Raw genomic sequence first — 54,998 nt, 5'->3', positions numbered from 1 at the left:
GAGCAGCTCATCGCCGAACTGCCCGCCACCGGGCCCGGTGCGGAGCTATTGAACGACCGCCTCGGTGGCTTCATCGCCGATGCGATCGCTGGACTATTGCTAGAGCAGCGCGGCGCGGTTCGGATGCTGGCGGGCGGTGATCCGGGAGCGCAGAGCAGTGTGCGCAAGCTCGTCGGCGTCCGGCATCGCCAGGCCGTTGCCGAATTCGCCGTCGAGATGGCAGGTCCAATTGGCGCGCAGGACTCGGAAGTGGTCAAAGAATTCCTGCTCACGCGCTGTTTGTCGATTGCCGGTGGAACCGAGCAGATTCTGCTGACCGTGGCCGGTGAGCGCATTCTCGGACTGCCTCGCGACGCCGACAGCTAGTCGAAGAAACAACTGGGAGCGCAGCGTGGACTTCACCCGGGACGAGGGCCAGGATGCCGTGGCCGAGGTCGTTGTAAGTTTGCTGGAGCGTGAACCGGCACGCGATATCGAGCTGTGGCCGAGTCTGGTCGCGACCGGCCTACTGTCGTTGGCGCTGCCGGAGCGGTTCGGCGGTGACGGCATGGGGCTGGCGGAGGTCTCGGTCCTGTTGACCGAATTGGCCACCGATGCGGTGGCGGTGCCCGCTCTGGCGACCCTCGGCTTCGGGCTGCTGCCGCTGCTGGCCGCATCGCCGGACAGCGTCGCCGAGCGGGTCTATCCGGAGGTCGCCAAGGGGGCGGTGCTCACCGCCGCACTCAGTGAGCGCGCGAATCCGTTCGTGCTCGAGCCGCAGACCTCGGCGGTTTCCGATGGCGACACCGTCCGCATCACCGGTCACAAGGTGGCGGTGCCGTATGCGGAGCAGGCGCGCTGGATATTGGTTCCGACGAATTCCGGTATCGCACTGGTGGATTCGGATTCCGCAGGGCTCACCCTGACGCCGTCACCGACCTCCGGTGCGAGTCCGGAATGCACGCTGCGCCTGCACCAGGTCGAGATTCCGGCCGAACAACTGTTGCCCGTCGGCATTGGTGAACTGCATCGGTTGGCCGTCGCCTCGATCGGCGCGACCGCGGACGGACTGCTCAACGGTGCGCTGGTGCTGACGGCCGAGCATCTGCGGACGCGTCGTCAGTTCGATCGGCCGCTCGCCGAATTCCAGGCCGTCGCACAGCAGATCGCCGATGTGTACATCATCTCGCGGACGCTGCACGCCGCCGCTGTTTCGGCGAACTGGGCACTGGCACAGTCCGCTTCGACGCCACCGCATCAGGAGCGCATCGATGACGACCTCGATGTGCTCGCCTATACCGTGGCCTCGGAGCTGCCCGCCGTCATGCAGAAATGCCATCACCTGCACGGTGGCCTCGGAGTCGATGTGACCCACCCCATGCACCGCTACTACTCACAGGCCAAGGACCTCGCCCGCTGGCTCGGCGGCGAATCGTTTCGACTCGATCGATTGGGGGCCAGATGTTCATCGACCTGACCGCGGAGCAGCGCAAGCTGCGCGAGGAATTGCGGACGTACTTCGCCGATCTCGTGACTCCCGAAGAGGAAGCCGAGATGGCGAGCAACCGGCATGGTGACGCCTACCGCGCGGTGGTGCGTCGCATGGGCGCCGACGGTTGGCTCGGAGTCGGCTGGCCGAAGGAGTTCGGCGGTCAGGGTTTCGGGCCGATGGAGCAGCAGATCTTCTTCAATGAGGCGGTGCGCGCGGATGTTCCGCTGCCGTTGGTGACCTTGTTGACGGTCGGGCCGACACTGCAGAGCTTCGGCACCGACGAGCAGAAGGCGAAATTCCTGCCCGGAATCCTTTCCGGCGATGTCCATTTCGCGATCGGCTACTCCGAACCCGAGGCGGGCACCGATCTGGCATCGCTGCGCACGAGTGCGGTGCGCGACGAATCCGGCGACTGGATCGTCAACGGGCAGAAGATCTTCACCACCGGTGCCCATGAGGCCGACTATGTCTGGCTGGCCTGCCGCACCGGCTCGGTCGAATCGCGGCACCGGGGCATCACGATCCTGATCGTGGACACCAAGGACCCGGGCTACTCCTGGACCCCGATCATCACCTGCGATGGTGCGCACCACACCAATGCCACGTACTTCGACAATGTCCGGGTGCCCGCGAACATGCTGGTGGGCGCGGAGAACAAGGGGTGGCGGCTGATCACCACCCAGCTCAATCACGAGCGGGTGAGCCTGGGCCCGTCCGGCAAGATCGAACAGCTCTACGACCGGGTGCGCGAATGGGCCCAGGCGCGCGGTGTGCTCACCGAGGCCGATGTACGGCGCTCACTCGGTCGCATACATTCCATGGCGCGGCGCAACGAACTGCTGAACTGGCAGGTCGCGGCGGCGTCCGAGGTGCGGCGTGCCCGGGGCCCTGCGTGGTCACGCTCCGCTACCGCCTCCGTCGCTCACGCCGCGGAACTCGACGGTGACCAGGCCACCTTGGTCGCCGATGCCTCGGCGACCAAGGTGTACTCCACCGAATCGTTGCAGGAAGCCGGTCGGCTGGCCGAGGAGATCGTCGGGCACTACGGCGATCCGGCCGATCCGGACACCGCCGAACTGCTGATCTGGCTGGACCGCAGAACCAAACAGAATCTCGTGGTGACCTTCGGCGGCGGCGTCAACGAGGTAATGCGCGAACTGGTCGCCTCCTTCGGGCTGAAACTGCCTCGGGTACCTCGATGAAAACCCGCGATGTGGACGAAAGCAAGGAGCCGCGCATGTCGGAAACCCTGACTGCGGAAGCGATTACCGACGCCGCTGAGCAGATCATCGCGGCAGGTGATTGCGCGCCACGCCTCGGGCGTGATCCGGTGAACCAGCCGATGATCAACAACTGGGTGGAGGCGCTCGGAGACCGCAATCCGATTTACGTCGACGAGGAAGCCGCGCGTGCCGCTGGACATCCCGGCACCGTGGCCCCACCGGCCATGGCGCAGGTGTGGACCATGTTCGGGCTCCATGGTTCGCGTCCGGCCGATGATCCGATGGCGCAGGCCACCGAGCTGCTCGACAGCGCGGGCTACACCTCCGTGGTCGCCACCGACTCTCAGCAGACCTATCACCGGTATGTGAATGTCGGCGAACAGGTTTCGGTGACCAGCAGGCTGTCCGAGATCCGCGGCCCGAAGCAGACCGCGCTCGGCGAGGGCTGGTTCGTCACCTTCCAGACCAGCTGGCACGTCGGTAACGAGATCGTCGCCGAAATGCTTTTCCGGCTGCTGAAATTCGCGCCCGGCACCGATAGCGCACCGGAAGCGCCTGCGGGCGAACGGGTCAAACCACTGGTCTCCTCGGATACCGAATTCTTCTGGGCGGGCACCAAGGCCGGTGAGCTACGTATCCAGCGGCTGCCGGACGGCACGCTGCGGCATCCGCCGATTCCGGCGCTGTGGCAGGACAAGTCGAAGCAGACCGACTATGTCCTCGCCTCCGGGCGGGGCGAAGTATTCAGCTACGTCGTGCAGCACGCGCCGAAAGTGCCGGGGCGGCAACTGCCTTTCGTGGTCGCGCTGGTCGAATTGGAAGAGGGTGTTCGGATGCTCGGTGAACTGCGCGACATCGATCCAGCCGAGGTGCGGATCGGCCTGCCGGTGCAGGTGGAATTCGAGAAGCTCGACGACGAGGCCGTGCTGCCGGTCTGGCGGGTGATCGCATGACCTTCGTCGAACCGGCCACGATCGAGGTCGGCACCACACTGCCCGAGCTGGTCATCACCGCGGATCCGACCTTCGTGATCAGTACGGCCCTGGCCACCAGGGACTTTCAGGATGTGCACCACGACAGGGACAAGGCGCTCGCCCGCGGTTCCAAGGACATCTTCGTCAATATCCTCACCGATACCGGGCTGGTGCAGCGCTTCGTCACCGACTGGGCCGGACCGCGCGCCATCGTCAAATCGGTCGCGCTGCGCCTGGGGGTGCCGCTGTATGCCGGGGACACCTTGACACTTTCCGGCACGGTCTGCGTGATCGACGGCGACGACATCCACATCGATATCGTCGGCCGCGACAGCCTCGGTGACCACATCACGGCGAAAGCCGTTATCGCACTGCGCAGGCAATGATGACCGTGGAAAGCACCACCGGGATTTCCGGCCGCGCCGCGATTGTCGGTATCGGCGCCACCGACTTCTCCAAGGACTCCGGCCGCAGCGAATTGCGTTTGGCCGCCGAGGCGGTCACCGCGGCGCTCGCCGATGCGGGTCTGCGTCCGGCCGATGTCGACGGCCTGACCACCTTCACCATGGATACCAACACCCAGGCCGCCGTCGCGCGCGCCGTCGGTATCCCGCAACTGAAGTTCTTCAGCCACATCGGCTATGGCGGCGGTGCGGCCTGCGCCACCATCCAGCAGGCGGCCATGGCGGTCGCCACCGGCGTGGCCGAGATCGTTGTCGCCTACCGGGCCTTCAACGAACGGTCGGTATCGCGTTTCGGCCAGTTCTCCACCGCGCTGGCCAGCGCACCGACCTCATCGGGCATCGATGCGGGCTGGTCCTATCCGCAGGGGTTGGGGACACCGGCCGCGCAGGTGGCCATGGTCGCCCGCAGGTATATGCACGTGTACGGCGCGACGAGCGCGGACTTCGGCCGCGTCGCGGTCGCCGACCGCAAACATGCCGCGGTGAATCCGGCCGCTTTCTTCTACGGCAAGCCGATCACCCTGGAAGACCACCAGAATTCGCGCTGGATCGCCGAACCGCTGCATCTGCTCGACTGCTGCCAGGAATCCGACGGCGGTGTCGCGATCGTGGTCACCAGCGTCGAGCGGGCCCGGGATCTGCCGCAGCGGCCAGCCGTAATCGCCGCCGCCGCACAGGGTTCCGGTGCGGATCAATATGTCATGACCAGCTACTACCGCGATGCCCTCACCGGCTTGCCGGAGATGGGGCTGGTCGGTGCTCAACTCTGGGCGCAAAGTGGTTTGCGTCCGCAGGATATGCAGTCCGCCATCCTCTACGACCACTTCACCCCGTTCGTCCTCATGCAATTGGAGGAACTCGGTTTCTGCGGACGCGGTGAGGCCAAGGATTTCGTTGCCGACGGCGCCATCGAAATCGGCGGCCGGCTGCCGCTCAATACCCACGGTGGCCAGCTCGGTGAGGCCTATATCCACGGTATGAACGGGATCGCCGAGGCGGTCCGCCAGATTCGCGGCGCCTCCGTCAACCCGGTGGAGAACTTGGAATACATCCTGGTTACCGCCGGCACCGGCGTCCCGACCTCGGGCCTGGTGTTGACGCGATAGGTGTCGGACGGGGACATCGGTCTCAGCTATGACCGCTAGAGTGAGCATATGAAGCGGATGGTCCAGATTCCATATGAACTGGAGCAGGAGGAAGACGGTACTTGGGGTGCTCACGCCGTCTTTCCGAGCGGCGGCGCGCACGGGGTTGGTCAGACTCCGGATGAGGCGGTTGCCGACCTACACGAAGCCGTCACACTAGTTCTAGAGGAGATCGGACTGCCGTCGGTTCTGACGATCGTCCAGGATGTCGCCTGATGCCACCGCTTCCGGTGGTTTCAGGCGACAGGGTCATCAAGGCACTGGAGCGAGCTGGGTTCGGACTGATCCGAGTGAACGGCAGCCATCATATGATGCGCAGTCCGGAAGGGCGGTTCACCGTTGTGCCGGTGCATCGCGGTGCTGATATCAAGCCCGGCACGCTACGGCGCATCATTCGCGATGCGGGTCTGTCGGTTGCCGAATTCCTGCAATTGCTCGATTAGGCCACTGAGAGTGCCAGGTCCGGTGAGAGGTTCGGAATGGCCGATCGACACCTGATCGACGTCCACGTTCTGCTCGTCCAAGACGGGGCGGTGTTGCTGAGTAGGCGGCGCAGTGCGGACGAGTTCGATGGGCTGTGGCATCTGCCTGCGGGGAAGTTGGAGTCCGGCGAGTCCGCGACCACTGCTGCCGGGCGTGAGGCGGGGGAGGAGATCGGGGTTGTTATCGACCCGGCCGATCTGCGGCTGATTCATACCGCGCACGTGATCAAATCCGGGCGGGAAGCTCGGCTCGGGCTGTTCTTTCATGCGCTGCGGTGGGCGGGTGAGCCGGTGAATCGGGAGCCAGATAAAAGCTATGGGCTGCAATGGTTTTCGCTTCACGCGCTGCCGGAGGAGTCGCTGATCCGCTATTCCGCTGCCGGAATCCATGGGTTCATGACAGCCACGCCTTATAGCGAGTGGGGTTGGGTGAGATAGTGGGAGAGCACGGCAGCGAGCTGGTCGACGCTATCCCGGGTTCCTGCCGGAATATGCGCTCGCGCGCCTGCGAATCTATCGAAGACGGTGCCCTCGAGTACCGCGACGAAGTCTGCGGCGGCCGCATCGGGCTCGGGAAAACCCAAGGTGTGGAACAGATCTCGTCCCCGCTCGATCGAAAACAGGCTGTGTGCCAGTCGCCGGTGCAATTCGGGGTCGCCGAGCAGGTCGATGAGCAGCGCATGCCGCACGATCAGGTGATTGCGGCGGTCGACGAGTAGCCGGTCGAGCCAGCCGGCGATGGCGCGCGCGATGGCTTCGGGGTCGATCGGTGTCGTCGGGGCGAGTTCGGCGGCAAGGAAGTCGTCGTGGGAGCGTGTGGTGATCCGGTCCGCGATTGCCTCGAGGAGCGCGCGTTTGGTGCGGAAATAATAGGAGGCCGACCCACCGGGCAGTTCGAGGGCGTTATCGAGGGCGCGGTGGGTGAGCGCTCGAATGCCCCGGGTGGCAATCACATCGATAGCGGCGTCGACGAGTGCCGCGCGTCGGTCGGTTGTGGACATCATCACCTTCGCTGGTGGCCGCATCTCCTGGTCCTCTACAACTGTAGAGGACCAGGAGGGTGTCATGGCAGACAACATCACACTGAACGCCGACCAACTACAGGCTCGGGCGCGCTTGCGTGAACTACTCGACCGGCACGGCAGGCCGATAAAGCGGCATCGCGGCATCTACCTGTACGGCCGACCCGGTCGCGGCAAAACGATGCTGATGGACGATTTTTTCGTGGGTCTCGCGTCGAACCACAAGCGGCGCTTCCACTTCCACAGCTTCTTCGCCCAATTGCACACTGCGGCACATGAGTCGGGCTCTACAGATAAGGCCATCGACTATCTGCTCGGCCGTGCCGAACTGGTCTGCTTCGACGAATTCCACGTACACGATATCGGCGATGCCATGCTGATCGCCCGCATGCTCGACGCCCTGTTCGCCCGCCGCGCCGTCCTGGTGGTGACCTCGAATTACCCGCCGGAGCAACTGCTGCCGAACCCGCTGTTCCACGACCGCTTCCTACCGACCATCGCGCGCATACGCGCGCGTATGGACATCGTCTCGGTCGACGGCCCGCTCGACTACCGCACTCGCGCCGCGCACGGCGGCACCGGCTTCGCCTCCGGGTGTTATCGCATCGGCGAAGCGGGAGATATCGGCACCGCGCAGGTTGTTGTCTCGGGCACCCGTGAGATCCACGCAAGCGTCGACGGCTGCGCCATCACCGTCGACTTCGCCGCCCTGTGCGGCACCGCAACCGGCGCCTCGGACTACGTCGAACTCGCCGGCCGCTTTCGTCGCTGGACCTTGCGCGACGTTCCACCCCTGCGTGAGGTCCCACCGGACTGGGCCATGCGCTTCGCCAATCTCGTCGACGTGCTCTACGACGCCGATCTCGAACTCACCCTCGAGGCCCGCACCGCACTATCGGACCTGATGGCCGACGTCCCTGCCGTCCCAGACCTGGCACGGACCGCGAGCCGCCTGAGTGAACTCCGTCAGCCCGAATCCGCTGTGCGCCGCTAGCTGCGCACCCACGTAAGAGAACGGCCGGTTACGGATAAAAAGGAGGCAGCCCGAAGTGTTCGATTCCATCCCGGGCGGACCATGGTGGCGGTATATGCCACCACATGGTTTCCAGTGGGCGCTCAGGTGAAGCGCAGGCTGACGTCGGCGAGTACGGGTGCGTCGTCGCGGTCCACGACGGTGGCGCTGATGATCAGTTCGCCATCGGTGCGCCAGATTCGGGTGCGGATGGTTTCGCCGGGGTAGAGCACACCGGCGAAGCGGGCACGGAATCCCTTGACCCGGCTCGCATCCGAATCGAGCACGGTGTCGGTAGCCGTTTTGCAGACGATGCCGTAGGTGCACAGGCCGTGCAGGATCGGGTTGGGGAAGCCGGCGGCGCGGGCGAATTCGGGATCCGAATGCAGGGGGTTGCGGTCGCCGCACATGCGGTACAGCAGCGCCTGCTGACGGAGGGTCGGCGTGGTGACGTCGAAATCCGGTGCGCGGTCGGGGAGTTCGGCCTTGGTGCTCGGGCCGCGTTCGCCGCCGAAGCCGCCCTCACCCTTGGCGAAAATGGACGATCGTGCGGTCCAGAGCGGTTCACCGTCGGAACCGGTGACCGTCTGCTCCTGGACCACTACCGCGGCCGAGCCCTTATCCCAGAGTTCGGTGATGCGACCGGTGCTGCTCGCCTTGCCCGAGGCCGGAATCGGGCGATACACCTCGACCTCCTGATGGCCGTGCACCACCTTCGCCAGATCGATATCGATCCCGGGGAACTCGACCCGCGGCGGTTCGGTGTCGTGGCAGGTGGCCGCCACCGTCGCGAAGGTGGGCAGCACCTGCGGCGTGCGGTCATCGAGGTAGCGCAGTTCGGCCGCATCCGTCCAGCGCGCACCCGCCCCGAGCCCCAGCTGGTACAGCTGCGCATCCGACGGCGTCCAGGCGAACTCCCGGATCGGGAGTTCCGCGCCGAGTGCGATATTCGGGTCGATGGGCATCCGGGTTCTCCTTGTGCGTACTCGTCGTATCGATCGTGCGGCCCTCGCGCCGCGGCGGGCAAGGTGTCGTCCGCTCCGCGCGATGCCTCGCCTACGCCTGCGCGGTGGCCTTGGCCGACCGCTGTTTCTTGCGCTCGGCGATATCCAGTACCGCCAGGTAGCCGAAGGTTATCGCCGGGCCGATGGTCGCGCCGGGACCCGCGTAGGTATGACCCATTACCGGGGTCGCGCTATTGCCGGAGGCGTAGAGGCCCTCGATCACACTGCCGTCCGCGCGCAGCACCCGTCCGGCGGTATCGGCGACCAGACCGCCCTTGGTGCCCAGGTCGCCCGGCACTATCTCGGCCGCGTAGAACGGGCCCTGCACCAGACCCGCCAGGCACGGGTTCGGCCGCACGGTCGGATCGCCGTAGTACCGGTCGTAGTGGCTGTCGCCGCGGCCGAAATCCGCGTCCTTACCGGTCTCGGCGAACCTGTTGAACCGCTCGACGGTCGCGGTCAGATTCTCGGCGGACACGCCGATCTTCGTGGCCAACTCCGCGACGCTATCGGCCTTGACGATCATGTCGTTTTCCATCCAGCGGGACGGAAACGGCTGACCCGGCTGCAATCCGGCGAAGATATAGCGGTTGCGGTAGCGCTGGTCGAACACCAGCCAGGCGGGGATGTTCTCGCCCGGACCCGTTCCCTGCCCGTATTCGCCGCCGTACATGGTGTGCACGGCCTCGACGTAGGGAGCGGACTCATTTCCGAATCGCTTACCGTCGGCGTTCACCATGATGGTGCCGGGCAGATTCCGCTCGGCCAGTGCGAACCACGGCTCACCGCCCTTGAAGATGGTTGGCCCCCACCAGGAATCCTCCATGAAGTCGACCGCGCCGCCGACTTCCATACCCGCATTGATGCCGTCTCCGGTATTGGCGGCCGCACCGGTGGTCCACTCGGTGGTGATGGGCTGGCGCTGGTATTCGGTGCGCATTTCGGCGTTGTGCTCGAAACCGCCGCTGCCCAGCACCACGCCGTATTCGGCGGTGAACCGCACGGTCTCGCCGTTGTGCTCGGCCTCGACACCGGTGACCACGCCGTTGTCCACGATGAGTTTGGTGAGCGGCGTATTCAGCAGCAGCGGCACATTCGCGTCCATGAGCCCCTTGCGCATGGCGGCGATAAACGCCTGTCCCATGCCGAGGATGTGCTTGCCGGTCCACTTGGCGAAGTAGGTGCGGGCGCCGACGCGCAGGGCCCGCATGATGCCCTTTGGGTGGCGCCGGATGAGGTTGAGCCGGACGAAGTCGGCCTGCATGATTACGACATTGAGCGGGGCCTGGGCATACGGCGGCTCCAGGTTGAACCGCTCCTCGCCGAGGATCTTGGCGTTGAACGGCGCGGGTTCGCATGAGCGGCCCTGGCCCAGGCCGCCGGGGGCCTCCGGGTAGTAGTCGGAGTAGCCGGGCACCCACTTCATCTTCAGCGGGGTGTGCTCGAGCACGAAGTCGAGGGCCTCCGCACCACGGTCGATGTAGGTGTCGATCCGGTCTTCGGGCACTACGTCGCCGATGATGTTGTGCAGGTAGGTCCGTGCGTCCTCGCGATCATCGGGACGTCCGGCGGCCGCGAGTGCCTTATTGCCGGGGATCCACACACCACCACCGGAACGTGCGGTCGATCCGCCGTAATGCGCGGCCTTCTCGATGATGACCACGCTCAGCCCGTGGTGGGCCGCGGCGAGGGCTGCGGTCATTCCGGCGGCGCCGCTGCCGACCACCACCACGTCATAGCTGTGCGGATCATTAACCGGGTCAGTCATGTAGAACACGTTATAGAATGGGACGGCATTTGGTCTATGTCGAGCGGCAGAAGACGCAATCGACCTTCCATTCGTCGACAAAACTTGTTTCAGTTCCTGACTGGAGTGATGGATATGGGCGGTGATGTTTCCAGCGACCAGCAAGCAAGCGCCGACGGCGAGTGGGACCTGACCGCCGACGTGGTCGTAGTCGGCTATGGTGCGGCGGGGGCCGCGCTGGAAGCGACCGACGCCGGTGCGCAGGTGCTGGTGCTGGAGCGTTTCGCCGGTGGCGGGGCGTCGGCACTGTCCGGCGACGTCATCTACGCGGGCGGTGGTGCCTCGGTGCAGCACGAGGTCAGTGGATTGTCCCTGGCCGACTGCGTTTTCTCCGGTCGGCGCGCGGGCCGGTTCGCGGCAGGCGCCGAAGTGGGTTCCCGGGCAGCGCTGCCCGAAGCGACAATAGTGGAAGGAAATTAGCGTGCTGTCCGACGCCATACGAATCGAATTGGCCGATGAACTCGCGGCCGCCGAACGCGATCGGGTCGGCATCGACCCCCTCATCGCCAGATATCCCGATATCGATGTCGTCGATGCCTACGAGATCCAGCTGATCAATATCCGACGCAAACTCGATAGCGGCGCGAAGGTGGTCGGGCACAAGGTCGGACTGTCATCGCTGGCCATGCAGCAGATGATGGGCGTGGACGAGCCCGACTACGGTCATCTGCTCGCGGATATGGCGGTCTGCGCGGATGTTCCGGTCGAGACCTCGCGTTATCTTGTTCCGCGCGTCGAGGTCGAGGTCGGTTTCATTCTCGGGGCGGATCTGCCCGGCGCGGACTGCACCGAAGCCGATGTGCTCGCCGCGACGGTCGGCTACGCGCCGTCCATCGAGCTGATCGATTCCCGGATCAAGGATTGGCAGATCGGGCTGGCCGACACCATTTCCGATAACGCGTCCTCGGCCGGTTTCGTGCTCGGTGCGGCACGGGTCGCGCCGAAAGACCTGGATACCAAGGCCATCGATGCCGTGCTCACCCGCAATGGCGAAGTGGTCGCACAGGGCCGCAGCGATGCGGTGCTCGGCGATCCGGTCATCGCGGTGGCCTGGCTGGCACGCAAGGTCGCGAGTTTCGGCGTGCGGTTGACGGCGGGCGACATTGTGCTGCCCGGCTCCTGCACTCGCGCCGTCGATGTCCGCGCGGGCGATTGTTTCCACGCCGAGTTCGCTGGGCTCGGTTCTGTCCGTTTGCGATTCACATAGGAGCTTGCCGTGTCCGAAACGGGGACCGTCACCGCCGCGATCGTCGGATCCGGCAATATCAGCACCGATCTGCTGTACAAACTGCTGCGCTCCACCACGGTGGAACCGAAGTGGATGATCGGCATCGATCCGGCGAGCGAGGGTTTGCGGCGCGCCCGCGGGCTCGGGCTGGAAACCTCGCACGAGGGCGTGGACTGGTTGCTGGCGCGGTCGGAACTGCCGGATCTGGTATTCGAGGCGACCTCGGCGTATGTGCATCGGGCGGCCGCGCCGAAGTACGCCGAGGCGGGAATCCGCGCAGTCGATCTCACCCCCGCCGCGGTCGGGCCCGCTGTGGTGCCGCCGGTGAATCTCGGTGCGAATCTCGATGCGCCGAATGTCAATATGATCACCTGCGGCGGTCAGGCCACCATTCCGATCGTCGCGGCGGTCTCGCGCGTGGTGCCGGTGGTTTATGCCGAAATCGTCGCCTCGGTGTCGTCGGTATCCGCCGGGCCCGGCACCCGCGCCAATATCGACGAGTTCACCAAGACCACCTCGCGCGGCGTGGAGAGCATCGGCGGTGCACAGCGCGGTAAGGCCATCATCATTCTGAATCCGGCCGAACCGCCGATGATCATGCGCGACACCATCTTCTGTGCGATTCCCGAGGACGCCGATAACGATGCGATCGCCGACTCCGTTCATCGGATGGTCGCCGATATCCAGAAGTATGTGCCCGGCTACCGGCTGTTGAACGATCCGCAATTCGATCCGCCGTCGGTGGTTTCCGGTGGGATGGCGAAGGTGTCGGTCTTCGTGGAGGTCGAAGGTGCGGGCGACTTTTTGCCGCCGTACGCGGGCAACCTCGACATCATGACCGCGGCCGCCACCCAGGTCGGCGAGGTCATGGCACAGCGGATTCTGTCGGCCCGGGTGTAAAGGGAGCTCAACCATGCCATATTCCGCAGAACTCGACATCCGCGTCACCGACACCTCGCTGCGTGACGGTTCGCATCACAAGCGCCACCAGTTCACCGCCGACGATGTGCGCACTATCGTGACGGCGCTCGATGGCGCCGGTGTGCCGGTCATCGAGGTGACACACGGCGACGGTCTCGGCGGCTCGTCGTTCAACTACGGCTTCTCGCATACTCCGGAGCAGGAGCTGGTTAAGATTGCCGCGCAGACGGCCGAGCGGGCCAAGATCGCGGTGCTCATGCTGCCCGGCGTGGGCGTCACCGAAGATATCAAGATCGCCCAGGACAACGGTGCGTCGATCTGCCGCATCGCCACCCACTGCACCGAGGCGGACGTATCGATCCAGCACTTCGGCCTCGCACGAGAGCTGGGACTGGAAACCGTCGGCTTCCTGATGATGTCGCACACCCAGTCGCCGGAGGCGCTGGCCGAGCAGGCGCGCATCATGGCCGATGCCGGGTGCCAGTGCGTCTATGTGGTCGACTCCGCGGGTGCGCTAGTGCTGGAACAGGTTTCGGACCGGGTCGCGGCGCTCGTCGCCGAACTCGGTGATGACGCCCAGGTCGGCTTCCACGGGCACGAGAACCTGGACCTGGCGGTTGCCAACTCGGTCTATGCCGTTCGTGCCGGTGCCAAGCAAATCGACGGCAGTGCGCGGCGATTCGGCGCGGGCGCCGGCAATACACCTGTCGAGGCTTTCGTCGGTGTCTGCGACAAGCTCGGCATCAAGACCGGTATCGATTTCTTCGCGATCGCCGATGCCGCCGAGGATGTGGTGCGACCGGTCATGCCGCAGGAATGTCTGCTGGACCGTCAGTCCCTGATGATGGGCTACGCGGGTGTGTACTCCAGCTTCCTCAAGCATGCCGAGCGTCAGGCCGAACGCTATGGGGTGTCGGCGGCCGAAATGCTGGTGCGCGCGGGCAAGCGGAAATTGGTCGGCGGTCAGGAGGACCAGCTGATCGATATCGCGCTCGAGCTCCAGCGTGAGGCATCGGTTTCCGCCTGATCCCCGGAAAGGCCGCGACCGGGTTCGGTCGCGGCCTGTGCGTTGTTGCGCAGTGTCCAGGTCCGCTCAGCGCTGACGACACAGCGCGACGCCTCGTCCGGTAGCGTCGATCGAATATCAGCATGTCGGCGGTCGCGGTGTCGCATATCCGGTGAGTGCGTCGCACAGGCCGTGTGAATTGTGCGCGGCACCCACTGGGTATGTGGCGGATGAATATCGGAATTCGGGGTCGCGGAGAGTGGGGGAATCGGCGATCATGAATCGTGATCTGTCCGCATTGCACTGCGAACCTGCTGTACAAGGAGCGCGGCGGTCGGCGCTGTTCGACGTGTCAGCGGCAGTTCGCGCTCGAGCCGAAGGAAAGTCCGTTCCGGCTGCACGATATTCGGGTGCGCAAGCTCGCCGAGCGGCTCGGTGACGGGCGCGGGCTGCGGTACACGCTGGTGCAGCTCTGGTACGCGGCCGGGCGCAAGCAGGTTCCGGATGTGCAGCGCGTGTTCAAACGGGTGCGTATCGGGGTTTCGGTGGCCATTGTGGTGGTGGCCTTCTTCCTGATGGTGAGTGGTGCGGTACCGGCGGGGGTGGTCATTGCGCTGGGCGCGCTGATTTTGGTAGCAGCCGTAGTCGGTCTGCGGGCCGGGCGGCCCTGGTTTTTGCGCCGGGCCACGGTTCGAATGCCGGTGCCGTACAACGTCTTCCGTCGGGACGTGGTCGGCCGCTGGGCACCGGTCTACGGCGGTCCGCCGCCCGGGTCGGTCGACGAAACTCTGGCGCGACCGCCCGCGGTGGATCGGCCACGAATCGCGGTGCTGTGCCCGGATGCGAGCGTGCTGGCCTGTCTCGCCGTGAACAATGTGGCGCAGACCTGGGCCATGGCGCTAGCCGATCGCATCGATCGACTCCCAGCGGATGTGCCGGTGATCGTGCTGCACGATGCCAGCCTCTCCGGCGTCGCATTGGCGGGAAAGGCCCGTGCCGCGCTCGGGAGCCGGGCCGTGGTGGTCGGCCTTTCGCCGCGTGCGGTATTGGCCAATGCGTCGGTGCTGCGGCTACGGGAGCCACAGCGGCAGGACACCGCATTTCTGCGTGGGGAACCGTTGTCGGAGGCGGAGATCGAATGGCTCGCGGCGGGTTGGTGGTCGCCGATCGCCGCGCTGCCACCCGCGAAGATGCTCACGGTGCTGGAGCGGGCGGTCGAGCGGATCGAGGATGCGGCCGATCCGGATCGCCGTCGTGCCCGCGAGGTAGGTTTCCTCACGTGGCCGACCAGATGAAGCAGTACATGTTCGATCGGCTACTACGCATCGCGGCCGAACACGTCGCCGCCCCGAGCGGCCTCCGATTCACCGAGCGCCAGCTCTACTACGAGCTGTGCCGTCTCCTCACAGCAGCACATCGGATCCCACGCCACTTCACTTTCACGGTCCCGGCACCGTTGACCTATACGTCGTTCCGCACCGCACTCGACCGTCACGGCGCAGTGCCGGGTCTATTGACGATCACACCGCCGAAGACCACCCGAGCCGGACGACACACACCGGAACCGGACCTGTTCGACTACGGCCTGCCACGCCTGCTCGTCTGCGAATCGGACGCGATCGCACAGATGCTGCGCGCCAACGGATTACCGATGGAATCGGCCTGCCCGGTATTCAGTGCGGCTGAACTCCCCCTCGACCCCGGTATCGCAGGTATGCTCGCCCAGGTCGAAGGCACCATCTACCTGCTACACGATGCGAGCACCAACGGACTCACCTTTCCAGCGCGGTTGGCCGAACTGACCGAGATTCCGCAGGGCGTACGAATTGTGCCCTTGGGCCTGCGTCCGCGGCAAGCGGGCACCCTGCACCTGCCTCATCTTCGCGGACAGCTGCCGAGTGCTATCGCAGCTCAGATGGCTTCCTGGGCGCAGGAGGAGCTGCACCGTCCGGAGCCGAGTGTTCGGGCGGCACAGGTGGATTCGTGGGAGCGCGCGTGGCTACGGCGCGGCCGGTTCGTCGAAGTCGAGGCGGTACGCCCGGCATCGCTGCTGCGCACCGTGCACCGCCTCGTCCGTGACGTTCGCTCACCCCGAACCGGCCTGCCCGAACTGCGTCGCGCCCGGACCGCGGGCTTCATGACCTGGCCCGCCGCATGAGGTCCCGCGGTGCCTTGCACCAGCGTCGAATTCCAACGCACCACAGGAGCCGGGCGCTCGGCGGCGAAGATCGACAGCAGTGGCCGCGTGCCATCCATCCGGCGTCGCCGTGCGTCGGCTGGTCCGCGAGCATGCACTGGAAACACTCGACCCGAACTGCGCTGCGCTCGGGATGCGGGCTTTCGACTTGGTCCGACGCATGAAAGGGAATTGCTGTGCCGGAGCATCGGCAGATTACGTATACCGATGAATTGCTCGCTGATGGATCTGTGCATCGGCGGTATGCCGATGGGCGTCAGGAGTGGCGGACGCGCGGTCGGCAGGCGATGGTGTCGTGGCGCGATGATCGGGGTAACTCCGGGACCGATGAGGGGCTCGGGCCGAAGCTCGTGAAACGCAGCTACCACGACGGATCCGTGGTTTACGGCCGGGAGGCGGGGTTCGGGCGGACGCTGTGGGGTGACGGTGTGCTGACCGTGAATCGGTCCTCGTTCGGTGGTCGGCTCGGCGGGATTCTGGCCGCGGTCGCCGGCGGCGCGCTGCTCGGTGCGTTGATCCTGCCGCCGACTTCGCTGACTGTCGAGGAAGAAGAGGAGTTACGCCGACAGGCGCTCGCGCAATCGTCCGGTTCCGACGGCGGCGGCGATTACGGCGGTTGGGACGATGACGGCGGGGACGACGGCGGCGATTTCGGCTGAGGGGAATCATGTCTCGTTGGTGTGCATTCCTGACGCCGGATGATCCGGGCGGTCAGGTGCGGGCGGTCGGCGGCAATCCGGTGTCGGTGACCGGCCCGCACGCGCTTGGATTGCTCGATGGTCCGGGTATCGCCGCAGGTCCGTTCACTGTCGGTGCGCTGACGGCGGTCGGCGAGGTCACCCTGTTCAACGCGGCCCGGCTGCGCGCCCGGCTCGGCGCGGATGTGCCGCCGGACTGCGCCGACGGTGAGCTGTTGCTGCACTGCTACGCCCGCTTCGGACTCGACGGCATCGCCGCCGCCGACGGCATGTTCGCACTTGCCATCGCCGACGGCGAGGACCTGGTACTGATCCGCGATCACGTCGGCACCCGCACGCTCTTCCACGCACGCGCGGGCAATGCCTGGGCCGCCTCCACCTCGCTGCGCGCAGTGCACCGGTGGCCCGCACTGCGAACCGGTCTGCATCTACCCGCAGTTCGCTCCTTCCTCACCTTCGCCTACCTGCCGGGACGCGAGACGCTGCTGCGCGGCATTCACGAGGTCCTGCCCGGCCGCTGTGTCCGCCTGCACGGCGACGGCTCGATGACCGAGGAAACCTATTGGGAGCCCGTCGAAGTCGAGGACCCGCGAGCGGCCGCCGACCATGCACTCGAACTCCGCGGACTGCTGGAGGACGCGGTCGCACGGCGACTGCCCGTCGGCGAGCCGGTCGGGGTGTTGCTTTCCGGCGGCATCGACAGCAGCCTGGTCACCGCTCTCGCCGCCAAAATGCACGATCAGCGCGTGCGTTCGTATTCCATCAGCTTCGGCGGGACCACCCCGAATGAGCTCGCGTACTCCGGACTCGTCGCCACCCACTGCGATACCGACCATCGAGTACTCACAGTGTCCGGTGAAACGGTCGCGTCGCGACTGGCGCGGACGGTGTCGCTGCTGGACTGCCCGGTCGGTGATCCACTCACCGTGCCCAACCTAATGCTCGCGGAAGCCGTTGCCGCAGACGGTATTCGGGTGGTTCTCAACGGTGAGGGCGGCGACCCGGTCTTCGGCGGTCCGAAGAACCTGCCGATGCTGATCTTCGAATTGTCCCGCGACGACCCGGCTCCGGACGCCAGAGCGCTGGCCTACCTGGACAGTTACCGCAAGTGCTACGGCGACCTACCGGTGCTACTGAGTCCCGACGTCCTGACCGCGCTGGCGGACGCACCACCATTGACCGACCTGGTCGCGCCCTATCTGCACCAGGGCCGGATGACCAGCCTGCTGAACCAGCTGCTGCACACCAACCTGCGCACCAAAGGCGCACATCACATCCTCACCAAGGTCGAACGACTCACCGCCGCAAGCGGTTTGGAGGGCCGCGCGCCATTGTTCGATCGGGCCGTCATCGACCACGCCTTCCGGGTACCGGGTCGATACAAGCTGGCCGGTACCAGTGAGAAGTGGATCCTCAAACAGGCTGTGCGCGACCTACTTCCGGCAACCATCGTGGACCGCCCCAAGAGCGGTATGCGAGTTCCGGTGCAGCAGTGGTTGTCCGTGCCGCTGCGCGAACTCGGACACGATCTGCTGCTCGGCTCCTCCGCGCGAGCCCGCGGCCTGTTCCGCACCGACACCATCGGCTCGTGGTTGCGCGGCGAAGGTGCACTGTTGCCGCGGCAGGGCGGCAAGTTGTGGCTGGTGCTGTCATTGGAGCTGTGGTTGCGGTCCTTCGAAGTCGGGCCGTGAGCGAGTGTCGGCGAGTGAACCAAAGGCGCAGCCGTCAGCGCAGTCCTACGTTGGAGTAGCACCGAGGAGCCGCATGTCCGATCCCCGCATCAAACAGCACGCGGACGATGAGAACGAGATCCATGACCTGGCCGGATTCGTCGACGCGGGATGTAACGTCGTCACACCCGTCGCACAATTCCCGCCGGAGGTGGCCGCGGTGGTTGTCCAGACCTTCGCCCAGATAGTCCGGAACGCGAGGGCGAGCCGTGCCGCGACCGTACCCGACGCCGATGGCATCACCAGGTCCCAGACCTTCGAGGAGGGCGAGGTCTACATGATCGAATCGCCCTTCGACGGCTTCTTCGCCGATCGCTACATCATGGATTTCTACGATGCCGAGGAACGCGGCATCTGCTCGCGCATGCATCTGCATACCGGCATGCGCTTCGTCCGCATGATGACCGGTCCCGACACCCATATCCGGGTGAGCAGCCTCTCGCCGTTCCGGGTAACTCATATCGAAGGCGTAACGCCCTTCGCCCCCAACCAATTCGAGGACGATCTACCCGACACCCCACCCGACCTGCACCGCACCAGGTACAACCTGATCGTCCCGCCCTGCTCCTTCGTCGATATGCAGATCCCGCGCGGTGTGAGCCATCAATTCAATGCCATCGGCCAGCATGCCGTCATCGACTCGGTCCACCCCGAAGAGTCCATCGAAGTCTTCCGCGAGCAGATGTCCGGCTTCAAAATGATGGCCCAAACCGTCTTCCTGGCCGAGGAATTGCCGGACGCCGCCTCCTGCACGTCACTTCCCTAGCGCACTCGGTATCGGCTGCGATCCGATCGGCTCCATCTCGGAAAGTCGCGGAGACCGGCGTCCGTCACCGTCTTGACAACGGCTGGTCTCATGCGAATGGGATGCGGATCGACACCTCGGCTTTCCACCGCCGGTTCAGTTCGGCGCGCGCATACCGTCAAGCGCGACATCGATCATGCGCGGGGCGGCTTCGGGAACTGTCTCACAGGCGACCCCGATGCCGTGTCCGAACCTGAGCAGATCGCGCGGTTCGATATCGCGACGGATATCGCCCGCATCCTGCGCCGCGTTCAGTAGCGCGGCCGCCGCGTCGGTGATCATCGAGCGACACGCGATGAAGGTCGGTGAGCCCTTGTCCATACCGGCCTTCATGGTGGTCGCGAGGCTGCGGTTGGCCATCACCCACTGCACTTGTTCGCGCAGCCACGTTTCGAAAGCCTCGACGGCCGAACGGGTTTCGAGTAGCGCATGGGCGCGGGCGCTCAATTGTTCGATGCTGGAACGGTATACGGCTTCGATCAGCACCTCGCGGCTCGGAAAGTGCCGGTAGAGTGTGCCGATGCCGACACCGGCGCGGCGGGCGATCTCCTCCAGTGGGGCGTCGGGGCCCTGTTCGGCGAATGTCTGCTGAGCGGATGTCACGATCCGCTCATAGTTGCGCCGGGCGTCCGCGCGCATCGGCCTTCCCGTCGACGGTGCTCCCATATTCCCTCCACTGAAAAACGGAAGGACCCTCCAGATAGAGTTGCAAAACTGGAGGAACCCTCCATATGATAGCTCTAGCGTAAGCGGAGGCTTCCTCCGCTTGATTCCCATTCGATGGAGCGTTCTTTGTCCACAACCATGTCCGCGGACACCGGTGTGCCCGCAACCAGCAGCGCCGGTCGGCTCCGATCCGGCATTGTGCTGGTCACCCTGCTGACCTGCCAATTGATGATCATCCTCGATATCACCGTCATGAACGTGGCGTTGCCGCGCATCCACACCGACCTGCATTTCACCGCGACCAATCTGTCCTGGGTGATGAACGCCTACACCCTGGTATTCGGTGGTCTGCTGCTGCTCGGCGGCCGCGCGGGCGATCTGTTCGGCCGTCGGAACCTGTTCATTGTCGGCACAGCAGTGTTCACACTGGCCTCGCTGGCGGGCGGGTTGACACCGTCGGCCACCTGGCTGCTCGTCGCCCGTGTTGTGCAGGGCATCGGCGGGGCCATGGCAGGCCCCAGCACCCTCGCGCTGCTGACCACCACCTTCACTGAGCCCAAGGCCCGGATGCGGGTGCTCGCGCTGTTCTCCGGCATGTCCAGTGCGGGTTTCGCGATCGGTCTCGTTATCGGCGGCCTGCTGACCGAATGGCTGAGCTGGCGTTCGGCGCTGTTCATCAATGTGCCCTTCGGCCTGGCGGTCGTCGTATTCGCGCTGCGCTATCTGCCGGCCGCTGCTGCGGGGCGCCAACCCGCCCGCCTGGACCTGCCAGGTGCGGTGACCGCCACCGGCGGTATCGCCGCGCTGGTCTACGGCTTCATCAGCGCCGCATCATACGGCTGGAGCAATGCGGGCACCGATATCTGGCTGGCTGTGGGTGTCATCCTGATCTCCACCTTCCTGACCATCGAGGCGCGCACGGCCCAACCCCTGCTGCCACTGCGGCTGTTCGCCGATCGCAATCGCGCCGCGGCCTACGCCAATATGTTCCTCGGGCCGATGGCCGGTATGTCGATGTTCTTCTTCCTCACCCAATACCTGCAGGAAGTGCTCGGATTGAGCGCGCTGGCAACGGGTTTCGCGTTCATGCCGACCGCGCTGATGATGTTCACCATGATCCGGCTGATCCCGCGGCTGCTGCCGCGCTTCGGCCCGAAACCGGTGACGGTAATCGGCACATTGCTGATGGCGGCCGGTTTGGCGCTGCTGACCCGACTGACCGTCGACACCGCGTACTTCCCGATGCTGTTCATCGCCATGATCCTGATGGGAAGCGGTATCGGCCTGGCCTTTTCACCACTCAACGTGATTATTATGTCGAGCGTCGCGCCGACCGAAGCCGGTGCCGCGGGCGGCGCACTGCAAACCTTGCAGCAGACCGGCTCCGCGCTCGGTCTCGCCATTCTGGTCACCGTATTCGGCACGGCATCCCGCGAAGCCGGCGGTTCGGCACCGCACGCCCTGGTCAGCGGGATCACCGCCGCCTTCGCCGGTGCCGTGGTCATCGCCGCGCTGACGTTCGTGGTCGCTCTCACCTTCCGCGGCACGCGTTCTGCGGACTGAAATATCGCCCTGCCCGGTCGATTCCGGGCGGGGCATATTTTCTACAGCCAGGTATCCAGCGTCGTTGTGGTGAGGAAATGTTCCAGGTCGCGCCGCCAGGGTGCCGGTACGGTCTTATCCGGCTCGATGGCGGTGTACTGGCCGCGATAGAACAACAGCGGCCGTCCGGAGACGGTCGACTCCGACAGGGCCAGCACCCGGCCGATCACGATGTAGTGATCGCCGCCGTCGACGACGCTGTCCACCTTGCATTGGACGGTGGCGAGCGCGTCGTCCAGGAGCGGGAGCTCCAGATCCGAGGTGTGCCAGTTGGTTTCGGCGAATTTATCGGTCTCACGGGATCCGAAGCGGGCACACAGTTGCTGCTGTTGCTCGGCGAGGACATTCACGCAGAACCGTCCGGACTGTTCGATGGCCGCCCAGGATCGCGAGGTCTTGGTGGGGCAGAACAGCACCAGGGGCGGGTCCAGGGACAGGGCGGCGAAGGATTGGCAGGCGAAACCGATCGGGGCGCCGTCGGCGTCGAAGGTGGTGATCACCGTGATGCCGGTGCAGAACTGCCCCAAGACATTTCGGAACTGCCGCCCGTCGGTCGCCGGATATTCCCGCGTCGTCATCGTCTCCCCGCTCGCCCTGTCGTGCACTACTACTGCCGCTGTCCGACCGTGAAGTCGTGACCCCACAGGCTGACCGCGGTGGATTCCCGCGCGATCCAGTCCGCATCGTCGACTGCCAAACCTTCACAACCGAATTCGACGTCGAAGCCACCCGGTGTCTTCATATAGAACGACAGCATTTTGTCGTTGACGTGCCGGCCGAGTGTGGCCGACATCTTCACCTTCTTGCGCAGTGCGCGATCCAGGCAGAGCCCGACATCGTCGGAGCCCTCCACCTCGACCATCAGGTGCACGATGCCGCTCGGCGTCGGCATGGGCAGCAAGCCCAGTGAGTGGTGGCGCGCATTGCAGCCGAAGAAGCGCAACCAGGCCGGTTCACCGTCGGCGGGCCGCCCGACCAGCTGCGGTGGCAGCCGCATCGAATCGCGCAGCCGGAAGCCGAGCACATCGCGGTAGAAGCTCAGCGCGGCCGCATCGTCGGAGGTGCTGAGCACCACGTGGCCGAGTCCCTGTTCGCCCGTGACGAACCGGTGTCCATGCCGGCTGACCACGCGCCGATGTTCCAGTGCCACACCGTGAAACGCCTCCAGGGTGTTGCCCGAAGGATCTTCGAACGAGATCAGCTCGTGGACCCGGCGATCGGCCTTGTCCGGTGCGGTGCCGTCCTTGAAGGGCACCCCGGCCGCATCCAGCCGGTCCCGAATATCCTGTAGCTCGGCGGCATTGGCGGTTTCCCAGCCGGAGACCCGCAGCCGATCCTTTTCGCCGGGCACGACGACCAGCCGGGCCGGAAACTCGTCCATGCGCAGATACAGCGACTCGGGATCGGTGCCCTTACCTTCGACCATGCCGAGTACCTCGAGTCCGTATGCACGCCAGGCCGCGATATCGGTGGCCTCGATGCGCAGATACGCCAGTGATCGAATACCCATCACTTCTCCTTCACACCGGCAAGGAACTCCGTTGCCAGCCGGTTGAATTCGTCGAACTTCTCCAGCTGGGCCCAGTGCCCGCAACCGCCGAAGACGTGCAGTTGCACCCGTGGAATCATCTTCGTCGCGACCAGTGCGCCGTCGAGTGGATTCACCCGATCTTCCCGGCCCCAGATGAGCAGCACCGGCTGGCGTAGCTTGTAGACATCGCGCCAGATCATGCCTTGCTCGAAATCGGCTCCGGCGAAGGACTTTCCCATTGCCCGGGTCGCGGCCAGCGCCTCGGGCGTACTCGCCGAGGCGAAGCGCTCATCGATCAGCTCATCGGTGATCAGCGATTGATCGAAGACCATGATTCGCAGGAACGCCTCCAGGTTTTCCCTGGTCGGCGCGGAATTGAAGGTCGCGAGGTGCTTTACACCCTCGGTCGGATCCGGTGCGAACAGGTTGACGCTCAACCCGCCCGGACCCATCAGCACCAGCTTGCCCGCCCGCTCCGGATAGTCCAGCGCGAACCGCACCGCGGTGCCGCCGCCGAGCGAATTGCCCAGCAGGTGTACGCGTCCGGTGATCTCCAGCGCGTCGAGCAGATCCTTCAGCGCCGAGGCGCTGTGTGTGAAGTACTGCGGATGCTCGGTCGGTTTATCCGAGCGTCCGAATCCCGGCTGATCCACGGCGAGCACATGAAAGCCGCGGGCCAGCACCGGGATATTGCGGGCGAAGTTCGACCATGAGCAGGCGCCGGGCCCGCCGCCGTGCAGCAGCACGATTGTCGGGCTGTTGCCGATTCCGGCTTCGTGATAGTGCAGGCGCAGATCGGGCCGCGCCTGCGCGTATCGCGAGGTCGATTCGTAGGTGAGTTCGGTTGTCGCGGTCATGGCTAGACCATGCCGTCGGTAACCGGCAGCCCGAACTCGTGCGTGCCGTACATAACATAGGCGCGCTCGGGATCGTTGGCCGCGTGCACCCGACCGGCATGCGCGTCGCGCCAGAAGCGCTGCAGTGGTGTGCCGTTCGCGAGTGCGGTGGCGCCGGAGGCTTCGAAGAGCCTGTCGATCGAGGCGATCGCCCGGCCGGTCGCGCGCACCTGGTCGCGGCGTGCGCGCACCCGCAGATCGAACGGAATCTCTTTGTCCGCCACCAGCAGTGCGTATTCGTCGGCGATATTGCCCGACAGCTGACGCCAGGCCGCATCGATATCGCTGGCGGCCTCGGCGACGCGCACCTTGGTGAATGGATCGTCCTTGGCCTTCTCACCGGTGTAGGCCGCGCGCACGCGCTTGCCCTGGTGCTCGACATGGGCGGCATACGCGCCGTACGCCATGCCGACGATCGGCGCCGAGATGGTGGTGGGATGGATGGTGCCCCAAGGCATTTTGTACACCGGATCGGTGTTCTGTTCCAGGCCGGGGGATTTCAGCTCGCTCATCGCGCGGAAGCTCAGGAACCGATGCGACGGCACGAAAACATCCTCCACCACAACAGTATTGGAACCGGTGCCGCGCAATCCGACCACATTCCACACGTCATCGATGTGGTAGTCGGCGCGGGGGATCAGGAAGCTGCCGAAGTCGACCGGCTTGCCGTCCTTGATCACCGGACCGCCGAGCACCGCCCAGGTGGCGTGATCCGAACCCGAGGACCAGGCCCACGCGCCCTTGACGATGTAGCCGCCGTCGACGACCGTGCCCGCGCCCATCGGAGCGTAGGACGAGCAGATGCGCACCTCGTTGTCCTCGCCCCACACATCCTGCTGCGCTTGCCGCGCGAACAGCGCGAGGTGCCAGTTGTGCACGCCGACGATGCCTGCCACCCAGCCGGTGGAACCGCAGGCGCTGGCCAGTTTGCGAACCGTGTCGTAGAACACGACCGGATCGGCCGCGTGCCCACCCCACTGCTTGGGCTGCAGTAGACGGAAGAAGCCGGCTTCCTGCAGTGCCTTCATCGATTCGTCGGGGATGCGCCGCAGGTCCTCGGCCTCCTGTGCCCGCTCGCGCAGCATCGGCAACAGTGCTTCGACCCGTTCGGTTACTTCTTGCGTCATCGCGGGACCCGCTCCTGCCTGGTCGGATTGGTAACCGGTACTCATTTGCCTCTGAGACTAGAACAGGTTCTTATTTCTGTCGAGAACGGGTGACCATGAGGGGCATTCGTCACCGGTTCGCAGGTGGTCGACTTGATCGCTGGCGTGGAACGCGACATTTTTGTAACGTGTTCTAGTATAGAAGGAGGAGGGATCGCGATGGCAGTTTCCCCACCGGGGAGCGGTGCGAAGGGAAGGGGGACGGCAGTCGGCGGCGCCGACGGGGTGGGTAGGCCCCGCGAGCTCGACGTGGGCTCCGCGCCCACCCGATACGCGCGCGGATGGCATTGCCTCGGTTTGGCGAAGTCGTTCCGCGACGGCAACCCGCACGCGGTCGAGGTGTTCGGGACCAAGCTTGTCGTCTGGGTCGACAGTTTTGGCGAACTCCGGGTGCTCGACGCCTACTGCAGGCATATGGGTGGCGACCTGAGCATGGGTGCGGTCAAGGACGGCGATATCGCCTGTCCGTTCCACGACTGGCGCTGGTCCGGCACCAGTGGCAAATGCACGTCGATTCCCTATGCGCGGCGCGTGCCGCCGCTGGCTCGGACCCGCAAGTGGACCACGCTCGAGCGCAATGGACAGCTGTTCGTCTGGCACGACGTCGAGGGCAGCCAGCCGCCGCCGGAGGTGACTATTCCGCATATCGTCGGTCCGTACACCGACGCGGCTGGCAACCCGAGTGAACAGCTCGACAGCGGGTGGACCGAATGGACCTGGAACTCGCTGCTGATCGAGGGCGCGAACTGCCGCGAGATCATCGACAACGTGGTGGATATGGCCCACTTCTTCTATATCCACTTCGCCTTCCCGACGTACTTCAAGAACGTCTTCGAGGGACATATCGCCACCCAATTCCTGCAGACCAAGGGCCGTCCCGATATCGGCATGGCCGAGAAGTACGGCGGCGACACCCTGTTGAAGTCGCAGGCGTCGTACTTCGGGCCCTCTTACATGATCAACCCGCTGGTCAATATCTACAGCGAATACGAGGTCAAAAGCGTCCTGATCAACTGCCACTACCCGGTGACGCAGGATTCGTTCGTACTGCAGTGGGGCGTATCGCTGGAGAAACCGAAGGGCGTCGACGGTGAGACGGCCGGAAAGCTGGCCGCGAAGATGACCGATGGCATCAGCGTCGGATTCCTGCAGGATGTCGAGATCTGGAAGCACAAGTCCAAGGTCGATAATCCGCTGCTCTGCGAGGAGGACGGCCCGGTCTACCAGCTGCGTCGGTGGTACGACCAGTTCTATGTGGATCTGGCCGACGTGACCGACAAGATGACCCAGCGCTTCGAATTCGAGGTGGATACCACCAAGGCGAACCAGGCGTGGGAGGCCGAAGTCGCCGAGAATCTGCGGCGCAAGCGGGAAGCGGAAGTCTGATGGCGCCGACCTGGGCGAAAGCACCCGACTTCGCCGATCAACCGGCGCGGCGGGCCGCGGTGCGGGCCCAGACCATCGTCGACAAACAGCGGTATATGGAGGAGGGACTGACGCCGCTGCGGTGTCGGTCCTGCCAGAGCGAGGTGTTGGTGCGCAAGAGCTCGTCGCACCAGACCTCAGTGCAGTGGACCGACAATCCGGCCGCGCGCTGTCCGGTCTTCGCCAGGCTCAGCGCGCAAGGGTACGGGCCAGGGCGCCCGGAATCCTGTGCGCACCTGGAGAAGACGATCGAATGGGCTGTCGACGAGGGTGTGCTCGAGGTTCGCGAGTAGGCCCGATCGCGGGTGCGCCGCTGGCCGAATCAGTCGAGCCGGAAATCCGCGAAGTCGAATCCGGGTGCGACTATGCAGCTGACCAGCACATACTCATCATCCGCGGGTCGCGCGGCCTGACTGGGTATTCAGAAGAGGGTGGGCTCGCCGAAGCCCGGGGTGCGTTCGATTTCCAGGAGACGTTGTTTGGTGGTGATGCCGCCGGGGGCGGAGAAGCCGGTGAGGGTGTGGTCGGCGGCCAGGACGCGATGACAGGGGATGATCAGGGGGATCGGATTGCGGCCGAGGGCCTGTCCGACGGCTTGGGCCGCGCCGGGGGCGCCGATACGGTCAGCGACCTGGCCGTAGCTGAGGGTATGGCCCGGATCGATGACGCGGGTGACTGCGTAGACGGCGCGGTGGAATTCCGGAATTCCGTTGGTGGTCACCGGAATCCAGCGCAGATCGTCGACCTCGCCGGCCAGGTGGGCCTGGATGCGGGCGATCGCATCGGCGATGGGGCCGGGGGGCCGGGTCTCCGGAATTTCCTCGGCGTCCGGAATTCGGCTGCTGGGGCGCATGATCCGCGTCCGCGTCGCGGCGGGATTCGCCTCCGGCAGTCCGAATCGGAATACGAAATCGCCGGTCCAGGCGATCGCGCAGGAGCCGATCGCGGTGTCGAACAGCGCCGACCCGGTGACCGGGCGAGCGGAACCACTCATACGGTCAGTGTGCACGTCGGTTCTGACATTGATGACCAGACCAGTCCAGTTCTCCGGAACTGGCCTGGATCGCGTCGGCGGTCGGCTCGGCGGCCGCGCAACTAGGCTTCGCGATCCGGCGCTGCGCGGCCCGTTCGGGATAGGCAAGAGCGCCGGCATCGGGATCCGGCACGTCGCCGTGGCCGTAGATAGCGACGAGATCCGCGTATTGACGCTGGTTTTCGTAGTACGACGGGGACCGTTCGGTCAATGGTCCCGGCGCGTGGAATCGTTCGAGGCGCAAGACCTCGCTCGGGCGGCGCGGCGCGACCCGGCGGATGAGATAGGCGAAGGCGGCGATGACGAGCAGGGCGGCGACGGCAGTCATACGAGTCAGCGTGCGCGCACTGGCCTTGTCATTGAATATCCACTTAGCTAATACTGGACTTTATGTCGACGAGAGTTATCGGTGCCACGAGTCTTGCCCGTGATCTGGGTAGTTGGCGCAGTGCGGACGAGAACGGCGAAGCGGGGGAGCGCCGGTCGACGCGCCCGGCCTATCTGGCTCTCGCCGAAGGCATCCGTCTACTCATCCACGACGGCCGCGCACCGCTCGGCGTCGCGCTGCCCAGTGAACGCGATCTGGCCGCGACCCTCGGCGTCAGCCGCACGACCATCACCTCCACCTACAGCCTGCTGCGCGAACACGGCTATCTGATCAGCCGCCAGGGTTCGCGCAGCACCGTCGCCCTCCCGAGCGACGTGCAGCACGACGGCACCAAACCGGCCCGCAGCATCCTCGCGATGATGGCGCAACCGGAACTGCCGACCGTCGATATGACCTACGCCGCCATGGCCGCGCCCTCAGAAATGCAGGAGGCGTACTCCATTGCGCTGCAAGGTCTTCCGGCCTATCTCGGCACGCACGGTATGGATCCGGTCGGTGTGCTCGCGCTGCGTGAGGCACTGGCGCGCCGCTACACCGAGCGTGGCCTGCCCACCGAACCGGACCAGATCCTGGTCACTCTCGGCGCCCAGCATGGCCTGCGCCTGCTGTTGAATGTGCTGACCGCACCCGCGGCCCGGGTACTCATCGACCACCCGACCTATCCGAATGCCATCGAGGCGATCCGGGATGTCGGCGCCCGCCCGGTGCCGGTGCCGCTGCGACCCGAAACTCCCGAGTCCGGCTGGGATCTCGACGGAATCCGCAGTGCCGCAAGGCAAACCGCAGCCACCCTGGCCTACCTGGTGCCGGACTTCAACAACCCGACCGGCCTGCTGCTCGATGCCGACGGCCGCGCCGAACTGGCCGCCATCGCCCGCGAGACCCGGATGACCGTGGTGATCGACGAGTCGATGGTGGACCTGAGCCTGACCGACCGAACCGCGCCCCCACCGGTCGCGGCCTTCGCCAAGGGCAGCGAGATCATCACCATCGGCTCGGCCTCGAAATCCTTTTGGGGCGGTCTGCGCGTCGGCTGGATACGCACCAACCAAACATTGATAACGAAGCTGCTCGGCATCCGCTCCACCGTCGACCTCGGCACGCCTGTCATGGATCAGCTGGCCACCATCCACCTGCTGGAGAATGCCGATACCATCCTCGCCCGCCGACGCGATCAACTCCGCGCCCAGCGTGCGGCGCTGCTCGCCACGCTCGGCGAAGAGCTCCCGGACTGGCGCACCATCGTCGGCGACGGCGGCATGTCGGTCTGGGCGCAACTGTCGGCTCCGGTGTCGACGGCCCTGGCCGCCACCGCCCCCAACCACGGCGTATTGCTCGCCGCCGGACCGAGATTCGGTGTCCAGGGTGCCTTCGAACGCTTCATCCGCCTGCCCTTCACCCACCCCGAACCCGAGCTCCGCCTGGCGGTGAAGTCCATCGCCGCCGCCTACGAAGCCCTCACGCCCCGCGCCGCCGACCCCCTGCAACCGCTCACCTGCTACTGACCGGGTGCAAGATCGAGGTATGGATCTCGTTCGGGACCGTCGGTTCCCGCTAGCGTCGACGGCTTATTGTCAATCCGCCCAGATGGATTCGATCGGCGTCGCCGTGTTCGGCGGCGGGGTGGGCGCACCAGCGGGGGTGCGGGAGAAGCGCGGCGTCGGCGCATGCTGGACGACACCATCGATCTCGATCAGCCCGGTGCGGGCGGCAATGTGCGGATTCTGTTCTGCCTCGGTGAAAGTCAGCACCGGTGTCGTGCACGCATCGGTGCCCTCGAAGATCGCGGCCCATTCGTCGCGGGTCTTGGTCTTGAACTTCTCCGAGAACAGTTTCTTCAGCTGATCCTGACCATTCGGATCGCTCTGCGCGGGCAGGCCCCGGGGGTCGATCTCCAAGCCGTGCAACAGTTGCGCGTAGAACTGCGGCTCGATCGCGCCGACCGCCATGTACTTGCCGTCCGAGGTCTCGTACGTGTCGTAGAACGCCATACCGGTATCGAGCAGGTTGGTGCCGCGCTCATCCGACCACATGCCCACGCCGCGCATACCCCAGATCATGTGCGAAAGCGCAAGCGCCCCATCGATCATCGCCGCATCGATGACCTGACCCTTACCGGAGCGCTGCCGCTCGATCAGTGCCGCGAGAATGCCGAACACCAGGAACATCGAGCCGCCGCCGAAGTCGCCGACCATATTGAGCGGGGGCACCGGACGTTCACCCTTGCGGCCGATGGCGTGCAGCACACCGGTCAGCGAGATGTAGTTGATGTCGTGGCCGGCGCGATCGGCCAGCGGGCCCTCCTGACCCCAGCCGGTCATCCGGCCGTAGACCAACCGCGGATTGCGCGCGAGCACGGTATCCGGGCCGAGACCCAGGCGCTCGGTGACGCCGGGCCGGAAGCCCTCGATCAGCACATCGGCCTTCTCGGTGAGTGCGAGCACCTTCTCGATATCCGCCGGGTCCTTCAGATCGGCCTCGACGATGGTGCGCCCACGCCAGTGCGGCCGCTCCATGGAACCGGGCAGCACATTGGGCCGCTGTATCCGCACCACATCGGCGCCGAGGTCGGCCAGCAGCAGTGCCGCATGCGGACCGGGGCCGATACCGGCCAGCTCGATGACCTTGATGCCCGCGAGCGGGCCCAGGTCGGTGGTGGATGGTGTGCTCACGCCCTACCTCGGTTCGTCGTTGTCCAGCGCTACCCGGGAGCGACCCGAGGTTGTATTGACAGTATGACAATAACGTCGAGCCGCATCAGTAGGCAGCGCGAACCGGGTTCGCGAGCCCCAGCGCGGAGTTGAGTCGATAAGCCCCGCCGAGCCCATGGAACACCGCCATCAGCAATGCGCCGACGAGGGCGCTGCCGATGCTCGCGTAGACATGCGCCGACAAGTCTGCCCAGTATCCGATAAGGACCGCGAGTGCGAGTCCAAAGGTGCCCGCCACGGCATTGCGTAGCGGATCGTTACCCCACACATTCGGAAATTGTTCGCCGACCATGCCTTTGACGAAATGGGGGACCGCATTCGTGCCGAACAGTCCGGCCAGTGCCGACAGAAGAATCGTGTGCCACATGAGGGGTTACCTACTTTCAGTCAACGTCTGTGGACCGAAAACTAGCATGGCGATTCGCTTCGGTCAACGCCCGTAGACTGAGCTGATGAATTCTCGCCCTAGCAGCCGCGCCGAGCAACGGCAGAGCACACAATCCCGGATCCTCGACGCGGCCCGGCGCTTGTTCGCCGAGGTCGGCTACGACCGGGCCACCATTCGCGCGATCGCCGCCGAGGCACAGACCGATCCGGGCCTGGTGATGCGCTATTTCGGGTCGAAGGACAACCTGTTCGCCGAGGCTTCCGGTTTCGAACAGGACGATCTGGTGACCGGCACGCCCGAACAGGCGGCCGACCAATTGCTCGCGGCACTGGAAACCAAACTCGCCCAGCAACCCACCGACGCACTCGCCGCGATCCGCTCCATGTTCACCCACCCCGACGCGGCCGCCGAAGTCCAACTCGCCATGGAGTCCCGGCAGCGGCAAGCCGCCCAGCACCTGGCCGACGACGATGCGGATTTGCGGGCCGGACTGATCGGCGCGATCACCATCGGCACCGTCATCGGTCGGCACCTACTCCAGCTCGACGGACTGCGCGACGCCCCACCCGAGCGAATCACCGCCCTGCTCCGCGCAGCCTTCCACGACATCGCCTGCGGCCCAACGACAACAACCCCGGAGCCGTCGGCGTAGTCGCTCACCCATCGCGAACTCGTCATGGCCATCGACGCCGCCGTGCCGAACTCGGTCCGGCGACGTCGGTGACATGAGCTCTAGCTCAGCGCGTGGTCCAGATCGCTCAACAGATCCTCGACATCCTCGAGTCCCACCGAGATACGGACAACGCCATCGGACAGGCCGATGGTCGCGCGGCCTTCGGGACCCATCGCGCGGTGGGTCGTGGTGGCCGGATGGGTGATGAGGGTCTTGGAGTCGCCGAGGTTATTGGAGATGTCGACGATGCGCAGCCGGTTGAGCACCTCGAAGGCACGCTTCTTGGCCTCGCTCGCGGGCGCGTTCAGTTCAAAGGTGACCACGGTGCCGCCGCCGCTCATCTGGCTGGTCGCCAGCGCGTGCTGCGGATGTGACTCCAGGTACGGGTAGCGCACCCAGGAGACGGACTTGTTGCCCTCGAGGAAGCGCGCGATGCGCAGGGCGGATTCGGTCGAATGACGCACGCGCAGCGGCATGGTCTCCAAACCCTTGAGCAGGGTCCACGCGTTGAACGGGCTCAGCGCCGGACCGGTATGGCGCATCAGGGTTTTCACCGGACCGTCGATGTAGTCGTGGGCGCCGAGGATCGCACCACCGAGCACCCGGCCCTGACCATCGATGTGCTTGGTTCCCGAATAAACCAGCACATCCGCACCGAGATCGAAACCACGCTGCAGCAGTGGTGTGGCAAAGACGTTGTCCAGCACCACTTTCGCACCCGCGGCATGCGCGAGTTCGCTCACCCGGCGCACGTCGACCAGCGTCTGCATCGGATTGGCCGGAGTTTCGAAGAAGACGGCCTGGGTCGGCACCGAAAGTGCCTGCTCCCACTGATCCAGATCATCACCGTCGACGAAAACCGTTTCCACACCCCAGCGCGGCAGGATCTCGTTGCACACCACGAAGCACGAACCGAACAGGCTGCGTGCGGCCACGAGCCGGTCGCCGGCGCCCACAAGCGCACCGAGCGCGGTGAATACGGCCGACATACCGCTCGCGGTCGCGAAACATGCTTCGGCGCCGTCGATCAGGCGCAGCCGCTCCTCGAACATGGCCACCGTCGGATTGCCGTACCGGGAGTAGACGAAATGCTCGATATCGCCGGTGAACGCGGCCTCGGCCGCCTCGGCGCTCTCGTAGACGAAACCGGAGGACAGATACAGCGCCTCGGCGGTTTCCTCGAATCCCGAGCGGCGCAGCCCGCCCCGCACGCCGAGCGTCGCGGGGCCGACGCCTTCGGGCAGTGGCTTGTCGAACGCACCCCCGGTGATCATGACTGCCGCCACGGCAGGCCGATGGCGCGCCACCCGGCGCCGCCACGATGTCCGAACTCGTCGATCGGGCCCTCGAAGCCCTCCAGCACATTGAACGACGGGGTGATGCCGGCCCCGGTGGCGGCCACCGCCGCGCCGATAGAACGCTGTCCGGAGCGACAGAGGAAGACGACGGGCGCCGCCGGATCGCGACCCTCCAGCGCCTTGGTCAGCTGCTCCACGAACTCGGCGTTGCGGGCGCCGTCGCTGTCCACCCATTCGATCAACGCCGTCGGCCGCTCGATCGAACTCGTATCCGGCACGCCGACGAAACGCCATTCCGCCTCGGTGCGCACGTCGACCAAGACGGCTTCGGGATTGTCCCGCAACAACTCCCACGCCTGCTGTGGGGTGATGTCACCGGCATATGTCATGCGATCCTCCTGTGAATCCACGCTTGCCGCACCTGGGTTCGGTGCGCGGCCCGGTCGTCACCCGGAGCACCCCGCCGCGGAGGAGGGTTGCCGACCAGCCAGCCGGGGCTTGGCGCTGGTACTCATGACCTGAAAACGAGATTGCCTGGGCAGGGGCCTTCGTGTCAAACCTCGGTTCGCGCCGCGCGTAAGCAATCAACGGCAGACGACCCAGCGGTCTCCGGAACGGGTCAGATTCCAGGTCGCCGGTGTTTTCCGGCCGTCGACCTCGATGGTCACCGTCGCCTTGGCCCTATCGCCGTCGACCATCGCATTCTCAATCTCGCTGACCTTGATCGACTTTCCGGCCGCGGCCCCGCCGAACTGATCGGCGAGTGGTGTCCGGCTCTCGTCGAATCCCGGACAGGCCACGCCGGGTGGCGGCGTGTCGTCGGTGGCGGCGCGGGCCTCGGCGTAGCGCTGCACCGCGGCGGTGATCTTGTCCGATTCTGTGACATTTTTCTCAGCGGGCGAGAGCATCGCACCGAGCACGATCGCGATGAGCACGACAGCGGCGAAAACGGCCGCCGCGATGAACGGCGCCATGGACCGACGGTCGGTCTGATCGACCTCGATTACGGGTTCTGCATCGGCGCCCTGCTGCTCTGTCATGAGTCGATCATCCCTGCTGGGCGGCGGTATCCGGCATCCGGCCCCCGGTCGACCCGGTACCCGTGCCGCGCGGATTCGATAGATGTCCGCAGAGTGGGTAGTAACGATTGGTGGGCCGGGGCAGCAAACACCCGGTGTACGCACCGCCGCGGGGTGCGCGGTACGCCACCGATAGAATCGCGGGACTGCGGCCTGCTGTCATAGCCGAGGTGGCCGCCTGTTCGCATCGGCAGATGCGACCGAGAGGGTGCGTCAAGTTAGCCTAAGCTCAGACTGACGCCGTCAATAGTTTCGACCATAAGGGTGCGCGTAAAAGATGACCGAACACAGTGCTGAGTCGACCAGCGGTGAGCACGGGCCCTCCGTGGTTACGCAAGCTGCCTCCTCCGGGCCTGACGCGCACACCGCGGGGGCTCGCCCGCTTCGTATCGCGATCGTGGGCGCGGGACCGGCAGGCATCTACGCCGCCGACGCGTTGATGAAGTCCGATGCCGAGGTGAGCATCGACCTGTACGAGCGCATGCCCGCGCCGTTCGGGCTGATCCGCTACGGCGTCGCGCCGGACCATCCGCGCATCAAGGGCATCATCACCGCCCTGCACAAGGTGCTGGACAAGCCGCAGGTCCGCCTGCTCGGCAATATCGACTACGGCACCGACATCACCCTCGACGATCTGCGCACGTTCTATGACGCGGTGATCTTCTCGACCGGCGCCAATGCCGACCGGGCACTGCCGATTCCCGGTATCGACCTGGACGGCAGCTACGGCGCCGCGGACTTCGTCTCCTGGTACGACGGCCACCCGGACGTGCCGCGCACCTGGCCGCTGGAGGCCGAGAAGGTCGCGGTCCTCGGTGTCGGCAATGTCGCCCTCGATGTGGCGCGCGTGCTGGCCAAGACCGGTGACGAGCTGCTGCCGACCGAGATCCCGCCGAACGTCTACAACGGTCTGCAGGCCAATAAGGCGATCGAGGTGCACGTCTTCGGCCGCCGCGGCCCGGCGCAGGCCAAGTTCACCCCGCTCGAGCTGCGCGAACTCGACCATTCCCCGACCATCGAGGTCATCGTCGATCCCGAGGACATCGACTACGACGAGGGCTCCGAGGCCGCGCGCCGGCACTCCAAGCAGGTCGACATGATCGCCAACACCCTGGAGCAGTGGGCCATCCGCGATGTCGGCAACCGCCCGCACAAGCTGTTCCTGCACTTCTTCGAATCGCCCGCCGAGATCCTCGGGGAGGACGGCAAGGTCGTCGGCCTGCGCACCGAGCGCACCCAGCTCGACGGCACCGGCAACGTCAAGGGCACCGGCGTGTTCAAGGACTGGGATGTCCAGGCCGTCTACCGCGCCGTGGGTTACCTCTCGCAGAACCTCACCAACCTGCCGTTCGACGATCAAGCCGGTGTCATCCCGAACGAGGCCGGACGCGTTCTCGCCGACGAGGATGCCGACGGTAGCGACCGCTACCTGCCCGCCACGTACGTCACCGGCTGGATCAAGCGCGGTCCGGTCGGCCTCATCGGCCACACCAAGGGCGATGCCAACGAGACCGTGGCCTGCCTGCTCGATGACAGCGTGAACTTCACCCCGGCCGCCGAGCCGGAACTGGACGCGGTCACCGACTTCCTGGAGGGTAAGGGCATCCCGTTCACCACCTGGCAGGGCTGGTACCGCCTCGACGCACACGAGCGCGCCCTCGGCGAGCCGGAGGGCCGCGAGCGGGTCAAGGTCGTCGAGCGTGAGGACATGCTGCGCGCCAGCGAGCCGCATAAGGTCTAGTGCGAATGCCACGGGGGTGCTCGTCGCTTCCTGTGGCACTCGACAATCCGACTCGGCCGCGGCAGCGCAAAATCTGTCGGGTCGGTGGCAGCGTAATTTCCGGCACTGAGGCATTCTGTACAAGTGTTCGATGCCCATCTCCACATCTTCGACCCGCGGTTCCCGCTGGCCGAGAACGAGGGCTACCTGCCCGACCCGTTCACCATCGCCGATTATCGAAAGCGTATGTCGCGCTTCGATATCGGCGGCGGCGCCGTGGTCAGCGGATCCTTCCAAGGCACCGATCAGACCTACCTGAAGGCGGCGCTGGCCGAGCTCGGCGAGGGCTGGGTCGGCGTCACCGCCTTGGACCCGGATGCCACCGATGACGAGATCATCGAACTCGACCGGATCGGTGTGCGGGGGCTGCGGTTCAACGTCAAGCGTGCCGCCGCGGATATCACCGCGATGACGCTGCAGGCGCTGCGGGCGTACGACCTCGTCGGCTGGCATGTCGAGGTGTACATCGACGGCACCATGCTCACCTCGATGGAGCCGGTGATCTCGAAACTGCCGGCGCTGTCCATCGACCACCTCGGCATGTCGCAGGAAGGTCTGCCCTATCTGTTGGACCTGGTGGATCGCGGGGCACGGGTGAAGGCGGCCGGTTTCGGACGGGTGCAGATGAGGGTGGCCGATACGCTGCGCCGGATCCACGCGGTCAGTCCCGAGGCGCTGATGTTCGGTACCGATCTGCCCGGCACCCGCGCCGGGCGACCGTTCGAGGATGCCGACGTCGATCTGATCTGCGATGTGGTCGGCACCGATATGTTCATGGTGCTGGAGGACAACGCGCGGGCGTTCTATCGGCTGCCCGCCCGCGACCGAGCGGCTGCGACCGATCTGACGCCCACCCTCCCGATCCATCGCATCGAGCCGCCGACCCTCCCACTGCGCCGCGATGAGCTACCGAAAGTCGAACCGGCCGATACGATCCCGTTCCGGATCATCGGGTAAGTGTCTGGCCGATTCGGCTGGGCCCGGTATCGAAGTCCCGCTGCGGCGCCGCCGGGCAGCAGCCGCCAGCGACTTCGACGCAGGGCTAGTCGGGCCAGAGCGGAGATCGTTTGGATAGGAATGCCGTCATGCCCTCACGCGCGCCGGGCAACTGGGAGGCGGCTGCCAGGCGTTATGGGACCTCGGGATTCAGGATGAACAGCCCGGCGATCGTGCCGTCCGCGTTGAATGCGATGCGGCCCTTCATAGTGCCTGCCTCGTATTCGAGCGGAACGTCCACCACCGTGTGGTCCGCGATACGCCGGACGAACGGCTCGCCCGAAACGCTCTCGAAGACGCCGACCAGTCCGGCGATCTTGGCGTTGGCCTCGCCCAGCGCAGCATCGGTGAGACCAGCGCGCATCGTGGTGTCGAGTTGATCGCGGAACAATTCGAACCGTCCCGCGATGGCATCGACCACGACCGTGACGGCACGTTCGCCGGCACCGGGGAGGGTGGTCTTATCCATGGGTTGTCCTGTTCTGGGATCGATGGGTTTGCCGAAGCGCTGGAATGCGGCCTGGCGGGAAACGCCGAGGATGTCGCCGATGTCCTGCCAGGTGCTGCCGGACTGCCTCACCGCCGACACGCTGAGTTGCAGCACCCGCTCGGCCAGCCGGTCCACCTCCCTGGCCTGGCGCACCAGGTCCAGTCCTGGGGCTGCCAGCAGGCTGCGCGTGGCCTCGGCCAGGGCGGTCGCGCGTTCGGCCAGCTCGGCACCGGCAGCGATCAACGACTCGCTCACGCTGTCAATGTTTCCTTGACAAGCTCCACTCTGTCAAGGAAACATTGACAGCATGAGCACGCGAGAACCTGACATACCCGAACCGCAGGGCGCATTCCTGAGCATTCCCTACGACTGGCGCAAGCCGACCCGCCAGCGTTTCCGCGCCCGAATGTGGAACCCCGCCGACGGGCGCATCCTCACGCCACGCGCCTATGGCTGGGGCTACAGCCTGAACTTCTACCGCCTGCTGCACCCACGCAGCAACAGCTAGGGTCTGTGCCGAAGTCTGATGAGGGCAGACCGTTCGACCTACCCGCATCCGTGTCGTAGCCATTGGTCGATGACGGCGATGTGGATGGGCTCGGATTCACCACAGCCGTCGGGCGGTTCGGCCTGACGGTCGCTGTCGCGGCGGGCACCGGCAGCGTGTTTGATGGGCTCGCATGATCGTCGAGTCCACGCTCACCTGCCACCCGATCGCACCGGCGGCCTCGGCGAAGACCTGCAACAACTTCACGATCACCAGCCACGCCCCGCCGCGCTGCCAGCGGCGGAACAACCCGTCTAGGCCACGATCGCGCCGATGACCCACACCCCGGTGGCCAGTAGGGCGCCGAAGAGTTCGATGAGCATGGACAGGCCGACACCCTTCAGTGCGTGTACCGTTGCCTGCCAAGCGGATTGGTTGTCACGGAGTCGGTGCAACTCCGAAAGGTATACGCCCAGAACGAATCCCACGAACAACCCGACGACCGGGACGATGAAAAAGCCCACGATGCCGAAGATCGCGCCGATGAACAGCGCGCGATTGGAGACACCCGCATCCTTCATCTTCCGACCCGGCCAGGTGTATTTGATGACGCCGGACAGCACCAGCAACGCCGTGCTGATGGCGAATACGATCCAGGCGGTCGCACCCCCGGTCAGAAACGCCCACACGGCAATGGCCCCGAAGATCAAGATGACCCCCGGCAGAATCGGGACGATGATCCCGACCAGCCCGACCAGAATTACCAGGCCGACGACGACCTCACCCCAAGCTGACACTGCCGCTCCCTCAACTTTCCGTGTCTTGTCACGCCTGCCAGGATTCTGGCCTACTCGCGGTCGAGGAGAAACCGTGTCGACTCACTCTGCGTGAATTCCCGGTATTTGTACAAGCTACGGTTTTCGGGGCCACGCGGTGGGGACGTTATTACGCTTGGGTTATGCGAATTTCGGTTGCGGCGGATGAGCGGGTGGGGGTGGCCGAGGAGCTGGTGGTGGAGCTCGGGCGGCGCGGGTTCGAGACATTGGTGCATGGGGCGCTATCGGATAGTGAGCGGGACGACTGGGCTTGGGCCACCGAGGCGGCGGCGCGGGATGTGGCCGAGGGGCGAGCCGAGCAGGGGGTGGTGTGCTGTTGGACCGGGACGGGTGCCTCCATTGCCGCCAACAAGGTGGCGGGGATCCGGGCCGCACTGTGTGGTGATGCGGTGACGGCGGCTGGTGCGCGGAAGTGGAATGACGCGAATGTGCTTGCGCTGAGCCTGCGTTCGACATCCAGGGCGGAGCTGACGGAGATTCTGGACGCGTGGTTCGGCGGTGAGCCGAGTATGGATGTGGAGGATCGCGCCAATATCGCGCATCTGGCGAAGATCGAGCGGAGGCACTGATTCATTCCCCGCCCGCACTCTGCGCCGCCCGCGCCGCAATCACGTGGAAACCAAGGCGGCAAACGGCGAGCACCCCGGCAACCGGTTCCACTTGGTCTTGATCCGTCAGGCGAAGGGGTTGTCGGTTCGGTCGACGAGGTCGGCGACGGAGTCGACGACGAGAGTTGGGCGGTACGGGAATTGCTCGATGGATTCGCGGGTGGAGATGCCGGTGGTGACCAGGACGGTGCGCATGCCTGCTTCCAGGCCCGAGACGATATCGGTGTCCATGCGGTCGCCGATCATCACCGTCGACTGCGAATGTGCGCCGATCCGGCGCAGTGCCGAGCGCATCATCAGCGGGTTCGGCTTGCCGACGTAGTACGGCTCCTTACCGGTCGCGCGGGTGATCAGCGCGGCGACCGAACCGGTCGCGGGAAGTAGACCCTCGCGGGACGGTCCGGTCGCGTCCGGGTTGGTGGCGATGAAGCGTGCGCCCCGGTCGACCAGGCGGATCGCGGTGGTGATCGCTTCGAAGGAGTACGTGCGGGTTTCGCCGAGCACCACATAATCCGGGTTGCTATCGGTCAGCACATAGCCGATTTCGTGCAGTGCGGTGGTGAGTCCGGATTCGCCGACCACGTAGGCGGTGCCGTTGGGGCGCTGGTCGTTGAGGAAGGTCGCGGTGGCCAGTGCCGAGGTCCAGATCGCCTCCTCCGGAATATCGAGTCCGATGTGGCGTAGGCGAGCCTGCAGATCGCGCGGCGTGCGGATGGAGTTATTGGTGAGTACCAGGAACGGGATCTGCTTGCCGCGCAGTTCGGCAAGGAACTTATCGGCGCCCGGCACCAGATGGTCCTCGTGCACCAGCACCCCATCCATATCGGTCAGGTAGGACAGAATCGCATCATCAGGCGTACTCACGAGGCAATTGTCGGCTATCCCCCCGTCCGGCGCGCGGATACCAACCCCGATGCGACCATCCCCACACCGCCCGCCAGACTTGAAACCAGGTTTGCGGGTCAACTCTGCTTGAGCAATCCAGCAGGTCACGCAGCGCGACAACACACTCCGTGAACGGTGACCCTGCACACGTCGTCGTGGCGCGCTGACTATGGTCGAGGGGAGGCCGTGTGAGCACGATCGCGCAGCGCTCGAGTAGGGCCGATCGAGGCGCGGGAACTCCGGTGTCGCCCTTGCGGTTGTACTGGGTTGCGGTCGTGGGATTCAGGCGGCCGACGGTGTGCGGAACCTCCCGCACGGACCGTTGAGCGACGTGACAGGAGTGGCGCATATGGGTGATCTCAAGCTCGGATACAAGGCGTCGGCAGAACAGTTCGGACCGCGGGAATTGGTGGAAATCGCGGTGCTGGCCGAGGAACACGGCCTCGACAGCGCGACCGTGAGCGACCATTTCCAGCCGTGGCGGCACAAGGGCGGACATGCGCCGTTCTCGCTGGCCTGGATGGCCGCGGTCGGTGAGCGCACCAAACGCATCCAGCTCGGCACCTCGGTACTCACCCCGACCTTCCGCTACAACCCCGCCGTGATCGCGCAGGCCTTCGCGACCATGGGGTGTCTGTACCCGGACCGCATCATGCTGGGTGTCGGCACCGGTGAGGCGCTCAATGAGATCGCCACCGGCTACACCGGCGAATGGCCGGAATTCAAGGAGCGTTTCGCCCGGCTGCGCGAATCCGTCGACCTCATGCGCGCGCTGTGGACCGGTGAGCGCACCGATTTCGACGGCGAGTACTACAAGACCGTCGGCGCCTCGATCTACGACGTGCCCAAGGGCGGCATCCCGATCTACATCGCCGCCGGCGGACCGCTGGTCGCACGCTACGCGGGCCGGGCCGGTGACGGTTTCATCTGCACCTCCGGCAAGGGCATGGACCTCTACACCGAGAAGCTGATGCCCGCCGTCGCGGAGGGCGCCGCCAAAGCCGGACGCACCGTCGAGCAGATCGACCGGATGATCGAGATCAAGATCTCCTACGACACCGATCCCGAACTGGCACTGGAGAATACGCGCTTCTGGGCCCCGCTGTCGCTCACCGCCGAGCAGAAGCACTCCATCACCGACCCGATCGAAATGGAGGCCGCCGCCGACGCCCTCCCGATCGAGCAGATCGCCAAGCGCTGGATCGTCGCCAACGATCCCGACCAGGCCGTCGAACAGATCAAGCCCTACCTCGACGCGGGCCTCAACCACCTGGTCTTCCACGCCCCCGGCCACGACCAGTCGCGCTTCCTCGACCTCTTCCAGCGCGATCTGGCCCCGCGCCTGCGCGCGTTGGGCTGAGCCGCAGCAATTCCTGCCTTGGTCGTCCGGCCGAATATCGGTGGGCCCGCCCGCCGATATTCGGCCGGACACGTCGCGCGGCCGGTCCCGCTTCGTCGATCTGTTCCACTGCGCTTCGAACCCGGCTGCGCGCCTGGGTTGAGCCTGGTTCGCACATGATGTGGGCAAGCCCGGTCCAACGGCGTGACCTCCCGGATCAGCCACGACCCGGGCTCGGTGGAGGCGAGCTTGGTTGCCAGGCGGGCAAGAAAGCTGGTGTTCGAACCCCACTGCCGCTTCGGGGAACCGCTCAGCATCCCCGGACTGTATCCGGATCGGTGCGCATAGGAATTCGTGATGGCGGTCTCGCAGCAGGTCCGGGTAGCCGTAGGTTCACTAAGCTCTCGAACATGGCCGATTCCGTTCCATCCGCTGTGTACATCGCATCTCCGGAGGGGGACACCGGAAAATCGACAGTGGCCCTCGGCATGCTCCAGATGCTGTGCGCGACGACCGCCCGGGTCGGCGTATTCCGGCCGATCACCCGCTCGACCACCGAACCGGATTACATCGTGGAACTGCTGCTCGAGCACAGCAGCGCCGATATCGATTACGTACAGGCCGTCGGCGTCACCTACGAGCAGGTGCACGCGGATCCGGATGCCGCGATCAGTGAGATCGTGATGCGCTTCCATGAGGTCGCGAAGCTGTGCGATGCGGTGGTGATCGTCGGCAGTGACTACACCGATGTGGCCAGCCCGAGCGAATTGCGCTTCAACGCGCGCATCGCGGTGAACCTCGGCGCGCCCGTCCTGCTGGTGGTGCGCGGTGCGGGCCGTACCCCGGACGAGGTCAAGCACCTGACCGAGCTGTGCGCGCATGAGCTGTCTCTCGAACACGCGCACCTGGTGTCCATCATCGCGAACCGCTGCGATCCGCGGCGATTGGATGACGTCGGCGCCGCGCTGACGTGCTTCGATGTCCCGACTTGGACGCTGCCCGAAGTGCCGCTGCTGATTTCGCCGACCATGGCCGAGCTGTGTAGCGCTATCGGCGGCGAAATGTACAGCGGTGATGTGGAATTGCTGCAGCGTGAGGCCTTGAAGGTCATGGTCGGCGGCATGACAGCCGAACATATTCTGGAGCGGCTGGTCGACGGTGTCGTCGTCATCGCGCCGGGCGATCGCTCCGACGTACTGCTCAGTGTCGTGAATGCGCATGAGGCGGAAGGCTTTCCGTCGCTATCAGGCATCATCATGAACGGCGGCATGCTGCCGCATCCGGCCGTCGCCAGGCTGATGAACGGCCTCAAACCCAAGCTGCCGATCCTCACCACCGACCTGGGCACCTTCGACACCGCCAGCGCCGCCTACCGCACTCGCGGCCGGATGTCGGCGGGTAGCCCGCGCAAGGTCGATACCGCGCTGGCCCTGATGGAACAGCATGTCGACGCGTCGGAGTTGTTGCAGCGCATCGAAATTCCGGATACCTCGGTGGTGACACCGCAGATGTTCGAATACCAGCTGATCGAACGCGCCAGGGCCGACCGCAAAACCATTGTGCTGCCCGAGGGTGACGACGACCGGATTCTGCGCGCCGCCGGCCGGGTACTGCAGCGCAAGATCGCGGATCTGGTCATCCTGGGCGACGAGGCGGCTGTGCGCGCCCGCGCCGCCGAACTCGGCCTCGATATCTCGCCCGCGCGGGTCCTGGATCCGCGCGGCTCCGGTTACCTGGACGAGTTCGCCGCGGAGTACACCGAACTGCGCAAACACAAGGGGATGACGCTGGAGCGCGCCCGCGAAACCATGGCCGATATCTCGTATTTCGGCACCATGATGGTGCACAAGGGTATCGCCGACGGCATGGTCTCCGGTGCCGCGCACACCACGGCGCATACCATCCGGCCGTCCTTGGAGATCATCAAGACCGTGCCGGGTGTGTCCACCGTCTCCAGCGTGTTCCTCATGTGCCTGGCCGATCGGGTGCTCGCCTATGGTGACTGCGCCGTCGTGCCCGATCCGACCTCGGAACAACTGGCCGATATCGCGATCTCCTCCGCGCACACCGCGGCCCGCTTCGGCATCGACCCGCGCGTCGCGATGCTGTCCTATTCGACCGGTGAATCCGGCAGCGGCGCGGATGTGGACAAGGTGCGGGTGGCGACCAAACTGGTCCGCGAGCGCGAGCCGGAACTACTGGTGGAGGGCCCGATCCAGTACGACGCCGCGATCGAACCCACCGTGGCCACCACCAAACTTCCGGATTCCGAAGTGGCCGGGCGCGCAACGGTCTTCGTGTTTCCGGATCTCAACACCGGCAACAACACCTACAAGGCGGTCCAGCGCAGCGCCGGTGCGATCGCGGTCGGCCCGGTGCTGCAGGGGCTGCGCAAACCGGTCAACGATCTGTCTCGCGGTGCGCTGGTCGCCGACATCGTCAATACGGTTGCCATCACCGCGATCCAGGCCCAGGAGAGCTGATGTGCGGGGTGCCGGTGTTGTGTGACACACGGCGGAACAATGGGTTCGGATCCGTGGTTGCTGATCGTGTGCGGGGCGCGCACGCGACGCGGGAGGTGTCAGGATGAGGGAAGTATCGCGTAGCGATTCCATCGGAGGTGCCGGTCGGGCGACGAGTGGGCGCAATGACCTGGTGCTGGTGATAAATTCCGGCTCTTCGTCGATCAAATACCAACTGCTTGACCCGGAGTCGGGTGTGATCGCCGCATCCGGCATGGTCGATCGGATCGGCGAGGAGCAGGCCGGAATCGAGCTCGTGGTCGATGGTCGAACCATCGAACATCGGGCGCCGATCGCCGATCACACAGCGGGGCTGCGGCTGGTTTTCGAGGTCTTCGCCGAATCCGGTCACGATCTGGCCGCCGCCGGGGTGCGCGCGGTCGGGCATCGCGTCGTGCACGGCGGCGAGGTGTTCTACCGGCCCACACTTATCGATGACGCCGTCGTCGCCGCCATCTCTGAACTGTCTTCGCTTGCGCCACTGCACAATCCGGCGAATGTCGCGGGCATCGAGAGTGCGCGCGCACTGCTGCCCGGCGTACCGCAGGTGGCGGTCTTCGATACCGCGTTCTTCCACGGCCTGCCCGACGCCGCCAAGACCTACGCCATCGACGCGAAACTCGCTGCCGCGCATGGTATTCGGAGGTACGGCTTCCACGGCACGTCGCACGAATACGTTTCCGGCCGGGTCGCCGTGTTGCTCGAGCGGGATCCGGCCGAGATGAATCAGATCATCTTCCACCTCGGCAACGGCGCGTCGGCATCGGCCATCCGCGGCGGACACCCGATCGATACCACCATGGGCCTCACCCCGCTGGAGGGTCTGGTGATGGGCACCAGGGGCGGCGATCTCGATCCCGGGATCATCGCGCATCTGGCGCGCTCGGCCCAGCTGGATATCGACCAGATCGACGAAATGCTGAACCGCAACGCCGGACTGAAGGGCCTGTCCGGCGTCAACGACTTCCGCGAGCTGCAGCGACTCATCGACGCGGGCGACGCCGCGGCCCGCCTGGCCTATGACGTGTACATCCATCGTCTGCGCCGCTATCTCGGCGGCTACCTGATCGAGCTCGGCGGCGTCGACGCCATTACCTTCACCGCCGGCGTCGGCGAGAACAGTCCGCAGGTCCGCGCCGACGCGCTCGCGGGGCTGTCCCGCTTCGGCATCGAAATAGATCCGGACCGCAATACCGCCAAGGACCGCGCCGCCCGGTATATCTCCGCACCGGGTGCCGAAATCGCCGTGCTGGTCGTCCCGACCAATGAGGAATTGGCGATCGCACAGGCCGCGCGCCATGTCGTCGCAGCTCAGGGCACGGACTGAGACCTCCAGAGGAGCGGCCCTGGAAACCTCACGAAATCCTCAGGTTGGTCCGGCTTCGAATTCAGATCCAGGTCTGGGCACGGATGGCATTGGCCAAGTCGACCAGGGCATAGCGGTGATTGCGGCCGGGGGCACTGCGGGCCAGGGCGCGCAGCCCGGCCTCGGTGCCCGCGCGCAGCTCGCGCTCGGTGAACGGCGCGCCGAAGAGCGTCGCCCCATCGGTGCGGGGCGCATTGCCGGATTGCAGCCAGGCCAGGGCGGCACCGAGGACGAGCACGCGCATCTGGGTCGCTCGGCTCTCCCCGCTGGGCAGGGCGGTGACGCGCGAGGCCGAAATGTGCAGGGTGGATTCGGGGATTTCGGCGATCGGGGCGGCGGTGAGCAGCATCCATACGCCGGTCATTCGGGCCGTTGTGTAGTGCCGGGAGGCGGCGGGTACCTCGTCGAGTGCGCGCACGGCGTCGTCTACCCGGCCGGTCACCGCGAGTTGTCGGGCGAGTCCGAACGCGGCGCTCACCGCCGCGCGGTCGGTGCGCCAGACGGTGCGATAGAACCGCTCCGCGTAGGCGTGCCACTGCTGCGGATCCTCGGAATCCCAGTGCTGCAAGACCAGTTCCGCGGTGGCCCCCAATGCGAGCTTGGGTGCTATCTCACCGGGCAGCACCCGAAGCACTGCGTCGAAACTGGCGTAAGCCTGCTCGAAATCCAATTCCAGCAGCTGAGCCTGGCCCAGATACCAGTCGATGCGCCAGTCGTGATCGGTGTCCACCCGCGACAGCATCTGCCGCACCACGGCCGATTCCCCGAGTTCCAGGCGGAGCCGGGCCTCGGCCAACGTCAGCTCCAGATCCAGGGTGTTCGCGGCATTGTCGGGATCGGCCTCGGCACGCGCCCTGGCCTCCTGCAATGCCACGAGCGCATCCCGCGGCTGCGGATGCGCGGCGGCCGCGAGCACCGGCACCGTCGCGTCGGCGGGATCGATGAGCGGAACCGGAAGCGCCGTGGCCACTTCGTCCGCGCGCAGCAGTGTGCTCCTGGCGATGCCGTCGGCGTAGGCGTCGGTCTGGCTGATCAACTCGTCGGTGCCGAAGCTGCCACGCTGTGGACTGAAAACTGTGGACAGCTGTGGATGTTCCTCGCCGGTCTCCACGGACAGGATCTCGCGCAGTACCCCAGCCAACTGGGCCGACATCACGCGCGCGGAGGGAAAGCGGCGCTCGGGATCCGGGTCGGTCGCACACAGCAGCAGGCGATGGAAGAACTCGTAGCGTTCGAGTACCGGATGGTCGGCCGGGTCGGGAATGCCGTCGAGATAGCGGCCCTGTTCCATCGGCATGCTCAGGGTCAGCACGGCCAGCGTCCGCCCGACGGTGTAGATGTCCGTGGCCACCGTCGGTCCGGTCCTGGCGATCTCGGGCGCCTGAAACCCCCTGGTGCCGTAGAGGTTTCCGTAGGCATCGAGGGTGGTGACGGCGCCGAGGTCGATGAGTTCGACGTGATCCTCGGTGACCATGATGTTGTCGGGTTTGAGGTCGTTGTAGGCCAACCCGATCGAATGCAGATACTCCAGCGCGGGCAGGATCTCGAGCAGATATGCGATCGCCTCGGGCACCGGCATGCGCTGCGGCCGCGGGTAGGTGTCGAGGATATCGCGCAGTGACCGGCCGCCGACGTACTCCATGACGATGTAGCCGATCGACTCCCCGTCCGGACCGGTGTGCTCGACGAAGTTGTGGATCTTGACGATGCTGGGATGTGCCACCTCGGCGAGGAATTGGCGTTCGGCGACGGCCACCGCCTGGGCCTCGGTATCGCCCGCGTGCAGCAGACCCTTCAGGACCACCCAGCGGTCGCTGACATTGTGGTCGATCGCCAGGTAGACCCAGCCGAGCCCGCCGTGCGCGATACAGCCCTGGATCTCGTACTGGCTCGACACCATATCGCCCGCGCGCAGTGACGGACGGAAATCGTAAGGCGCACCGCAGGTTTGGCAGATGCCCGCAGTTGTCGCGGGGCGGGTGGCGGTGGCGCGGCCGACCGGGTTGCCGCAGCGCCAGCAGAAGCGCCGCCCCTCGGAGACAACGGGATCGGCGAGCACCGCGGAGCGTGGATCGGCGGGCGGGATATTCGGAATCGTGACCAGTCCGGCGCCGAGTTTGCGCGTCGTCGGTCGCGAGCGCGCGGTGCGGACGCTGCGACCCGACGTGCGCATGGTGGCGGCGGAGGTCGGCTCCGGGGCATTCCATGCGCCGACGGTGAATTCGGCGGCCATATCGCCGCGGCGAACGCCGGAGACGGGTTGGCGGATCGTTTCTGCGGAGGCGCGGTGGCGTCGAGCCGCTTCCGCGGCGGCGCTCTCGTCGGCGGCCCAGGAAGTGGCTGCGGGACGGGAGGTTTCGGACTCCGGACCGGTACCCGGTGACCACCTGATCGTTTCGATAGCGGCAGAGCCGGGTTCGGCTGTGTCGGGTCCGATGAATGCGGCCGCCCTCGTGCTTTCCTCGGTGTAGTGGGCGGGTTCGGTCAGCCCGCCCTCGTTCGGATCGGCGGCATCGTGCGGGGATGTCATTGCCGTCAGTCCTGATAGGTCGGGGCGGGCGGTGCGGGCACCGGCCCTAGCGCGATCAGGTACTGCTGGTAGAGCCGGGACCAGGTGCCGTCGTTGCGGATACGCTCCAGCGTGCCGTTGACGAAGCGGACGAGATCGTCGTTGCCCTTGGGGATTCCGATGCCGTAGGGCTCGACGCTGATGCTGGGGCCGACCAACTCGGTATACGCCGAGTCCTGCGTGGCCAGGCCCGCGAGGATGGCGTCGTCGGTGCTGATCGCGTCGACTTGGCGCTGCTGAAGTACTACCAGACAGTCGGCCCAGGTGGGCACGGTGAGGATGGTCGCGGTGGGCTGTTCGCGACGCATATGGTCCAACGAGGTGGTGCCGGATACGATGCACACCCGCTTACCCGCCAGATCGGCCAGACTTCGGATGCCGGAGCTCTTCACCGCGAGTACGCGCTGATTCGCGTGCAGATAGACGGTGGAGAAGGTGACCTTCTGTCGCCGTTCACAATTGATCGTCATCGTCTTGGCGACCATATCGACGACATGGTTTTGCAAGGCGGACTCGCGCTCCGCGGAGCCGAGACTGCGGTATTCGATCTGCTCCGGACTGCCGAGCAGATCGCGGGCGACCTCCCTGGCGATATCGGCGTCGAAGCCGACAATCGTGCCGCTGACCGGATCCCGGAAGCTGAACAGGTTACTTCCGGTATCCAATCCGACAACCAGCCGACCGCGGGCGCGAATCGCGTCGATGGTCGGCCCACGGGCGGCCGTACCCGCGCCGGTGGGCCGCAAACTCGCGGTCGGGTCGCCGCACTGCTGGTCGCGTTCCGGTGGAATCGGCGCGTCCGTCGGTATCGAAACGGCTTTGGCGGGCAACGGCGGTTCGGTGTACTTGGTGGTTTTGGTATCGGTCGCGCCCGAGCTCGCCGCGCACCCGGCGAGCAGGGTAACCGCGGCGAGCGCGGCGAGTAGTCCGCGCACGTTGGTCATCGGTACTCCCGAAGTCGCGGCCAGATACCGACGCCGACACAGGCCGCGGCGAGTAGCCCGAGCACCGTCGCACCCGGCGACAGGAAGTCCAGTGATCGGGCCGCGCCGGAGATGTTGTCGCGCAACGTATCGCGCGTCGCGTCCAACCCCAGCCCCAGAGCGTGGTCCAGCGATTCCACTTGTGCGGTGGCATCCGCCGAACCGGGCCCGGTCGCCACCACCGCCGCCCCGACGAAGTCGCCGCGCGCGAGCGTGTCGTTCATGCGTTGATGGGCCGCGCGCCAACGGATCAGCGACTGCCTGGCCTTCGCGATCTCATCGGCCGCGGGCGCATCGGACGGATAGCCGCTGAGCAGTTCGTCGAGCCGGGTGACACTCGACTCGTAGGTCCGGTCGTAGTCGCCGGTGGCGTCGCGGCGCACCAGCTTCAGCGTCTCCGCCGAACGGGCCTGCTGGGTCAGGATGCGGCTCTCGGTCAAGCGCGAACTCGGCACCGCGCCGTGGTCGCGGCCGCCGATCATTTCCGCAGCGGAGACGAATCCGGCGGTCAGCGTCCACGCCAACAGGATCAGTATCGCGGCCGAGGCCAGGAGCAGTCCCGGATTGAGTACGCGGTGCCAGCGCTTCGACAGATCGAACTGCGCCCAGATCAGTGTTCCCAGCGCCAGGATCAGCAGCCCGATCGCGGGCCACGGCGGCTGCATATGATGCCGCTGCGCGGCGCTCACCGCATCTGAGCGATGGCTCTGCAACTGTGCGGCCATCGGCAGCAGGATGGTCTGCATCTGATTCGATGCCTCGCTCAAATACGCTGCGCCGACCGGGTACCCGTTGCGATTGTTCGCACGGGCGGTTTCGACTAGACCAGAGTAGACCGGCAGTCCGGTGGCGATGCCCGTGCGCAGCCGGGTATCCGGATCGTCATCGGTGGCCCGCCCGCCCGCATGACCCGATTGCGTCACCAATTCCGCGGCAGCCTCGCCGAGCGCCTGGCTGTAGCGATCGCGCACGGCCTCCGGTTCCAGGCCGCCCGCGATGAATGCGGTACTCGCCGCGGCGTCGGCGATGGACAGCGAGGTGTAGAGGTGATGGGAGGAGTTCGCGTCCGGCTCGGTGTCGTCGAGCAGGATGTCGAGCGTCTGCTGGCGATCGCTCACCGTCGTGGCGGCCATCATGCCCGCGGCCAGGCACAGGCCGATGAGCAGCAGGCCGATGGCGATCAGCCGGCCCGGCGTCGATAGCGCGAAAGATCGTAGGTCGGCCGGGTCCAGATGGACGCGTAGCCCCGTCTCGCGCGGCATGCCCGGCCGCTCGGGCCCGCTATCGGCCGTGACCGACGGCGGCCGCGGAGCCGTCGTCGAGTCGAGCGCTGCCATCTCCACCTCCCCGGTTGGTGCGCACATAGTGCTCCTGCTGGGAGCTTATTGTGGTCTTACCGGCGCCGTGGCGTGTGAAACACCCCCGCTACGGCTGGATGAGGATGGTAACCAGATGCGTGGTGACGGTGACGGTTGGTCGCGGGGACCGGATGGATTGCGGCATTGGGGCCGCTTCGGAGCCGCCGGACTGCTGTTGCGCGCCCCGCTCGCGGGCGGTGGTTCGGCGGTGTTGTTGCAGCACCGCGCGCCCTGGAGTCATCAGGGCGGCACCTGGGCGCTGCCCGGCGGCGCTCGCGACAGCCACGAGACCCCGGTGCACGCGGCGGTCCGCGAGGCGTGGGAGGAAGCGGGCATCGATCCCGCCGATGTCCGGGTGCGTGGCGAGCGAGTCACCGCGACGGCATTGAGCGGCTGGACGTACACCACCGTGGTGGCCGATGCCGTGATGACCCTGCAGACCAGTCGCAATCCGGAGAGCAGTGCGCTGGCCTGGGTGCCCGAGAACGAGGTCGACAGTCATCCGCTGCACCCCGGCTTCGCCCTGTCCTGGCCGACGCTGCGCGCGGCTCCGGCGCGCGTGCGCCTCGACGACATCGCTGTGGACGACGCCGATACTGTGGTGGCCGCGCTACCGCGCACCGTCGACCTCGCCGATCAGGGCTTCGTCTGGTTGCATGCGGATCCCGATGGACCCGGCGCCCACGCCCGTATCGTCGACGCGGATACGGATTCGATGGACGCGGTGTCGCCAGATGTGAATCCGGCGACCGTGCCGGTGGATTCGATCTTGTCGTTGACCCGAGTTCAGGTGTTGTCCTGAAAACCGCGCGCAGCGTGCACTTTCGCGTGGGTGTCGCAGATACGCCAGATTTCGCGGAAGTCGGTCACCGCCGCGCCATCATGAAACTCCCGCTTCGGGATCGCGCTGAGCAGCTCTCAGTTGCGGTGCGCGTTGGTGAGCAGCGCTGTCTTGAGATGCCGCGCCGCCGCCTCCGGATCACGCGCCTCGGTAATCGCACGCACCACGACAATGCGCTCCGCTCCGGCCGCCAGCACCTCGGGTAGTCGCTCGGCATCGATGCCGCCGATGGCGAACCACGGGCGGGTCGGGTGGGCGTCGGCGGTGGAGCGCACCAGGTCCAGGCCAGCGGCCTGACGTCCCGGCTTGGTCGGCGTCGCCCACACCGGTCCGGTGCAGAAATAGTCGATGTGCTCGTCGATCGCCGCGAGCCCGGCCTGCGCCCGGTTGCTGGTGGAGCGCCCGATAACCACATCGGGGCCGAGAATGCGTCTGGCGTACCACGGGGGTAGATCGTTCTGTCCGAGGTGCAGGACGTCGGCGCTGGCGGCGAGCGCGATATCGGCGCGGTCGTTCACCGCGACCAGTGCGCCGTGCCGACGGGCCGCGGCCTTCAATTCGGCGAGTGCGCCGATCTCGGCCTTGGCCTCGAGCGGGCCGAACTTCGCCTCACCGGGCGAACCTTTATCCCTGAGCTGAATGATGTCGACACCGCCCGCGAATGCCGCCTCGGCGAATCTGGCCAGATCGCGCTTGTCCCTGCGCGCGTCGGTGCACAGATACAACCGGGCGGTAGCCAAACGCTCCCTGGGCGGTAGGGACCGGAACTGGTGGGAGGGTTGCACGTGCTCGACCGTAGTCGCGCTACCGTGGGGATGCGAATAGTGAGGCAGGTGGATTGATGCGGACTCTGGCCGTCGTGGGCGGTGGCGTCATCGGACTCGCCGCTGCCTGGCGGGCTGCCGAGGCGGGGTGGTCGGTCACCGTATTCGATCCTGCCGTCGGATCCGGTGCCTCCTGGGTTGCCGGGGGAATGCTCGCACCGCTATCCGAGGGCTGGCCCGGCGAGGATCGGGTGCTGGAATTCGGTGCCGCGTCGCTGGTCCGCTGGCCCGAATTCGCCGCGCGGCTCGAATCGACGACCGGCGTGGCGGTTTTCGTCGCCGAGGAAACCCTGACCGTCGCGCTGGATGGCGCGGACGCCGCCGACCTGCGCACGGTGGCCGAATGGGTGGGTGCGCGCGGTCATGAGCTCGAAGTGCTCGATCGAGCCGGAGTACGCGCGCTCGAACCCGCGTTGGCACGCACCGTGCGCGTCGGTCTGCGCTCGGCCGCCGAACCCGCCATCGACAACCGACGACTGCTCGATTGCCTCCAAAAGGCTTGCGGCACAGTCGGAATCGAGATGCGCGCGGAGACTGTCGACACGGTGGACGCGCTGCCGCACGACCAGATCGTGCTCGCCGCGGGCGCCGCATCGGCACGGCTGTGGCCGGGACTGCCGGTCCGTCCGGTGAAGGGCGAGATTTTGCGCCTGCGCCGTCGTCCGGGCGCGACACCCCCGCCGCGGCGCGTGATTCGCGCGCGGGTGCACGGCAGAGCGGTCTACCTGGTGCCGCGCGCGGACGGAATCGTCGTCGGCGCAACGCAATACGAGGCGGGCTACGACACCACCGTGACCGTCGCCGGAGTCCGCGACCTGATCGCCGACGCCGAGGCGGTGCTGCCCGGAATCGGCGAATACGAATTGGCCGAGGCCAGCGCCGGATCCAGGCCGGGCACCCCCGACAACCTGCCCGTGATCGGGCGGCTCACCGACCGGGTCGTGGCGGCCACCGGACACGGCCGCAACGGCATCCTCGCGGTACCGCTCACTGTCGACGCGGTGCTGAGCCTGCTCGACGGCACTGCCCTCGCTGCCGCGAAAGCCGCCGACCCTCAACGTTTTTCGACGGCGCACTCGCCGTCACTCGCCATATCAGGAGGAGTTCGATGACCTCGGTCCCCATCGGTGTCACCGTGAACGGGCAGGACCACGAATTCGACCGATCCCTCACGGTGCGTGAACTTCTCGATCGGCTCGGGTTGCCGTCGCAGGGGGTCGCGCTCGCGGTGGATGGTGCGGTTTTCCCGAAGTCCCGCTGGGACGAACCGGTGGGTCGCGGCTGGGAGATCGAAGTGTTGACGGCGGTTCAGGGTGGCTGACGTACTGGAGATCGCGGGCAAGCAGTTCGGCTCCCGCCTCATCATGGGTACCGGCGGTGCCGAGAATCTGGTCGTGCTGGAGGAGGCGCTGGTCGCCTCGGGCACCGAGCTGACCACGGTCGCCATGCGCCGCGTCGATGCCGTCGGCGGCACCGGCGTGCTCGACCTGCTCAAACGCCTCGAGATCATGCCGCTACCCAATACCGCCGGTTGTCGCACCGCTGCCGAGGCCGTGCTCACCGCACAACTGGCCGCGGAGGCGCTCGACACCAACTGGGTCAAACTCGAGGTGATCGCCGACGAGCGCACCCTACTGCCCGACCCCATCGAATTGCTCACCGCCGCAGAACAATTGGTCGATGCCGGATTCGTCGTACTGCCCTACACCACCGACGACCCGATCCTGGCCCGCCGCCTCGAGGACGCGGGCTGCGCCGCCGTCATGCCGCTCGGCGCCCCGATCGGCACCGGCCTCGGCATCGGCAATCCGCACAATATCGAGATGATCGTCGCCGATGCGGGCGTCCCGGTCATCCTCGACGCGGGTATCGGCACCGCGAGCGATGCCACCCTGGCCATGGAACTCGGCTGCTCGGCCGTATTGCTCGCCACCGCCGTCACCCGAGCTCAGCACCCCGCCCTGATGGCAGCGGCCATGCGCTCCGCGGTCGATGCGGGCCACCTCGCCCGCCTCGCAGGCCGCATCCCCAAACGCTTTTGGGCACAAGCTTCCTCACCAGCCCGCTGAGTGGGGGCTACCCTGTCGCCTGTGGTCGGCACTCGCGCCGGTATGTGCAAGTCAGGTGCGTCAAAAGTGAGCGCCGGAAGCCGCGCATATTCCTACGCCCGCATACACATGCCCGTAGGCTCGGATCATGGCGGATCTCGGCGAACGCCTGCAATCGGTTCGGAAGCGGCGCGGACTGACACAGCGGGAGCTTGCACAGGCTTCGAACGTCTCGGTGTCGCTGGTCCGCAAGATCGAGCAGGGTGAGCGCGACGACGCCCGGATCGAAACTCTGCGCCGGATGGCGGTCGCACTGGAGTGTCCGGTGTCTGTTTTGCTCGGCCCGAATCCGGGGCCACCGAAGAGTGGCGGCGGCAATCTGTGGCTCCCGACACGTACCGCAATTCTGTCGCCGAAGCATGCGCAAGACGGTGGCTCGGTGGCCGATCGTGCCATGGCGGAAGCCCTTACCGGCGCTGTAAAGCTGTACCACGACAACGAATACGAGCGGCTCGCCGCCGTGTTGCCTCGGCTGATCGAGGACGGCTATGCCGGGTCTCCCCTCATGCGCTCGCGGATTCTGCAACTTGCCGGATCTGTGCTGGTCCAGACTCGTCAGCTCCAGCCGGCGCGGGTGGCGCTGGAGCGTTCCCTGGCCGAAGCCGAAGCGACCGGCAACGTACTCGACGCGGCGTCGGCCGTGGTGACCCTGTGCTGGCTGCTGCTGGTCGAGCGGCAGTTCGACAAGGTTCGCGAGCTGGCCACACAATGGGCCGATCGGGTTGAGCCGCGACTGTCGGTGGCCACCACCGAGGAGATCTCCACGTGGGGTTGGTTGCTGTTGCGCGCGTCCGCCGCAGCCATCAGGGACAACCGGTCCGATGAGGCCGACGACATGATGCGTCTCGCCCAAGCAGGTGCGGTCGCGGTCCGCCGTCAACCGCGCGGCTACCACCAATATTGGACGACTTTCGATGTGGCGACGGTCGCGATGAAGCGCGTGGAGAACGCGGTTGTGGAC

The 54,998-nt window shown here is 66.0% G+C and carries 58 protein-coding genes, 1 pseudogene and 1 riboswitch (2 of these 60 cut by a window edge); of the genes and pseudogenes, 36 read left to right on the top strand and 23 right to left on the bottom strand.

The features are described 5' to 3' along the window. The 9 genes in view from ACW2Q0_RS11895 to ACW2Q0_RS11855 are tightly spaced (at most 48 nt apart) and all read left to right on the top strand, a layout consistent with a single transcriptional unit that may run on beyond the window. Positions 1-366 carry the 3' portion of an acyl-CoA dehydrogenase gene (locus tag ACW2Q0_RS11895; RefSeq protein ID WP_457189213.1) on the top strand. It extends 1,983 nt beyond the left edge of the window, so 366 of the gene's 2,349 nt are visible here — the last part of the coding sequence; the start codon falls outside the window, past its left edge; it ends in the stop codon at positions 364-366. 25 nt (positions 367-391) lie between these two features. Continuing rightward, the gene (locus ACW2Q0_RS11890) at positions 392-1,456 is read left to right on the top strand and encodes an acyl-CoA dehydrogenase family protein (protein WP_457189211.1); all 1,065 of its coding nucleotides are present in this window, start codon (positions 392-394) and stop codon (positions 1,454-1,456) included. Continuing rightward, positions 1,441-2,673 carry an acyl-CoA dehydrogenase family protein gene (locus ACW2Q0_RS11885; RefSeq protein WP_457189209.1) on the top strand — a complete coding sequence of 411 codons (1,233 nt, stop codon included), beginning with the start codon at positions 1,441-1,443 and terminating at the stop codon, positions 2,671-2,673. Before ACW2Q0_RS11890 ends, ACW2Q0_RS11885 begins: the two co-directional genes overlap by 16 nt. 35 nt (positions 2,674-2,708) lie before the next feature. Continuing rightward, complete coding sequence (locus tag ACW2Q0_RS11880; protein ID WP_457189207.1) at positions 2,709-3,647, top strand: bifunctional MaoC family dehydratase N-terminal/OB-fold nucleic acid binding domain-containing protein; 939 nt, start codon at positions 2,709-2,711, stop codon at positions 3,645-3,647. Next, positions 3,644-4,054 (top strand): MaoC family dehydratase, encoded by a 411-nt coding sequence (locus ACW2Q0_RS11875; protein ID WP_457189204.1) that lies wholly within the window; start codon positions 3,644-3,646, stop codon positions 4,052-4,054. Before ACW2Q0_RS11880 ends, ACW2Q0_RS11875 begins: the two co-directional genes overlap by 4 nt. Continuing rightward, entirely contained in the window at positions 4,054-5,238 is a 1,185-nt protein-coding gene (locus ACW2Q0_RS11870; RefSeq protein WP_457189202.1) for a lipid-transfer protein, read from the top strand. Before ACW2Q0_RS11875 ends, ACW2Q0_RS11870 begins: the two co-directional genes overlap by 1 nt. Before the next feature lie 48 nt (positions 5,239-5,286). Further along, positions 5,287-5,493: a type II toxin-antitoxin system HicB family antitoxin gene (locus ACW2Q0_RS11865; protein ID WP_457189200.1), complete on the top strand. Its 207-nt coding sequence runs from the start codon at positions 5,287-5,289 to the stop codon at positions 5,491-5,493. Beyond that, positions 5,493-5,720, top strand: coding sequence for a type II toxin-antitoxin system HicA family toxin (locus ACW2Q0_RS11860; RefSeq protein WP_457189198.1), 228 nt, complete (start codon positions 5,493-5,495; stop codon positions 5,718-5,720). The genes ACW2Q0_RS11865 and ACW2Q0_RS11860 overlap by 1 nt, the downstream gene beginning before the upstream one ends. Positions 5,721-5,756: 36 nt before the next feature. After that, positions 5,757-6,197, top strand: a complete 441-nt coding sequence (locus tag ACW2Q0_RS11855) for an NUDIX hydrolase (RefSeq protein WP_457189196.1) — start codon at positions 5,757-5,759, stop codon at positions 6,195-6,197. On the opposite strand, the gene ACW2Q0_RS11850 is transcribed toward ACW2Q0_RS11855, so the two are convergent. Next, complete coding sequence (locus ACW2Q0_RS11850; protein WP_457189194.1) at positions 6,170-6,784, bottom strand: TetR/AcrR family transcriptional regulator; 615 nt, start codon at positions 6,782-6,784, stop codon at positions 6,170-6,172. The genes ACW2Q0_RS11855 and ACW2Q0_RS11850 overlap by 28 nt on opposite strands. A gap of 40 nt (positions 6,785-6,824) precedes the next feature. Here ACW2Q0_RS11850 and zapE point away from each other — a divergent pair, with 40 nt between their 5' ends. Then, on the top strand, positions 6,825-7,775 hold the full coding sequence (gene zapE / locus ACW2Q0_RS11845; protein WP_457189192.1) for a cell division protein ZapE: 951 nt from the start codon (positions 6,825-6,827) through the stop codon (positions 7,773-7,775). A 122-nt stretch (positions 7,776-7,897) separates the two neighbouring features. Here zapE and ACW2Q0_RS11840 read toward each other — a convergent pair whose 3' ends face one another. Then, positions 7,898-8,758 carry a MaoC/PaaZ C-terminal domain-containing protein gene (locus ACW2Q0_RS11840; RefSeq protein WP_457189190.1) on the bottom strand — a complete coding sequence of 287 codons (861 nt, stop codon included), beginning with the start codon at positions 8,756-8,758 and terminating at the stop codon, positions 7,898-7,900. 91 nt (positions 8,759-8,849) lie between these two features. Beyond that, on the bottom strand, positions 8,850-10,565 hold the full coding sequence (gene kstD / locus ACW2Q0_RS11835) for a 3-oxosteroid 1-dehydrogenase (RefSeq protein WP_457189188.1): 1,716 nt from the start codon (positions 10,563-10,565) through the stop codon (positions 8,850-8,852). Between the two features lie 114 nt (positions 10,566-10,679). Here kstD and ACW2Q0_RS11830 point away from each other — a divergent pair, with 114 nt between their 5' ends. The 9 genes from ACW2Q0_RS11830 (at position 10,680) to ACW2Q0_RS11790 (ending at position 19,150) form a co-directional block, all read left to right on the top strand. After that, positions 10,680-11,024 (top strand): hypothetical protein, encoded by a 345-nt coding sequence (locus tag ACW2Q0_RS11830; protein WP_457189186.1) that lies wholly within the window; start codon positions 10,680-10,682, stop codon positions 11,022-11,024. Between the two features lies 1 nt (position 11,025). After that, positions 11,026-11,811, top strand: a complete 786-nt coding sequence (locus ACW2Q0_RS11825) for a 2-keto-4-pentenoate hydratase (RefSeq protein ID WP_457189184.1) — start codon at positions 11,026-11,028, stop codon at positions 11,809-11,811. Between the two features lie 9 nt (positions 11,812-11,820). After that, positions 11,821-12,732, top strand: a complete 912-nt coding sequence (locus ACW2Q0_RS11820; protein WP_457189182.1) for an acetaldehyde dehydrogenase (acetylating) — start codon at positions 11,821-11,823, stop codon at positions 12,730-12,732. Positions 12,733-12,745: 13 nt separating this feature from the next. Beyond that, positions 12,746-13,780: a 4-hydroxy-2-oxovalerate aldolase gene (gene dmpG / locus ACW2Q0_RS11815; protein ID WP_457189180.1), complete on the top strand. Its 1,035-nt coding sequence runs from the start codon at positions 12,746-12,748 to the stop codon at positions 13,778-13,780. A 263-nt stretch (positions 13,781-14,043) separates the two neighbouring features. Continuing rightward, entirely contained in the window at positions 14,044-15,054 is a 1,011-nt protein-coding gene (locus ACW2Q0_RS11810; protein ID WP_457189178.1) for a hypothetical protein, read from the top strand. Further along, on the top strand, positions 15,039-15,917 hold the full coding sequence (locus tag ACW2Q0_RS11805) for a hypothetical protein (protein WP_457189176.1): 879 nt from the start codon (positions 15,039-15,041) through the stop codon (positions 15,915-15,917). Before ACW2Q0_RS11810 ends, ACW2Q0_RS11805 begins: the two co-directional genes overlap by 16 nt. A gap of 215 nt (positions 15,918-16,132) precedes the next feature. Continuing rightward, positions 16,133-16,615 (top strand): hypothetical protein, encoded by a 483-nt coding sequence (locus ACW2Q0_RS11800; RefSeq protein WP_457189174.1) that lies wholly within the window; start codon positions 16,133-16,135, stop codon positions 16,613-16,615. 8 nt (positions 16,616-16,623) lie between these two features. Further along, on the top strand, positions 16,624-18,345 hold the full coding sequence (locus tag ACW2Q0_RS11795; RefSeq protein ID WP_457189172.1) for an asparagine synthetase B family protein: 1,722 nt from the start codon (positions 16,624-16,626) through the stop codon (positions 18,343-18,345). A gap of 73 nt (positions 18,346-18,418) precedes the next feature. Then, the gene (locus ACW2Q0_RS11790) at positions 18,419-19,150 is read left to right on the top strand and encodes a hypothetical protein (protein WP_457189170.1); all 732 of its coding nucleotides are present in this window, start codon (positions 18,419-18,421) and stop codon (positions 19,148-19,150) included. A 135-nt stretch (positions 19,151-19,285) separates the two neighbouring features. On the opposite strand, the gene ACW2Q0_RS11785 is transcribed toward ACW2Q0_RS11790, so the two are convergent. Then, entirely contained in the window at positions 19,286-19,828 is a 543-nt protein-coding gene (locus ACW2Q0_RS11785) for an SbtR family transcriptional regulator (RefSeq protein WP_457189168.1), read from the bottom strand. Between the two features lie 153 nt (positions 19,829-19,981). Between ACW2Q0_RS11785 and ACW2Q0_RS11780 the strand changes: the two genes are divergently transcribed. Further along, positions 19,982-21,418, top strand: coding sequence for an MFS transporter (locus ACW2Q0_RS11780; RefSeq protein ID WP_457189166.1), 1,437 nt, complete (start codon positions 19,982-19,984; stop codon positions 21,416-21,418). Between the two features lie 41 nt (positions 21,419-21,459). Here the strand turns inward: ACW2Q0_RS11780 and hsaB are convergent, their stop codons facing one another. From hsaB to hsaA, 4 genes are read right to left on the bottom strand one after another with little or no spacing between them, the layout of a single operon-like run. Beyond that, complete coding sequence (hsaB, locus tag ACW2Q0_RS11775) at positions 21,460-22,035, bottom strand: 3-hydroxy-9,10-secoandrosta-1,3,5(10)-triene-9,17-dione monooxygenase reductase subunit (RefSeq protein WP_457189164.1); 576 nt, start codon at positions 22,033-22,035, stop codon at positions 21,460-21,462. A 29-nt stretch (positions 22,036-22,064) separates the two neighbouring features. Then, complete coding sequence (hsaC, locus tag ACW2Q0_RS11770; protein WP_457189162.1) at positions 22,065-22,967, bottom strand: iron-dependent extradiol dioxygenase HsaC; 903 nt, start codon at positions 22,965-22,967, stop codon at positions 22,065-22,067. After that, positions 22,967-23,845: a 4,5:9,10-diseco-3-hydroxy-5,9,17-trioxoandrosta-1(10),2-diene-4-oate hydrolase gene (hsaD, locus tag ACW2Q0_RS11765; protein ID WP_457189160.1), complete on the bottom strand. Its 879-nt coding sequence runs from the start codon at positions 23,843-23,845 to the stop codon at positions 22,967-22,969. Before hsaD ends, hsaC begins: the two co-directional genes overlap by 1 nt. Before the next feature lie 2 nt (positions 23,846-23,847). Next, positions 23,848-25,011 carry a 3-hydroxy-9,10-secoandrosta-1,3,5(10)-triene-9,17-dione monooxygenase oxygenase subunit gene (hsaA, locus tag ACW2Q0_RS11760; protein ID WP_457189158.1) on the bottom strand — a complete coding sequence of 388 codons (1,164 nt, stop codon included), beginning with the start codon at positions 25,009-25,011 and terminating at the stop codon, positions 23,848-23,850. A gap of 198 nt (positions 25,012-25,209) precedes the next feature. On the opposite strand from hsaA, the gene ACW2Q0_RS11755 reads away from it, so the two are divergent. Beyond that, positions 25,210-26,436 carry a Rieske 2Fe-2S domain-containing protein gene (locus ACW2Q0_RS11755; protein ID WP_457189155.1) on the top strand — a complete coding sequence of 409 codons (1,227 nt, stop codon included), beginning with the start codon at positions 25,210-25,212 and terminating at the stop codon, positions 26,434-26,436. Further along, positions 26,436-26,768, top strand: coding sequence for a hypothetical protein (locus ACW2Q0_RS11750; protein WP_457189153.1), 333 nt, complete (start codon positions 26,436-26,438; stop codon positions 26,766-26,768). The genes ACW2Q0_RS11755 and ACW2Q0_RS11750 overlap by 1 nt, the downstream gene beginning before the upstream one ends. Before the next feature lie 29 nt (positions 26,769-26,797). Here ACW2Q0_RS11750 and ACW2Q0_RS11745 read toward each other — a convergent pair. The 3 genes and pseudogenes from ACW2Q0_RS11745 to ACW2Q0_RS11735 form a co-directional block, all read right to left on the bottom strand. Then, positions 26,798-26,887, bottom strand: a pseudogene (locus ACW2Q0_RS11745) (cupin domain-containing protein); the annotation flags it as partial. A 9-nt stretch (positions 26,888-26,896) separates the two neighbouring features. Further along, entirely contained in the window at positions 26,897-27,469 is a 573-nt protein-coding gene (locus ACW2Q0_RS11740) for a methylated-DNA--[protein]-cysteine S-methyltransferase (protein WP_457189151.1), read from the bottom strand. Between the two features lie 4 nt (positions 27,470-27,473). Then, on the bottom strand, positions 27,474-27,836 hold the full coding sequence (locus ACW2Q0_RS11735) for a hypothetical protein (protein ID WP_457189149.1): 363 nt from the start codon (positions 27,834-27,836) through the stop codon (positions 27,474-27,476). A 62-nt stretch (positions 27,837-27,898) separates the two neighbouring features. On the opposite strand from ACW2Q0_RS11735, the gene yczR reads away from it, so the two are divergent. Further along, positions 27,899-29,401 carry a MocR-like transcription factor YczR gene (gene yczR, locus ACW2Q0_RS11730; RefSeq protein WP_457189147.1) on the top strand — a complete coding sequence of 501 codons (1,503 nt, stop codon included), beginning with the start codon at positions 27,899-27,901 and terminating at the stop codon, positions 29,399-29,401. Between the two features lie 69 nt (positions 29,402-29,470). Here the strand turns inward: yczR and ACW2Q0_RS11725 are convergent, their stop codons facing one another. Together ACW2Q0_RS11725 and ACW2Q0_RS11720 are read right to left on the bottom strand one after the other, a co-directional pair. Continuing rightward, positions 29,471-30,568: a CaiB/BaiF CoA transferase family protein gene (locus ACW2Q0_RS11725; protein WP_457189145.1), complete on the bottom strand. Its 1,098-nt coding sequence runs from the start codon at positions 30,566-30,568 to the stop codon at positions 29,471-29,473. Between the two features lie 85 nt (positions 30,569-30,653). Next, positions 30,654-30,974 (bottom strand): hypothetical protein, encoded by a 321-nt coding sequence (locus tag ACW2Q0_RS11720; RefSeq protein WP_457189143.1) that lies wholly within the window; start codon positions 30,972-30,974, stop codon positions 30,654-30,656. An 85-nt stretch (positions 30,975-31,059) separates the two neighbouring features. On the opposite strand from ACW2Q0_RS11720, the gene ACW2Q0_RS11715 reads away from it, so the two are divergent. Beyond that, positions 31,060-31,647, top strand: a complete 588-nt coding sequence (locus ACW2Q0_RS11715; RefSeq protein WP_457189141.1) for a TetR/AcrR family transcriptional regulator — start codon at positions 31,060-31,062, stop codon at positions 31,645-31,647. Positions 31,648-31,727: 80 nt separating this feature from the next. Here ACW2Q0_RS11715 and ACW2Q0_RS11710 read toward each other — a convergent pair whose 3' ends face one another. The 3 genes from ACW2Q0_RS11710 to ACW2Q0_RS11700 all read right to left on the bottom strand — a co-directional run bounded on the left by ACW2Q0_RS11710 (position 31,728) and on the right by ACW2Q0_RS11700 (position 34,006). Then, a complete protein-coding gene (locus ACW2Q0_RS11710) occupies positions 31,728-32,942 on the bottom strand; it encodes an O-succinylhomoserine sulfhydrylase (protein WP_457189139.1) in 1,215 nt (404 codons plus the stop codon). Further along, positions 32,939-33,355, bottom strand: a complete 417-nt coding sequence (locus ACW2Q0_RS11705) for a rhodanese-like domain-containing protein (protein WP_457189137.1) — start codon at positions 33,353-33,355, stop codon at positions 32,939-32,941. Before ACW2Q0_RS11705 ends, ACW2Q0_RS11710 begins: the two co-directional genes overlap by 4 nt. Positions 33,356-33,369: 14 nt before the next feature. Beyond that, a riboswitch (SAM riboswitch) is annotated at positions 33,370-33,485 on the bottom strand. Between the two features lie 65 nt (positions 33,486-33,550). Then, positions 33,551-34,006: an Rv0361 family membrane protein gene (locus ACW2Q0_RS11700; protein WP_457189135.1), complete on the bottom strand. Its 456-nt coding sequence runs from the start codon at positions 34,004-34,006 to the stop codon at positions 33,551-33,553. 427 nt (positions 34,007-34,433) lie between these two features. On the opposite strand from ACW2Q0_RS11700, the gene ACW2Q0_RS11695 reads away from it, so the two are divergent. Together ACW2Q0_RS11695 and ACW2Q0_RS11690 are read left to right on the top strand one after the other, a co-directional pair. After that, entirely contained in the window at positions 34,434-35,786 is a 1,353-nt protein-coding gene (locus ACW2Q0_RS11695) for an FAD-dependent oxidoreductase (protein ID WP_457189490.1), read from the top strand. Positions 35,787-35,909: 123 nt separating this feature from the next. After that, positions 35,910-36,782, top strand: a complete 873-nt coding sequence (locus tag ACW2Q0_RS11690; RefSeq protein WP_457189133.1) for an amidohydrolase family protein — start codon at positions 35,910-35,912, stop codon at positions 36,780-36,782. A 172-nt stretch (positions 36,783-36,954) separates the two neighbouring features. Here the strand turns inward: ACW2Q0_RS11690 and ACW2Q0_RS11685 are convergent, their stop codons facing one another. Continuing rightward, complete coding sequence (locus ACW2Q0_RS11685) at positions 36,955-37,566, bottom strand: DUF3887 domain-containing protein (protein WP_457189131.1); 612 nt, start codon at positions 37,564-37,566, stop codon at positions 36,955-36,957. 52 nt (positions 37,567-37,618) lie between these two features. On the opposite strand from ACW2Q0_RS11685, the gene ACW2Q0_RS11680 reads away from it, so the two are divergent. Then, on the top strand, positions 37,619-37,819 hold the full coding sequence (locus ACW2Q0_RS11680) for a DUF5808 domain-containing protein (protein ID WP_457189129.1): 201 nt from the start codon (positions 37,619-37,621) through the stop codon (positions 37,817-37,819). 293 nt (positions 37,820-38,112) lie between these two features. On the opposite strand, the gene ACW2Q0_RS11675 is transcribed toward ACW2Q0_RS11680, so the two are convergent. Continuing rightward, positions 38,113-38,595, bottom strand: a complete 483-nt coding sequence (locus ACW2Q0_RS11675; RefSeq protein WP_457189127.1) for a DUF456 domain-containing protein — start codon at positions 38,593-38,595, stop codon at positions 38,113-38,115. 161 nt (positions 38,596-38,756) lie between these two features. Between ACW2Q0_RS11675 and ACW2Q0_RS11670 the strand changes: the two genes are divergently transcribed. After that, positions 38,757-39,203: an RpiB/LacA/LacB family sugar-phosphate isomerase gene (locus tag ACW2Q0_RS11670; RefSeq protein WP_457189125.1), complete on the top strand. Its 447-nt coding sequence runs from the start codon at positions 38,757-38,759 to the stop codon at positions 39,201-39,203. A 105-nt stretch (positions 39,204-39,308) separates the two neighbouring features. Here the strand turns inward: ACW2Q0_RS11670 and ACW2Q0_RS11665 are convergent, their stop codons facing one another. Next, on the bottom strand, positions 39,309-40,064 hold the full coding sequence (locus ACW2Q0_RS11665) for an HAD-IIA family hydrolase (RefSeq protein ID WP_457189488.1): 756 nt from the start codon (positions 40,062-40,064) through the stop codon (positions 39,309-39,311). A 412-nt stretch (positions 40,065-40,476) separates the two neighbouring features. Here ACW2Q0_RS11665 and fgd point away from each other — a divergent pair, with 412 nt between their 5' ends. The 3 genes from fgd (at position 40,477) to ACW2Q0_RS11650 (ending at position 45,315) form a co-directional block, all read left to right on the top strand. Next, the gene (fgd, locus tag ACW2Q0_RS11660) at positions 40,477-41,487 is read left to right on the top strand and encodes a glucose-6-phosphate dehydrogenase (coenzyme-F420) (protein ID WP_457189123.1); all 1,011 of its coding nucleotides are present in this window, start codon (positions 40,477-40,479) and stop codon (positions 41,485-41,487) included. A gap of 389 nt (positions 41,488-41,876) precedes the next feature. Beyond that, entirely contained in the window at positions 41,877-43,949 is a 2,073-nt protein-coding gene (gene pta, locus ACW2Q0_RS11655) for a phosphate acetyltransferase (RefSeq protein ID WP_457189121.1), read from the top strand. 103 nt (positions 43,950-44,052) lie between these two features. Continuing rightward, positions 44,053-45,315, top strand: a complete 1,263-nt coding sequence (locus ACW2Q0_RS11650; protein WP_457189118.1) for an acetate kinase — start codon at positions 44,053-44,055, stop codon at positions 45,313-45,315. 61 nt (positions 45,316-45,376) lie between these two features. Here ACW2Q0_RS11650 and ACW2Q0_RS11645 read toward each other — a convergent pair whose 3' ends face one another. Genes ACW2Q0_RS11645 through ACW2Q0_RS11635 form a run of 3 tightly spaced genes read right to left on the bottom strand, consistent with a single transcriptional unit; the run spans position 45,377 to position 50,168 of the window. Continuing rightward, complete coding sequence (locus ACW2Q0_RS11645) at positions 45,377-47,884, bottom strand: tetratricopeptide repeat protein (protein ID WP_457189116.1); 2,508 nt, start codon at positions 47,882-47,884, stop codon at positions 45,377-45,379. Positions 47,885-47,889: 5 nt separating this feature from the next. After that, complete coding sequence (locus ACW2Q0_RS11640) at positions 47,890-48,867, bottom strand: glutamate ABC transporter substrate-binding protein (protein WP_457189114.1); 978 nt, start codon at positions 48,865-48,867, stop codon at positions 47,890-47,892. Then, positions 48,864-50,168, bottom strand: coding sequence for a hypothetical protein (locus ACW2Q0_RS11635; RefSeq protein WP_457189486.1), 1,305 nt, complete (start codon positions 50,166-50,168; stop codon positions 48,864-48,866). The genes ACW2Q0_RS11640 and ACW2Q0_RS11635 overlap by 4 nt, the downstream gene beginning before the upstream one ends. Before the next feature lie 190 nt (positions 50,169-50,358). Here ACW2Q0_RS11635 and ACW2Q0_RS11630 point away from each other — a divergent pair, with 190 nt between their 5' ends. Further along, the gene (locus ACW2Q0_RS11630; protein WP_457189112.1) at positions 50,359-51,066 is read left to right on the top strand and encodes an NUDIX hydrolase; all 708 of its coding nucleotides are present in this window, start codon (positions 50,359-50,361) and stop codon (positions 51,064-51,066) included. A gap of 116 nt (positions 51,067-51,182) precedes the next feature. Here ACW2Q0_RS11630 and thiE read toward each other — a convergent pair whose 3' ends face one another. Then, entirely contained in the window at positions 51,183-51,890 is a 708-nt protein-coding gene (gene thiE, locus ACW2Q0_RS11625; protein WP_457189110.1) for a thiamine phosphate synthase, read from the bottom strand. 56 nt (positions 51,891-51,946) lie between these two features. On the opposite strand from thiE, the gene thiO reads away from it, so the two are divergent. The 4 genes from thiO to ACW2Q0_RS11605 all read left to right on the top strand — a co-directional run. After that, the gene (thiO, locus tag ACW2Q0_RS11620) at positions 51,947-53,041 is read left to right on the top strand and encodes a glycine oxidase ThiO (protein WP_457189108.1); all 1,095 of its coding nucleotides are present in this window, start codon (positions 51,947-51,949) and stop codon (positions 53,039-53,041) included. Beyond that, positions 53,038-53,250, top strand: a complete 213-nt coding sequence (gene thiS / locus ACW2Q0_RS11615; RefSeq protein WP_062990150.1) for a sulfur carrier protein ThiS — start codon at positions 53,038-53,040, stop codon at positions 53,248-53,250. Before thiO ends, thiS begins: the two co-directional genes overlap by 4 nt. Beyond that, entirely contained in the window at positions 53,243-53,998 is a 756-nt protein-coding gene (thiG, locus tag ACW2Q0_RS11610) for a thiazole synthase (protein ID WP_457189106.1), read from the top strand. The genes thiS and thiG overlap by 8 nt, the downstream gene beginning before the upstream one ends. A 127-nt stretch (positions 53,999-54,125) precedes the next feature. Further along, positions 54,126-54,998: the 5' portion of a helix-turn-helix domain-containing protein gene (locus ACW2Q0_RS11605; RefSeq protein WP_457189104.1), read on the top strand. The gene runs 285 nt beyond the window's last position; the window shows 873 of its 1,158 coding nt (coding positions 1-873); its start codon is at positions 54,126-54,128; the stop codon falls past the right edge of the window.

The organism is Nocardia citri (assembly GCF_054065835.1).
Note: the sequence above shows the minus strand (reverse complement) of the source record. Positions and strands in the feature narration are given on the sequence as shown.

Coding starts and splice junctions, on each gene's coding strand:
- ACW2Q0_RS11885 (WP_457189209.1), top strand. CDS start 1,441: ATGTTCATCGACCTGACCGCGGAGCAGCGCAAGCTGCGCGAGGAATTG.
- ACW2Q0_RS11880 (WP_457189207.1), top strand. CDS start 2,709: ATGTCGGAAACCCTGACTGCGGAAGCGATTACCGACGCCGCTGAGCAG.
- ACW2Q0_RS11875 (WP_457189204.1), top strand. CDS start 3,644: ATGACCTTCGTCGAACCGGCCACGATCGAGGTCGGCACCACACTGCCC.
- ACW2Q0_RS11870 (WP_457189202.1), top strand. CDS start 4,054: ATGACCGTGGAAAGCACCACCGGGATTTCCGGCCGCGCCGCGATTGTC.
- ACW2Q0_RS11865 (WP_457189200.1), top strand. CDS start 5,287: ATGAAGCGGATGGTCCAGATTCCATATGAACTGGAGCAGGAGGAAGAC.
- ACW2Q0_RS11860 (WP_457189198.1), top strand. CDS start 5,493: ATGCCACCGCTTCCGGTGGTTTCAGGCGACAGGGTCATCAAGGCACTG.
- ACW2Q0_RS11855 (WP_457189196.1), top strand. CDS start 5,757: ATGGCCGATCGACACCTGATCGACGTCCACGTTCTGCTCGTCCAAGAC.
- ACW2Q0_RS11850 (WP_457189194.1), bottom strand. CDS start 6,784: ATGCGGCCACCAGCGAAGGTGATGATGTCCACAACCGACCGACGCGCG.
- zapE (WP_457189192.1), top strand. CDS start 6,825: ATGGCAGACAACATCACACTGAACGCCGACCAACTACAGGCTCGGGCG.
- ACW2Q0_RS11840 (WP_457189190.1), bottom strand. CDS start 8,758: ATGCCCATCGACCCGAATATCGCACTCGGCGCGGAACTCCCGATCCGG.
- kstD (WP_457189188.1), bottom strand. CDS start 10,565: ATGACTGACCCGGTTAATGATCCGCACAGCTATGACGTGGTGGTGGTC.
- ACW2Q0_RS11830 (WP_457189186.1), top strand. CDS start 10,680: ATGGGCGGTGATGTTTCCAGCGACCAGCAAGCAAGCGCCGACGGCGAG.
- dmpG (WP_457189180.1), top strand. CDS start 12,746: ATGCCATATTCCGCAGAACTCGACATCCGCGTCACCGACACCTCGCTG.
- ACW2Q0_RS11795 (WP_457189172.1), top strand. CDS start 16,624: ATGTCTCGTTGGTGTGCATTCCTGACGCCGGATGATCCGGGCGGTCAG.
- ACW2Q0_RS11790 (WP_457189170.1), top strand. CDS start 18,419: ATGTCCGATCCCCGCATCAAACAGCACGCGGACGATGAGAACGAGATC.
- ACW2Q0_RS11785 (WP_457189168.1), bottom strand. CDS start 19,828: ATGCGCGCGGACGCCCGGCGCAACTATGAGCGGATCGTGACATCCGCT.
- hsaB (WP_457189164.1), bottom strand. CDS start 22,035: ATGACGACGCGGGAATATCCGGCGACCGACGGGCGGCAGTTCCGAAAT.
- hsaC (WP_457189162.1), bottom strand. CDS start 22,967: ATGGGTATTCGATCACTGGCGTATCTGCGCATCGAGGCCACCGATATC.
- hsaD (WP_457189160.1), bottom strand. CDS start 23,845: ATGACCGCGACAACCGAACTCACCTACGAATCGACCTCGCGATACGCG.
- hsaA (WP_457189158.1), bottom strand. CDS start 25,011: ATGACGCAAGAAGTAACCGAACGGGTCGAAGCACTGTTGCCGATGCTG.
- ACW2Q0_RS11755 (WP_457189155.1), top strand. CDS start 25,210: ATGGCAGTTTCCCCACCGGGGAGCGGTGCGAAGGGAAGGGGGACGGCA.
- ACW2Q0_RS11750 (WP_457189153.1), top strand. CDS start 26,436: ATGGCGCCGACCTGGGCGAAAGCACCCGACTTCGCCGATCAACCGGCG.
- ACW2Q0_RS11740 (WP_457189151.1), bottom strand. CDS start 27,469: ATGAGTGGTTCCGCTCGCCCGGTCACCGGGTCGGCGCTGTTCGACACC.
- ACW2Q0_RS11735 (WP_457189149.1), bottom strand. CDS start 27,836: ATGACTGCCGTCGCCGCCCTGCTCGTCATCGCCGCCTTCGCCTATCTC.
- yczR (WP_457189147.1), top strand. CDS start 27,899: ATGTCGACGAGAGTTATCGGTGCCACGAGTCTTGCCCGTGATCTGGGT.
- ACW2Q0_RS11720 (WP_457189143.1), bottom strand. CDS start 30,974: ATGTGGCACACGATTCTTCTGTCGGCACTGGCCGGACTGTTCGGCACG.
- ACW2Q0_RS11715 (WP_457189141.1), top strand. CDS start 31,060: ATGAATTCTCGCCCTAGCAGCCGCGCCGAGCAACGGCAGAGCACACAA.
- ACW2Q0_RS11710 (WP_457189139.1), bottom strand. CDS start 32,942: ATGATCACCGGGGGTGCGTTCGACAAGCCACTGCCCGAAGGCGTCGGC.
- ACW2Q0_RS11705 (WP_457189137.1), bottom strand. CDS start 33,355: ATGACATATGCCGGTGACATCACCCCACAGCAGGCGTGGGAGTTGTTG.
- ACW2Q0_RS11700 (WP_457189135.1), bottom strand. CDS start 34,006: ATGACAGAGCAGCAGGGCGCCGATGCAGAACCCGTAATCGAGGTCGAT.
- ACW2Q0_RS11680 (WP_457189129.1), top strand. CDS start 37,619: ATGAGCACGCGAGAACCTGACATACCCGAACCGCAGGGCGCATTCCTG.
- ACW2Q0_RS11670 (WP_457189125.1), top strand. CDS start 38,757: ATGCGAATTTCGGTTGCGGCGGATGAGCGGGTGGGGGTGGCCGAGGAG.
- ACW2Q0_RS11665 (WP_457189488.1), bottom strand. CDS start 40,064: ATGGATGGGGTGCTGGTGCACGAGGACCATCTGGTGCCGGGCGCCGAT.
- fgd (WP_457189123.1), top strand. CDS start 40,477: ATGGGTGATCTCAAGCTCGGATACAAGGCGTCGGCAGAACAGTTCGGA.
- pta (WP_457189121.1), top strand. CDS start 41,877: ATGGCCGATTCCGTTCCATCCGCTGTGTACATCGCATCTCCGGAGGGG.
- ACW2Q0_RS11650 (WP_457189118.1), top strand. CDS start 44,053: ATGAGGGAAGTATCGCGTAGCGATTCCATCGGAGGTGCCGGTCGGGCG.
- ACW2Q0_RS11645 (WP_457189116.1), bottom strand. CDS start 47,884: ATGACATCCCCGCACGATGCCGCCGATCCGAACGAGGGCGGGCTGACC.
- ACW2Q0_RS11640 (WP_457189114.1), bottom strand. CDS start 48,867: ATGACCAACGTGCGCGGACTACTCGCCGCGCTCGCCGCGGTTACCCTG.
- ACW2Q0_RS11635 (WP_457189486.1), bottom strand. CDS start 50,168: ATGCCGCGCGAGACGGGGCTACGCGTCCATCTGGACCCGGCCGACCTA.
- ACW2Q0_RS11630 (WP_457189112.1), top strand. CDS start 50,359: ATGCGTGGTGACGGTGACGGTTGGTCGCGGGGACCGGATGGATTGCGG.
- thiO (WP_457189108.1), top strand. CDS start 51,947: ATGCGGACTCTGGCCGTCGTGGGCGGTGGCGTCATCGGACTCGCCGCT.
- thiS (WP_062990150.1), top strand. CDS start 53,038: ATGACCTCGGTCCCCATCGGTGTCACCGTGAACGGGCAGGACCACGAA.